Source organism: Rahnella sp. JUb53 (assembly GCF_004346065.1).
Taxonomy (GTDB): domain Bacteria; phylum Pseudomonadota; class Gammaproteobacteria; order Enterobacterales; family Enterobacteriaceae; genus Rahnella; species Rahnella variigena.
This window is the reverse complement of sequence record NZ_SLYT01000005.1, coordinates 346,029-390,198: the sequence shown is the minus strand read 5'-3', so window position 1 is coordinate 390,198 and position 44,170 is coordinate 346,029. Positions and strand designations below refer to the sequence as shown.

Below are 44,170 nucleotides of genomic sequence, written 5' to 3'. Positions count from 1 at the left end.
GCATGTGTTAGGCCTGCCGCCAGCGTTCAATCTGAGCCATGATCAAACTCTTCAATTAAAAGTTCGATTTGCTTAAACAAGTTAAGCGGTGCTCAAAAATTAACTTCGTAGTACTCTTATAAGTGAACAAGTCACCTAAATGAATTACTGCTTGGTCACTCTTTAAGACTTGATATTTTTGCCACCGAAGTGGCTGATATCGTCTTGTGAGTGCCCACACAGATTGTCTGATAAATTGTTAAAGAGCAGTGAGTTACGCGCTTTCGCTTGCTAACTCGAGGTGGCGTATATTACGCTTTCCTCATTCAGTGTCAACCGTTTATTTCATCCGGTTGCCGCTGTTTTTAATCTTTCCGACCCGGTTACTTCGTGATGTTGTTCACGTTGTTCCCTGTCGATGGAGCGGCATTATAGGGAGTTCTCAGCAGGCCGCAAGGGCTAATTTCACTTTTCTCACCAACCGCCCATAAATTCATCAAATGAATTAATAATGAACAAAAAGTGCATAAAAAACGGGCTCCGGATTGCTCCGGAGCCCGTTTTAGCTTCCTTATTACCTAATTACTGTCTTGCGATGATGTGATCATTTTCCACATCGACAGTAATTGGCTTACCTGGTATCAGCTTGCCAGACAAAATTTGCTGAGCCAGCGGGTTTTCAATCTCCTGCTGGATGGCACGTTTCAACGGACGCGCGCCATAAACCGGGTCAAATCCAGTATTGCCCAGCAACTCGAGCGCCGCCTCGGTGAGCGTTGCCGTATAGCCGTGTTCTTCTAAACGTTTATACAAACGTTCCAGCTGAATCTTAGCGATGTTTTTAATATGCGCATGACCCAGCGGATGGAACACGACAACTTCATCTATACGGTTGATGAATTCCGGACGGAAGCTGTGTGTGACCACTTCCATGACCGATTCTTTCATCTGCGCATAGCTGGCCTCGCCAAAGTGTTGCTGAATAATGTCTGAACCCAGGTTAGAGGTCATGATGACCACCGTATTACGGAAGTCGACCGTTCTGCCCTGCCCGTCCGTTAAGCGACCGTCATCCAGCACCTGTAATAAGATGTTGAAGACATCAGGGTGCGCCTTCTCTACTTCATCTAATAAGATGACAGAGTAAGGACGACGACGAACCGCTTCGGTCAGGTAACCCCCTTCCTCATAACCGACATAACCCGGAGGCGCACCGACCAGACGTGAAACGGAGTGTTTTTCCATAAACTCTGACATATCGATGCGAACCATCGCGTCATCGCTGTTAAACAGGAATGTCGCCAGCGCCTTACACAGCTCTGTTTTACCCACACCGGTCGGACCGAGGAACAGGAATGACCCGATCGGGCGGTTTGGATCCGACAACCCTGCACGACTACGACGAATCGCATTCGATACCGCTTCAACCGCTTCGTTCTGACCAATCACACGATTGTGCAACTCTTCTTCCATACGCAGCAGTTTTTCACGTTCGCTTTCCAGCATGCGTGCCACCGGAATACCGGTCCAGCGCGCCAGCACGTCGGCAATTTCCACATCTGTCACACGGTTGCGTAACAGCTTCATGGTTTTACCTTCCGCCTGAGTGGCTGCTGCCAGCTGTTTTTCCAGTTCCGGTATTTTCCCGTACTGCAATTCTGACATACGTCCCAGGTCACCCACGCGGCGAGCCTGTTCAAGCGTAATCTTCGCCTGCTCCAGTTCCGCTTTAATATTCTGCGTGCCAGTCAGGGAAGCTTTTTCGGCCTTCCACTCTTCTTCCAGCTCAGAATATTCGCGCTCTTTCTGGTTCAGTTCGGTTTCCAGCATCTCCAGACGTTTCACACTGGCGTCATCAGACTCTTTCTTCAATGCCTGTTGTTCCAGTTTCAGCTGGATAATACGGCGATCGAGACGGTCCAGAGACTCCGGTTTAGAGTCCATCTGCATACGAATGCTGGATGCCGCTTCATCTATAAGGTCGATCGCTTTATCCGGTAACTGACGATCCGAGATGTAACGGTGGGACAACGTCGCCGCCGCAACGATAGCCGGGTCAGTAATCTGGACATGGTGATGCAGCTCGTAGCGTTCTTTCAGGCCACGCAAGATAGCGATGGTGTCTTCAACAGAAGGCTCGGCAACAAACACTTTCTGGAAACGACGCTCTAACGCCGCATCCTTCTCTATAAACTGACGATATTCATTTAATGTCGTCGCACCTACGCAGTGAAGTTCACCACGCGCCAGAGCCGGTTTCAGCATATTGCCGGCATCCATCGCGCCATCGGCTTTACCCGCGCCAACCATGGTATGCAATTCGTCGATAAACAGAATGACGTTGCCTTCCTGTTTAGCCAGATCACTCAGCACGCCTTTCAGACGTTCTTCAAATTCACCGCGATATTTTGCGCCAGCCACCAGTGCGCCCATATCTAATGAAAGCACTCGTTTATTTTTCAGGCCTTCCGGCACTTCACCATTAATGATGCGTTGTGCCAGCCCCTCCGCAATCGCGGTTTTACCGACACCAGGCTCACCAATAAGAACCGGGTTATTTTTGGTACGCCGTTGCAGAACCTGAATGGTTCGGCGAATTTCTTCATCACGACCGATGACCGGATCCAGTTTGCCCTGCTCGGCACGTTCGGTCAGATCGATAGTGAATTTTTTCAATGCCTGACGTTGGTCTTCGGCATTCTGGTCATCCACTTTCTCACCTCCACGCATTTGATCGATAGCCGCAGTAATTTTCTCGGCAGTTGCGCCGCAGGCTTTTAACACATCCGTTAAAGAGCCGCGGTCTTTCATCACAGCCAGAACAAACAGTTCTGAAGAAATAAAGGTATCAGCACGCTGCTGTGCCAATTTGTCACAAAGATTTAAAACACGTACCAGTTCATTGGATGGTTGAACATCCCCACCGGTACCTTCAACTTGCGGCAAACGCCCCAAAGCCTGATCAACGTCCGTGCGCAGTTTCTGGGTATCTACCCCAGCCGCAGTTAATAAAGGACGAACGGTCCCACCTTCCTGAGTAAGCAAAGCGCTCATCAGGTGAACAGGTTCGATAAATTGATTGTCGCGCCCGAGCGCGAGTGACTGAGCATCCGCGAGGGCAAGCTGGAATTTGCTGGTAAGACGATCCAGACGCATAACACCTCCAATACTGAACAAAATTGCTACTGGAGATTAGATGAGGTCAACCCTCACGTTTTCAAGGTTATCTTGGCAGTATATTAGGAGGACTGCTGCTATGCGCGATGGATCGTCTTGATTCGATAGGTTATATCAGCCAAATTAAACTTGCCAGCCGTCCGGTAATTCCGTCGCGCCGGTAAGAGTAAAATGTGGTGCTGTCGGTCACAGTGCAATACTCGCCGCCATAAATAGCGGTGAGACCAGCGGCCTGTAAACGCAATCTGGCTAAGAGGTAAATGTCGGCCATAAATTTGGTGCCCGCTGGGGTAAAAGCAACGGATGCATTACTGTTCTCCGCCAAAAAGGCGTCACGCACTTCTCCGCCGACTTCAAAATGCGCAGGACCAATTGCCGGTCCCATCCACGCCATGATTTCTGCAGGAGCAGCCTCAAAGCAGGCAACCGTATTTTCCAACACGCCTGCACACAAACCACGCCAGCCCGCATGCGCTGCAGCCACTTCATCGCCGTTTTTACTGCAAAACAGAACCGGTAAACAATCGGCTGTCATTGCTGCACAGACAACGCCTGGCTCGCGGGTATAGGCCGCATCGGCAATCTGTGTCGGAATAAGGGGAGTTTGCGATGATAAACGAAGCACGTCGGTGCCATGAACCTGCTCAAGCCAGTGTGGCGAATCAGGCAGACCGCCAAGTTCAATCAACCGCTGGCGGTTCAGCGCAACATGCTCAGGAGAATCCCCGACATGACTGCCGAGGTTAAGCGAACCGTAAGGAGGCAGACTGACGCCTCCTTTGCGGGTTGTCGCACATGACCGCACCGATGCCGGTTGCGGCCACTGAGGCTGGATAAGCAGGCTCATTACCAGTTCATCTGGTCCTTGAACTCTTCGGTATCCGCTTTAAGCGCATTGATCAGGTCAACCATATCCTGCGGAAGTGGCGCATGCCATTCCATCTGAATACCGGTTACCGGATGATAAAGACGCAGCATGGTCGCATGAAGAGCCTGACGATCAAAGCTACGCAGCATATTGATAAATGCTTCGGAAGCGCCTTTTGGCAGACGCGGACGGCCACCATAAAGCTGATCACCCAACAGAGGATGGTTAATATGTGCCATATGTACGCGGATCTGATGCGTACGGCCGGATTCCAGACGCAGACGCAGACGCGTATGAGCACGGAAATGCTCCATAATGCGATAGTGTGTGGTCGCCGGTTTGCCGGTCGGATGAACCGCCATGTGCGTACGCTTGGTGGAATGGCGCGCAATCGGCTCATTCACTGTGCCGCCTGCCGTCATTGTACCAATAGCGACTGCTTCATATTCGCGGGTGATTTCACGCGCCTGAAGTGCAGTGACCAGATGCGTTTGCGCAGGAACTGATTTCGCGACGACCATCAGACCCGTGGTGTCTTTATCGAGACGGTGAACAATGCCGCAGCGCGGAACATCAATGATTGCCGGGTAATAATGCAGCAATGCATTAAGTACCGTGCCATCAGGATTCCCTGCACCCGGATGAACAACCAGATCGCGGGGTTTATTGATGACTAAAATATCGTTATCTTCATACACGATATCTAAAGCGATATCTTGTGGCAGCCAACGCGCTTCTTCTTCAATTTGCGCATCGATTGCGATAGCCTCGCCACCCAACACTTTTTCTTTTGGTTTGGTCACTTTTTTGCCATTGACCGTGACCCTGTCTTCAAGGATCCAATCTTTTATGCGAGATCTTGAATAATCAGGGAACAATTCGGCCAAAGCCTGATCTAACCGTTGACCGAGTTGAGATTCGGCCACCGTTGCGGTGAGTTGTACTTGTTGTGCCATATGCAGCTTCTTGGTTAACGTTGGGTTTTCACGGCGATGCCGTTTAAAATAATGTGCTATTGTAGCTGGTCTTTGTCGGGAGCTTAACGGACAGTCTCCCAGAATAACACCTGAGGATAATCAAAACGTCATGACGCGTGTGAAATATCTGGTGGCAGCAGCCACGTTGAGCCTGGCGCTGGTCGGTTGCTCCAGTTCCAAAGAAACGGTTCCCGATAACCCGCCTAACGTCCTTTATGCCACTGCCCAGCAAAAGCTGCAGGACGGTAACTTTAAAGGCGCGATTGCGCAATTAGAAGCGCTGGATAACCGCTATCCGTTTGGGCCTTACTCGCAGCAAGTTCAGTTAGATCTGATTTATGCCTATTACAAGTCTGCTGACTTGCCAATGGCTCAGGCTTCTATTGATCGCTTTATGCGCCTGAACCCAACCCATCCAAACATCGACTACGTCATGTATATGCGTGGTTTAACGGATATGGCGTTGGATGACAGTGCGCTGCAAGGATTCTTCGGTGTTGATCGTTCAGACCGTGATCCGCAGCATGCGCGTGCAGCATTCCGCGATTTCAGCCAGTTGATCCACACGTATCCAAACAGCCAGTACGCCACTGATGCGACTAAACGTTTGGTATTCCTGAAAGATCGTTTGGCGAAATACGAGCTGTCAGTGGTGCAATACTACACTAAACGCGGTGCTTACGTCGCTGTTGTTAACCGTGTTGAGCAAATGCTGAAAGATTACCCGGATACGAAAGCGACGCATGACGCGCTGCCGTTGATGGAAAGTGCCTATCGTGAACTGCAGCTGAACAACCAGGCTGATAAAGTTGCGAAAATTATTGCGGCCAATAACGCAGCATAATTTTAAAATGTCCGTACACACAAACGGTAGCTCAGGCTGCCGTTTTTTTTGGCTTTGATTCGGGAAAAGTCAGAGAAGAGTGAACGTGATGAACGAAAAAACAGGTTAAAAAACGCAGAAGATAATGCACTGATCCTATCAATCATGCCTGCTCCTCAGTGAAGTCTCAAGGCCTTTCCCGCCATTAATTACCCTGGGTCACATAAACGCCAAAGTTGACAAAAAGTGACAAAAAACCGTGGTTTTGGACAGGCATTTCATAAAAAAGGCTGGTATGTTGGATTCATCGGAGACGGAAATAAGAGAGGTAAGTCATATGACAGTCAACATTACCAGTAAACAAATGGACATCACCGCCGCGATTCGTGAACACATCGAAGGCCGTCTGAAAAAACTGGATAAATGGCAAACTCAGCTCATTAACCCGCATATAATCCTGTCGAAAGAACCTCAGGGATTTGTCGCCGATGCGACCATCAGTACACCAAACGGGAAACTGGTTGCCAGTGCTACGCACGATGATATGTACGCTGCGATTAACGACATGACCGCCAAGCTTGAGCGTCAGCTCAACAAAGCGCAGCACAAGGGTGAAGCCCGCCGTGCAGAATCTGGCGTCAAAGAACTCAATCTGGAACCGGTGCAGGAAGAAGAGGAATAACCGGCTTATCGGAAAGGCAGTTCACAGCGCGCTCTCAGGAGCGCGTTTTTTGTGTCCTGAGGAAATCTTATTGACACAGGGAAAAGCCAGCGGTTACTTTAAGACTCTGCTCAAACTTATGGAAACAACGCTCACATGAATACCCGTCTGTTTTTCTTCGCATTCTTTTTTACCTTCCCCTGATTGGGAGGCGTTTCGTCGCGAAAGAATGAATGCGAAGACGAACAACAAAGCCTCCTGAAAAGGGGGCTTTTTTTATGCCTGCGTTTTACACATTTTGCTGAAAGAAAGAACATCAAAAAGGGTAACAACATGACCGAGAACTCATTACTGGCACTGCGCGAACGCATCAGCGCATTAGACCTGAAACTGCTGGCTCTGCTGGCAGAACGACGCACGATGGCGATAGAAGTCGCGCAATCCAAAATGCACTCTCACCGCCCGATCCGCGACAAAGAACGTGAAATTGAACTGATTAACGCACTGATTCAGGAAGGGAAAAAACAGGGGCTGGACGGTCATTACATCACCCGCGTGTATCAGCTGATCATTGAAGATTCCGTTCTGACCCAGCAGGCTCTGCTCCAGCAACATCTGAATAAAACCCCTTCTGATTCCGCCCGTATCGCTTTCCTCGGCCCGAAAGGTTCTTATTCACATCTTGCCGCACGCCAGTTTGCCGCCCGCCATTTCGACCAGTTCATCGAATGTGGCTGCCAGAAATTCCAGGATATCTTCTCTCAGGTAGAAACCGGTCAGGCCGATTACGCCGTATTGCCGATTGAAAATACCAGCTCCGGTTCAATCAATGACGTTTATGACCTGCTGCAACACACCAGCCTGTCGATTGTGGGTGAGCTGACCAATCCTATCAATCATTGCGTACTGGTCGCGACCGACACGGATTTGTCGCAGATCCAGACGGTTTACAGCCATCCTCAGCCTTTCCAGCAATGCAGTCAGTTCATCAACCGCTTCCCTCACTGGAAAATTGAATACTGCGAAAGCACTGCGGCGGCGATGGAAAAAGTGGCCGCGGCCAATTCTCCACACGTGGCAGCGCTCGGCAGCGAAGCCGGTGGTGCGTTATATAAACTGCAGGTGCTTGAACATAATCTGGCGAACCAGCAGGAAAACATTACCCGCTTCATTATCCTGGCACGCAAGGCAATTGAAGTCACAGATCAGGTTCCGGCAAAAACCACGCTGATTATGGCGACCGGCCAGCAGGCAGGTGCGCTGGTGAATGCGCTGCTGGTGCTGCGCGATCAGGGCATCATCATGACCAAACTGGAATCTCGCCCGATTAACGGCAATCCATGGGAAGAGATGTTTTATATCGATGTGCAGGCCAACTTGCGTTCTGAAGAGATGAAAAAGGCGCTGAAGGATCTGGCTCCGATCACCCGTTCGCTGAAAGTGCTCGGCTGTTATCCAAGCGAGAACGTCGTCTCTGTTGATTTATAATTTCACAAACAACCTGTAATTTACCGCAAACAAAAAGGGCGCTGCACACAATGGCAGCGCCCTTTTTTCATTTCAGGACAACTTACTTACGGTTGTCGTTAGCCTGTCTCAGCAGCGCACCACTTTCTTTCAGGAAGCGTGGTGCATAATCGCCAAACCAGTGCTCAACCTTTCTGAATTTGTCGATAAACGCCTGTTTATCGCCGCTTTCAAGCAGAGCAAGCGCATCACCAAAACGCTGATAGTATCGTTTGATCAGCGCCAGATTGCTTTCTGACGACATAATAATGTCAGCATAAAGCTGCGGATCCTGCGCAAACAGTCGCCCGACCATCGCCAGTTCGAGGCGGTAAATCGGTGAAGACAGTGACAGCAATTGCTCGATCTGCACATTCTCTTCTGACAAATGCAGACCATACGCAAAGGTTGCGAAGTGGCGCAATGCCTGAATAAACGCCATATTCTGATCATGTTCGACGGCGCTGATTTTATGCAACCGTGCGCCCCAGACCTGCAACTGTTCAAGCAGCCACTGATATGCCTGAGGTTCGCGGCCATCGCAATACACCACCACCTGTTTAGCCAGGCTGCTGACATCCGGACCGAACATCGGATGCAGGCCAAGTACCGGGCCTTCATGCACTGCCAGCATTGCCTGCAGCGGACGGTTTTTCACCGACGCCAGATCCACCAGAATACAGTCTTCAGGAAGTTTCGGCAGACGTGCAATCACTTCTTCGGTCAGATGGATCGGTACACTGACGATGACCATTCCGGCATCCGCCAGCAATGTTTCTGCCTGCGGCCAGTCTTCCTGCTCCAGCACTTTCACCTGATAACCGGAAAGCTCCAGCAAACGGGTGAACAAACGCCCCATCTGCCCGTTCCCGCCGATAATCACCACCGGTCGCAGTGCCGGATGCAGCGTCTTGAAGCCTTTATCGTTTTCGCTTGAGTAGGACTCACGCATCACGCGGCGCAATACATCTTCAATCAGATCCGGCGGAACACCGAGGTTTTGCGCTTCCTGACGACGTGAAGCCAGCATCGCTGCTTCACGTTCAGGCACATAAATCGGCAAACCATAACGGCTTTTGACTTCACCGACTTCCGCCACCAGCGCAAGACGCCGTGATAAGAGATCTAACAACGCTTTATCAACGTCGTCGATCTGATCGCGCAACGCGTTAAGTTCTGCCACCATAAAAACTTACTCTCCTGCGATTCGTGCCGCCAGCGCATCGCCCAGTTCCTGATGCATGGTACGCAGCAGGTCTTCAGTCGTTTCCCAGTTGATACAGGCATCCGTTACAGACACACCGTATTTCATGGCTGAACGCGGTTGTTCAGAAGACTGGCTGCCTTCGTTCAGATGACTTTCCAGCATCAGCCCCGTGATAGAGCGGTTACCGGCTTTAATCTGGTCGATGACGGACTGAGCCACAACAGGCTGGCGACGATAGTCTTTGTTTGAGTTACCGTGACTGCAATCTATCATCAAGGAAGGACGGAGTCCCGCGTCGGTCATCTGTTTTTCACAAGCCTGAACGTCCTGCTCGCTGTAATTTGGTGTCTTACCGCCGCGTAAAATCACATGCCCGTCCGGGTTGCCCTGAGTCTGCAACAGGCAAACTTGCCCGGCCTGATTAATGCCCACAAAACGGTGCGCCATCTCAGCTGCACGCATGGCGTTGATCGCCGTGCCCAGGCTGCCGTCGGTGCCGTTCTTGAAGCCAACTGGCATTGACAGACCAGACGCCATTTCACGGTGTGTCTGAGATTCCGTGGTACGCGCACCGATTGCTGACCAGCTGAACAGATCGCCTAAGTATTGCGGACTGTTTGGATCCAGCGCTTCAGTTGCCAGCGGTAAACCCATGCCGACCAGTTGCAGCAGCAAATCACGGGCAATATGCAGCCCTGCTTCCACATCAAACGTACCGTCCATGTGTGGATCGTTAATCAACCCTTTCCAGCCGACAGTGGTACGTGGTTTTTCAAAGTAAACGCGCATCACGATGTACAAACGATCGCTCAGCTCAGCCGCCAGTGTTTTCAGATGGCGTGCGTAATCGAGCGCGGCATCAACGTCATGAATTGAACAAGGGCCACACACCACCAGAAGGCGAGGATCACGTCCATGCACGATATCGGCGATGGTTTTACGTGCTTCGGAAATACTGTTTTCGTCGCTGATGCTTAAAGGAAAACGGTTTTTCAACTCTTCAGGAGTGATAAGGATTTGTTCAGCAGTGATGTGAACATTATTCAGGGCGTCTTTTTGCATGATCGTGTTCCGCTATAAGGAAAATGGGCTGCCACAGAGGCATCTGCGGACAACATTAACACAGCACGTAAACTTATCAAGCCTTACTTGTAAACATAACATTACCAATACAACGTAACCAAGCAAGTAATGGAAAGTTATATTTACATAAAGAGAATCTTAACCCAAAGAGGTGTACCGTAATTGTTACATACGGGTTAACAGGGAAGTCATGGGAATTCAGGACAAGGTAAAGAGAGAATGAGGCAGGGAATGCCCTCAGCAACGGGGATGCTGCTGAGGAAACGAAATTTAAAGGTTACGATCCAGAGTAATAAAGACCTGCCCCAGGGCAGTCACTTCATCCACGCCACACTCGAAATGGCTTTCCTGACGCGTCACGCTGAGTCGGTTACCGGGAATACGGGCCACATCGTAAACATCCAGATCACCATCGATATCCAGCAACCAGCGGCCATTGCCCGGATGGGTACTGCCCAGATCAATAATCCACGAGTGATGGCCTTTCACAACATAAGCCGGTTGAGTCAGCGAGTCATCCAGCAGCGAAGGATCAACAGACCAGACGCCCTCTTCTTCCAGCGCTCCGCCACGCAATCTCAATTTTTTAAGTTGACGGATATCACCGGATGCTGCTGCGCCTGAAAGCGCTGAATCCTGCATGTTGCCTTTGCCTGTCGCCAGCCAGCGTAATGACACGCCGGTGTCCAGCGCACAGGCCACGACCACATCACCTGGGAAATAATCTCTTCTTACCCAGGTACTTATCGTTCCAGATGACAAACCGTACAGATCCCCCAGCTCCTTTTGCATGCTAAAGCCGTAAGCCTGAAGCATACGCGTCAGAACAGCTTTTCCACCTTCAAGTTCATCTAATTGCATCTGGCGAAAACCCCTGAATCTGTAAATATCATCTTGACAACTCGCAAATGCAAGCTTAGATTGATTATGTAATGTACCGACTGACGACCATGATACCAAATTTACGGCGTCGTGGAGAAATAAGGAGACGCGATGTTTTTAGGAACAGAGCAGCAGCGCCAGACCGGACTGCGCCATATCGCTCATCTGAAAGAAATTTATTTCGCTCAGAGTAAGGATCCGGTTGAGGTTATTTATGATCAGGCCAGTGAAAAATGGAAACTTACCTTATGTTTTCATGCCGGCCTTAAACGTCATCATACCTTACTGACATATTCACAATTAAATGATGAGGAACAAATGAAAATAACACAGGCCTTATTATCACTACGCCATTTCACGGCGATATTTAAAGGAGAACTTTACTGATGGCAGACTGGATAGATGAATCGCAGGAGTATCAGTTAAAAATCCTTCAAGCACAGATTACGCAGGCTACCCGCACGCAGCCTTCGCCGTCTGCCTTCTTCTGCGTGGATTGTGACACTCCCATTGCGGAGCCACGCAGGAAAATCATTCCCGGCGTACAGCGATGTATTGAGTGCCAGGAAATTGAGGAAATTAAAAGAAAGAATTATCGCCCCGTATAAACCCTCAGATTAATGCTATTAATTTTCGTGTCTGCGCTGGAAATAAACTTATTTCCAGAAGGTTTTTTGTATTCTATTTTTCGGAAATAAACATGTCAGATAACAGAGGCAGAGTAATGCCTTCCCCGCCGCCGGCTTTTAACCGGGCAGCGGGGCAATTGTTCGCAGGGAAATGGGAGTGGAATGCCCCGCGACCGGCGCTCAGCAGTCCGCTGGAAAAACCGCTTAACCGTGATTTCTGCCTGCGCCAGCAAACAGCCCTTTCCCGGATGGCAGCATTGCCTCGCTGTCTGCGTACGCCTTTACATCAGCGGTATGCGTTTTTGCTGAAAACAAAGGGAGTCCGCGCGGCGGTCCATTTTCTGATGACAGTATTTACGCAGCGTTTGTGGCCGCGGATTCAGCAGGTGAATGCGCGAAACACCCTGAACCGTCAGATCTCGCAAAAGCTCCTCATGGAAGAAGAAATGTTTAACCGCCTGCCTGATCTTAATGATGACAGCCTGAGAAGGCTGGCCAGCAAGCTGGCAGTGCATATGCAAGATGCTTACGAATATCACTGTGAACGCTGGCTGCAAAATCGACCTGATCAACCCGACGTGTTATTGCAAGACAGCACGCAGCACGAGATTTACGGGCATATCGCCGCGATGGCCCGCTCGTGTCGCGTACAGCCTCTTTACTGGCAGAGATGGCAAAAAGGCCGTATGACCGCACATTCAGCCGTCGCCAGTATTTCCCGTCTGGTCAGTGGTGAATGGTGGGAAAAACAGCTGCGTTCAAAACAACGTTTATGGCGCGAAGCCCTGATGATTGCCTGCGGTTATGTGAGCCGCACAACATCGCCATATGCGAGTAAAAACGCCATCCGTGATGTGGTGTCACGCCGCTTATCCGCCATTAATTACCTGAAACAATGCCAGCTCGAAAATGTCGAATCAGGGGAAACACTGAGCCTGCTGGAGACCGTATTAGCCAGCATTTCCAACCCTAAACTTCGCCGTATGGAACTGATGACGCTGATCGCCGGTATCGAAGATGTTGCTGACCAGCAGCGGGACCGCGGCCTGTTTATCACGCTGACCACACCTTCAAAATACCATCCGGTGAAAACGACTGGCGCCGGATCATCACCCATTTTTAACCAGAAATGGGATCAGCACGCGTTTACACCCAAAGATGCACAACGTTATCTGGTCGCGGTTTGGGCAAAAATCCGCACCACGTTTAAAGACCGGAACCTGAAAGTGTACGGTGTGCGCGTCGTCGAACCGCATCACGACGGCACCCCGCACTGGCACATGATGCTGTTCACACCAGCGGATCAGCAGCAAAAGGTGACTGAAGTAATGCGCCGTTACGCACTGGAAGAAGATCCGGATGAGCCAGGCGCTGCGGAGTCACGTTTTAATTGTAAGCCGCTGAACCGCGGCGGTGCGGCGGGTTACATTGCGAAATACGTCTCCAAGAATATTGATGGTTATGCGCTTGATGGCGAAAAGGATTTTGACTCCGGACGCCTGCTTACTGATGTCGCGACTGCGGTCACCTCATGGGCATCGACGTGGCGGATCCCACAATTTCACGCCATTGGCATTCCTGCCGTCGGCGCGTGGCGTGAATGCCGGCGGATCAGACATCAGAGTCTGAACAGCCGCTTTGATACACGCGTTGAGGACGTCCGCAGCGCCGCCGACCAGGGGGATTTTGCCGGTTATATTCAGGCACAGGGCGGCATACACATTCCGCGAAAAGAGCAAACGGTTCGCGTTGCGCGCCAGCTCAGCGGGGAAACCAATGCCTGGGGCGAGCCCCGTCATAAAGTCATCGGCATTTACGCGCCGCATCTTGGTACTTCGCTTATTTACCTGACACATACCGAACAATGGCGGATTGTCCGTCACCGGCCTTGTTCTGTGGAAATGCCGGAGATTCGCTCACCTTGGAGTTCTGTCAATAACTGTGGATCGCCTCCGACGAATATAACCGGCACTCACCACAAAAACCGTGCCAATAAAAATTCATGCTTAAATTCAAGCAATTATAAATTTTAAAATGCCCTGAGTGTTGACGTATTAGATCAATTAAAGAATACTGTATATAAACACAGTATCTGGCAAGGGGAGAAAATGGAAAACCTGACTAAACAACAGCTAACGTTGTCCAGGATACAACTGATCGCAGACATATCGCAGACAGCCCAATGCAATCCAAAAGAATTTCTGGTCATGATGTCGCTGATTTCAGAACTGGCAGGTCAGGCGCTGACTGACGAGAACCAGAACGCAGTCTGCTACAACGGGAGTACTGACGACCCTCACTGATTGCCAGACCCTGCGGCGGTAGTAATCAACATTGTTGGCGCTTGCCCGACCGGTTTCCCTCCGGACTAAGCGCCCCGCCCTCTCCCTGTGTTATTTATCTGCTTCTCTGTTGTGCCAGTCGTTTCACATCCCTTCCAGATTGCCGCTCCACGTCCTATTCCGCAGACTGATCTCATCAACTGACGATCCTACTCACTCGCGGAGAAAACCCATGAAAGTCTATGCACAACAGGGCGACACCCTCGATTCCCTATGTTGGCGTTATTACAACCGTACCGCTGCGGTCGTCGAAAAAGTCTTTGCCGCCAATAAAGGCATCGCCGATTTAGGCCCGTTATTGCCTCACGGTACGGCCGTTGATTTACCGGACATTGCAGAACAACCGGTTCAGGAGGCGATCAAATTATGGGACTGAGTACTGAGCGTATCAGTTCAGGCTGCGCCTATTTTATTGCCACCTCACTGACCTGGCTCGCCAGCCTGACATCGCAGGACGTCGCCTTTCTGGTCGGCTCTGGTGTCGGGGTCGGTACGTTTCTGATCAACTGGTATTACCGGCGCAAAAGCTATCAGTTGCTTGCACGCAGCGGCCTGAGCAAAGACACCTATGAAAACCTCAACTCTTAAACGCTGTAGTGCTGCCGTCGTGTTAGGGCTGATGGCGGTATTGCCGGGCTATCTGTCACTGCAGGTGTCGGCAGAAGGATTGCGGCTTATCACCGATTTTGAAGGCTGTCAGCTGCAGCCCTACCAGTGCAGTGCCGGTGTATGGACCAGCGGCATCGGCCACACGGCAGGAGTTAAACCGGCACAAACCATTACCGAACATCAGGCCGCTGAAAACCTGCTGGCAGATATTCAGCAGACCGAGCGTGCCATTAAAAAATGTATGCCGGTAACCATGCCACAGCCGGTTTTTGATGCCGTCGTGTCATTCAGCTTTAACGTTGGTACCGGTGCAGCCTGTCAATCCACGCTGGCATTTTTCATCAACCAGCAGCAGTGGCAGAAAGCTTGTGATCAGCTCCCGCGCTGGGTTTTCGTTAATGGTGAACGTAATCGCGGACTGGAACGCAGGCGTAATGCCGAGCGTGCCGTCTGCCTGAAAGGGGTCTGAATGCGCCTGTTACCGGCCCTTCTGGCCGGGATGGTATTGCTGATCGCCATCCTGCTGCTTTCCAATCGTTCGTTACAGCACGACCTCAACAACGCTGGTCTGCAACGCGATGCCCTGGCGGCTCAGGTGCAGCAACGGGATCAGCTGATCACCGACCTCAACCAGCAAATGCGCCAGCGCGAGCAGGCTGAGCTGGCGTTACGTGAAGACCTGAGCACGGCCCGGAAAATGATGCAAAGCCGCGAAAAACAAAGGCAGAGGAGCCTCCATGAAAATCTGCAAACCCGTCAGTGGGCTGATACCGGGCTGCCTGCTGATGTTAGCCGGCTGCACCAGCGTCCCGCCTTCAGCTCCGCCATCGATTATTTACGTTGGCTGTCCGGCGGTCAGCTCATGCCCGATCCCGGCCAGCAAACCGGTCACCAATGAAGATCTGAGCGCCGACATTCTCCAGCTGGAATCTGCGCTGATGGATTGCGGCTTACAAATCGAAGCCATCAAAAAGTGTCAGGAGGCACAACATGAAAAAACCGATTCAGTTGCAACAACGGCTGACTGAACAAATCCCTCAGCTTACTGCGTCACCGGAAAAACTGGCCCTGACTACCGGCGCCGGCAACGTGGTGGCCACATCGGCACCTTCGCTGTCTTTTGAATATCGCTATCCGCTGACAGTGACGATTACGGATGAAGCGATCAGCGAAATACTGGTCGATCTGGTCGTGGTCACCGTCCTCGACTGGCTGCAGGTTAATCAGCCTGAGATCCTCGGCAACGCGGCGCACCGACTGAGTGATTTCACTTTCACTCAGCAGGCGAACAGTCTGGTCCTGACGCTGCAACTGACTGAGCGCGTGCAGGTTTCAGATTCAGAAGATGTCCGCACCATCACGCATCTGCCTGAACCCCCATTGCCGGAAAACGTGACGCTGCCGCGTGAGGTTTATCTCAACGGAGAACTGATCAGCAGCTGGACGGTGTGACACGGTAAACCTTGTTGTGTCAGCCGCTGACGAACGGTCACCGGTTGTCGCTCAACCCTCTGAAACGGCATCCTTTATCCCATGAATACGACTCTTCAACTCAACGACATAATGCGGCTGATTGGCAATCTGGTGCGCATCGGCAACGTCTCAGAACTGGATTTGGCCAACGCACGTTGCCGCGTCGCGACGGGCAGCAACGTAACGGCGTGGCTGCCGTGGATGACGCACCGCGCTGGCCGCACGCGCAGCTGGTGGGCGCCTTCCGTCGGCGAGCAGGTTTTGCTGCTCTCGATGGGCGGCGAACTGAATACGGCGTTCGTCTTACCCGCCGTTTTCTCCGATGCCTCACCCGCGCCATCGGCTTCGCCAGATGCCCTTCATCTGGCCTTCCCGGACGGCGCCGTTTTTGAATACGAACCGGCACAAAGCACTTTAAAAGTGACGGGAATTAAAACCGCAGTCATCAACGCATCGCAGAAAGTGGAGGTAACAGCGCCCGAAATCCGCTGCACCGCCAGCACCCGCATCACGCTGGACACGCCGGAAGTAGTTTGCACAAGCAAGCTGACCACCGGATCCCTTGAAGTGAAACAAGGTGGCACGCTGACCGGCAACTTAATCCATAGCGGCGGCAGCCTGACATCCAACGGCATCGTTGTGCATACCCATCGCCACAGCGGTGTTCAGACCGGTGGCGGTCAGACAGGAGGCCCGCAATGAGCAATCCGAAATACCTGGGGATGGACAGAAATAGCGGTCTGGCTATCGAAGATCTCGACCATATTCGCCAGTCCGTCAGCGATATTTTGAATACGCCGGTGGGCTCAAGAGTGATGCGCCGTAATTACGGCTCGCTGCTGTCGGAGCTGATTGATCAGCCGCAAAACGGCGCCCTGCGGCTACAGATGATGGCCGTGTGTTACACCGCCCTGTTGCAGTGGGAACCCCGCGTTTCACTGACTGCTATCACTTTTGACACCGGCTACGACGGCAAGATGGTGATTGAACTGACCGGAAGCCGTAACGATACGGCGACGGATTTTTCCCTGAATATTCCTGTGAGCTGACACTTATGGCAACGATCGATTTGAGCCAGTTACCGGCCCCCGATGTGGTCGAACAACTGGATTATGAAACCCTGCTTGAAGAACGTAAAACGACGCTGATTTCGCTCTATCCCGCCGACCAGCAGGAAGCCATCAGCCGGACACTGACGCTGGAATCCGAACCGCTGGTCAAGCTGTTGCAGGAGAACGCTTACCGCGAACTGATCCTGCGCCAGCGAGTTAACGAATCCGCCCGCGCGGTAATGGTGGCGTATGCGACAGGCAGCGATCTGGATCAGCTGGCGGCGAACAATGGCGTACAACGACTGGTGCTGACGCCTGCTGATAACACCAAAGTTCCGCCAGTCGCAGCTGTCATGGAAAGTGATGCAGATTTCCGCACCCGAATTCCGCAGGCCTTTGAAGGAATGAGCGTTGCCGGTCCGTCCGGGTCATACGAGTTCCACGGTTTGTCTGCCGATGGCCGGGTGGCGGACATCTCGGTTATCAGCCCGTCTCCAGCGAATGTCACCATTTCTGTACTGTCACGTGAAGCCGATGGTATCGCTCCGGAAGACCTGTTAACGAAAGTTCGTATCGCGCTGAACGACGAAAATGTCCGGCCTGTTGCCGACCGTGTTCTGGTTCAGTCTGCCAGCGTCGTCCCCTATGAGATTGATGCCACGCTCTACCTGTTTCCGGGGCCTGAGTCTGAACCTATCACCCTGGCAGCCGAAGAAAAGTTGAAATCTTATATCAGCGATCAGCATCGTCTGGGACGCGATATCCGGCTTTCGGCCATCTATGCGGCGCTGCATGTCGAAGGTGTCCAGCGTGTGGAGCTTGCTAAACCGGCCGCTGACATTGTGCTCGACAGCACACAAGCCTCTTACTGCACAAATTACGTGATTACAGTGGGAGGCTCCGATGAGTAACAGGTTGCTGCCCAGTGGTTCTTCCGCGCTGGAACTGGCAGCCGCAGAAGCCTGCGCTGAACTGGCCCGTGTGAATGTTCCGCTAAAAACATTATGGAACCCGCAGACCTGCCCCGCCAAATTTTTACCTTATCTGGCATGGGCACTTTCTGTTGACCGCTGGGACAGCGAATGGCCAACGGCGACAAAACGCAGCGTGATTCAGTCTGCCTGGTTCATTCATCAGCATAAAGGCACCATCAGCGCCATCAAACGCGTGGTCGAGCCTCTCGGATATGTCATTAACGTCACCGAATGGTGGGAAACCAATGACCCGCCTGGCACGTTCAAACTCGACATCGGTGTTCTCGATTCCGGGATTGACGAAGCCATGTACGAAGAAATGGAGCGACTAATTGATGATGCGAAACCCGCCAGCCGTCATCTGATCGGACTGACGATTACTCAGGACATTCCCGGCACCGTCTATCTCGCCGCGGCAATGTATGACGCAGAAATACTCACTGTTTATCCGGACTGATAAGGAATCTTATGAGCAAATTTAAATCCGTCGTCACCACGCTTGGGCAGGCGCGCATAGCATCAGCCATCGAAAGCGGAAAAGACGTCAATATTACCCATCTGGCCGTCGGTGATGGTAATGGCAACGCGACTGAGCCCTCTGTGGGGCAGACGGCACTGGTCCATGAAACCTACCGTCTAAAACTGAACTCCATCAAAATCGACAACAAAAATGCCAACTGGATTATTGCCGAAGCCATTATCCCGGCAGAAGTCGGCGGTTTCTGGATGCGTGAGATGGGACTGTTTTCTGCAGAAGGAGAACTCATTGCCGTCAGTAATATGGCCGACAGCTATAAACCCACGCTGGAGGAAGGTTCCGGCCGGACACAAACCCTGCGCATGGTGTTAACCGTCACAGATACCGATGCGGTCAGCCTGACCATTGACGACACCCTGATTATTGCGACCGAAGAATACGTCAATAATCTGCTGGCAGAACATGAAGCCTCACGGCGTCACCCCGACGGTACGCTGACCGCAAAAGGTTTTGTGCAGCTGAGCAGCGCGGTGGATAGCACAAGCGAAGTTCTGGCGGCAACGCCAAAAGCGGTGAAAGCTGCGAATGATAATGCAAACGGGCGCTTACCCTCCGGCGGAACAGCTGTTGCAGCGACTAAGCTGGCGACGGCAAGGAAAATAGCAGGAGTCGCGTTTGATGGTACGGCGGATATTAACTTGTCAGCTGGTAATGTGGGTGCAGTGCCTGCAACAGGCGGCAATGTGGGATACCTGGAAAATGCATCCCGTTACAAGATTAAACCAGGAACATGGGAGGGAGTCGGTGGCTTTGCAACCCAATATTCGCAACCTTTTGCACCGTTCCTGATCCCTTACGGATACGCAGTCCCCGCTGGTGTAAGTAATTATTCTCCTTTTCTTAAAGGGATCGTCCAAACCCAAACATACGGCTACGCGGCATCCGTCAGTTTTGGTGCATACACCGCTGGTGATGCTCATTTTCCCAGTGCTGTAATACATGTTGTTGGTGATAACGGGGGATCTACAGCATGGTTTTTCGATTCTAATAACGGTGGTTTCAGTAGCCCGGGGGAAATTCACGCTAATGGAAATATTGTTGCTGTAGGGGCGCTCTATGAATCCAACGGCGGTGTTCGGGTTTATAGCTCAAATAATCCGCCGACCCCGGCTGCCATTAATGCAATTGCGCAAGATACTTGCAGTGTTGCAGGTTTTATTGTTGGCAATGTACAAGCCCCTTATATGCGGCACTCGACCACCTCTGAAGTTGTACAACTGGCAACCTATAGTTGGGTTGCAAACAATTATGTCAGTGACATCAGACTGGGGACATCCACGGAATTTCAGGAGCGTGGTAACAATGAACGTATGGCTGGCGGGGTCATGACATCTTTCAAAGATGCAGGGAGTTCAAACTATTGGATTCGTCTGCGACCATTACAAAAAGCCGTTAACGGTAACTGGTATACAGTAGGTTACGCATGAAAAATAAAATTTATGGCCCATTTGAATTAAAAGAAAATATCAATGAAGCTGAAAAATTGCTCGCTGATTCGCACAGCATCATGTTCCTTGAAGACCCAAAGGGAAACGACTGGTACGAACTGCAGAAACAACTAGCTTCGGAAACTTTAAAGATCACTTTCGATCAAATGGGATTAATAAACTCAGCAAGTTACGATGCAAGCACCCTGTGGCCTCAATCTTTTTTCCTGGCGGAAGTTAATGTGGTTCCGGAAAAGTTTGAAAGTCGTAGCAATGGTGGGAAATGGATCTTTGATGGAGAGAAAATTACCGAACGTATTTTTACAAGCGAAGAGCTCATTGAGCATGCGGTAATCAAACGTAATTTATTTATGACCACAGCTAACGAAATTATAACGCCATTGCAGGATGCCGTTGATATTGATGATGCCAGCGATGAAGAAATTATCTTGCTCAAAGCCTGGAAAACCTATCGCGTTGCACTTAACCGGCTGGATCTTTCAATCGCCCCAGACATCACCTGGCCTGAAATTCCGGCCTGACTCCAGCCCCTCCGGGGGCTTTTTTATTATCTAATTCCCCCCCTCTGTTGTGCCACCGCCCCCACGCCCCTGATGAAATGCGCTTTCTGTTGCGAACCGGCATCCTTGCTTCACCACCCACAACAGAGAGAGTCAACCTGATGGCTGATTATCATCACGGCGTACGAGTTGTTGAAATCAACGACGGCACCCGCGTTATTTCTACCGTTTCCACAGCAATTATCGGCATGGTTTGTACCGCAGAAGATGCGGATGCGACCGTTTTTCCTTTGAATACTCCGGTCCTGATCACTGATGTTCTGGCCGCCAGCGGTAAAGCAGGCACCAGCGGCACGTTGCGCGCAGCGCTTCTGGCGATTGCTGACCAGTGTAAACCGGTCACGGTCGTGGTGCGTGTTGCCACGGGCGAAGATGAGGCTGAGACCACCAGTAATATCATCGGCGGTTCTGATGCCAATGGCCGTTATACCGGCATGAAAGCGCTGCTTTCTGCTCAGGCTGAGCTTGGCGTTAAACCACGCATTCTCGGCGTTCCTGGTCTGGATAATCAGGCAGTCGCAACCGCGCTGGCAGGTGTTTGCCAGCAACTGCGTGCCTTTGGTTATGTCGGCGTCTATGGCGCAAAAACGATTTCCGATGCGATTAAATACCGCGAAAACTTCAGTCAGCGCGAACTGATGCTGATCTGGCCGGACTTTGTTAACTGGAATACCACCACCAGCCAGTCGGATATCGCTTATGCCACCGCTCGCGCTCTGGGCTTACGCGCCAAAATCGACCAGGAAATCGGCTGGCATAAAACGCTGTCAAACGTCGGCGTGAACGGGGTGACCGGCCTTTCAGCCAGCGTCTTCTGGGATTTGCAGGCGACCGGCACTGACGCCGATCTGCTGAACGAAGCCTGTGTCACCACGCTGGTTCGCAAAGACGGCTTCCGTTTCTGGGGCAACCGTACCTGCAGCGATGACACGTTGTTCCTGTTTGAAAACTACACCCGTACCGCGCAAGTGCTGGCCGATACTATGGCAGAAGCGCATATGTGGGCGGTCGATAAACCAATGACGCCCTCACTGGTTCGCGACATGATCGACGGCATCAAAGCCAAAATGCGCGAAATGAAATCAGCGGGTTACATCATTGACGGTGACTGCTGGTACGACGAAACCGCAAACACAGCGGAAACCCTGAAAGCCGGCAAACTGTATATCGATTACGACTACACCCCGGTTCCTCCACTGGAAGATCTGACCCTGCGCCAGCGTATCACCGACTCTTACCTGGTGAACTTTGCCGCGTCCATTAACAGCTAAGGAGACAATGACTCATGGCACTTCCTAAGAAATTGAAATACCTGAACCTGTTTAATGACGGGAACAGCTACCTCGGTCTGGTCTCTTCACTGACGCTGCCGAAACTCACCCGCAAATTGCAAAATTATCGTGGCGGCGGCATGAGCGGTTCGGTCGCGGTGGACTTCGGTCTGGACGACGATGCGCTGACGCTGGAATGGTCCATCGGCGGTCTGGATGAACTGGTTCTGCAGCAATGGGGCAGTACCTCTGATATTCCACTGCGTTTTGCCGGTTCACTGCAGCGTGACGATACCGGTGATGTTTCCGCAGTCGAAGTGATGATGCGCGGCCGTCACAAAGAGTTTGATTTCGGTGAGTACAAACAGGGTGAAGACACTGAAACCAAAGTCACCACCCAGTGTACGTATTTCAAACTGACCATCGATGGCAAAGAGCTGATTGAGATCGACACCGTCAATATGGTCGAAGTCGTCAACGGCGTTGACCGTCTGGCGGAACACCGTACCGCACTCGGCCTGTAATTCCCTCGCAAAGCCGGCAGTCATTGCCGGCTTCATTTCCCACTCAAGCAGGAAAACACATGAACCCGACTGACATTAATGACAACACCGTGATTCTTGACGTTCCGCTCAAACGCGGCGAAATGGAAATCACCGAAGTTCAGGTCACCAGACCCACTGCGGGCAGCTTACGCGGTATCGGTCTTGCGGCACTGGCGAACGCGGATGTGGACGCGCTGATCACCATTTTACCGCGCATCACCTCTCCGAACCTGACCAAAGAAGAATGTTCGCGCCTGGAGCTGCCGGATCTGATTGCGCTCGCAGGCAAGGTGATTGGTTTTTTATCGCCGAAACCGGTGGCGTAAGTATTTCGCCCCGCCTCACCGTGGATGACCTGATGGCAGATATCGCGGTGATGTTTCACTGGCCGCCGTCTGAGATGGACGGCATGTCACTCACCGATCTGCTGAACTGGCGACATAAGGCACTGCAACGCAGCGGAGTAAAAACAGATGAGTAATCTCGAACAGTTACCTCATACGCTGGAAAAAATAAATCAGGATCTGGCCGCCTTCAGGGCCAAAACCGACAAGGTCAGAAACAACCTGCTGACACTGCCCGGGAAGACGTTATTCAGCGTCGTCTCAGAAGATATCACTGACGCTTCCCTTCAGTTTGAAAAGTCGCTTTTCGCCCCGGACAGCGAAACCGAAACGCAGGCATTTTCCAGTCTGAAAAAAGCGGTGGCCAGCCAGTCGGCAGAAAAGCTGCGCCAGCAACGCCCGATGCAAATGGAACAACGAGGGCTGGAAATCGGGCAGCAATATAAAAATCGCGAACTGAAAATTGACCAGTTAAAAAATATCAGCTCGTCTGCCCTTTCCTTTGCACAACCGAAACTGGCGCTGGCACAAAACTTTCTTAAACCAGGTGCAGCTCTGGAAGCCGGACTGGCAGAAGTGCAGTCGGTTCTCGGTCTGAAAAATGGCGATCCGCATGTTGCCGCTTTACGGCAGCAAAGTCTGTCGATGGCGGCAGCCGGTCATTCACCGGCGGAGGTGGTCGCTAAACAGCAGACACTCGCTAAAAACGGAATGAATGCCGATCAGGTTCTGGAACAAACACCGGCAGCACTGAATGGCGCAACGCCTGCGGCACAGATGGCGATGACTGTGAAAGGCGACAACCTTGACGGTGATATCACTAAGCTTTTTGCCACCTGGGACACTATCCGTATCAACCTATTCGACGGGCAAAGTGCTGCCCTGCGAGAACTGACGCAAACGGCCACCAGTTGGCTGGGCACGATCAATACCTGGATCACTGATAATCCGGTGCTGGTGAATTCCCTGCTCGGTCTGGCATTAGGCATCACGGGCATTGTCGGCGGAATGGGTGCGCTCGGCATGACCATCGCGCCGGTACTGAGCGGTATCAATATGCTGATGGCAGGCGCCGGACTGCTTGGAACCATTTTTACCGGCACCGGCGGCGTTATTGCCACCGCCTTTGCCGCCATCGGACTTCCGCTGCTGCCCGTGATCGCATTGATCGCCGGTATCGGTATCGCCGTAGTGAAACTTTGGGAGCCGATCAGTGCGTTTGTTGGCGGAGTGATTGAAGGATTTAGCTCGGTAATGGGACCAATAACTGCTGCGTTTACACCTTTCAGAACCGCGCTGGGATGGATTACCGATTTGTTTGAACCGATAAAATTCAGTCAGGATACCCTGAGCGGCTTCACCAATATTGGCAAAGTGGTCGGGGAAGCAATCGCAGAGATTTTCGTCACGCTTAATAAAGCGGTTTCTCAAATAGGTGAAGTCTTCAGCTGGGCGAAAAAAGGTTGGGATGCGATTTTTGGCAATGACGATGCCGAAAGTCAGGGTATTCCGGCAGCGCCGGTGGATAGCATTTCTCCGACGGGCGGCACGCTGAGCCTGTATCAGCCCGCTAAAACTTCCGTAGCGAACAGCCTGACGGATAACCGGGCGACGACCGTGAACTTAAGCTTCACGGCCACACCGGAGACAGATCATAACCAGATCAGAACCTGGATTGAAGATTCAATAAACCAGCAGAAATGGAACGATACCAACAATCTTCTCAGCCAGTACAACAACGGAGGGATTTACTCATGATGATGTCGCTGGGTTTATTTGTATTTAAATTGAGCACGCTGCCTTATCAGAATACGTCCCGTCAGGTGAATTATGGCTGGGGCACGAACGCGCGTTTCGGACAGCGTCCCGTTTCGCAATTTCTCGGGTTGGGTGAGGAGACGATAAAAATTACCGGGCAATTATTGCCCGAAATGACCGGCGGCACTCGCTATTTACAGGTACTCCAGAGCATGGCCGACTCCGGCCGTGCATGGCCGTTGATTGAAGGCAGCGGCACGATTTATGGCATGTATGTCATCAAAAATATTGCCAATGACAATGCTGAGTTTAATTCCAGCGGCCAGGCGCGAAGTATTAATTTTACGCTCAACCTGACCCGCGTCGATGAGTCGCAGGCCGCCATGTTCGGTGATTTGCTGACTCAGGCCGAAGGTTTGTATAACAAAGCCAGCTCAACCATCAGCAATTTCGCAAGCGGAGTCTGAACATGCTTACTGATCTTCAGTTACCCGTGGGGGCACGCATCGCGCCGGTGTTCACCCTGGCGATAAAAAATAAGGTGCTGGAAGAAAACATCTCGGATCGGATCATCAGTCTATCCGTCACGGATAACAGCGGTTTTACCGCGGACACCTTGAATTTAACCTTCGACGACAGCGACGGACAATTACAGATGCCTGTTCGCGGTGCCGTTTTGCATCTGCATCTGGGATGGTCGAAACAGGCGCTCTATGACTGCGGCTATTTCACGGTAGATACCGTGGTTTATTCAGGTTCACCAGACAGAATCGTGGTCACTGCCCGCAGCGCAGATTTCCGCGGTTCGTTTACCACTAAACTCAGCCAGTCTTATGACGATTACACGCTGGGCGCTATTGTGCGCATCATATCGAGCCGGAATAAATTGGATCTGCCGGTTATCCCTCAGGAACTCGATAGCATTAAGATCCCACATATCGACCAGACAGCTGAGACTGACAGCTACTTCATCACCCGTCTGGCACAAAGCTATGGTGCGCAGGTGACTGTCAAAAACGGCGCAATCTTGTTTTTTAAAGCTGGCACCGGCAGGACTGCTTCCGGGCAGACTATTCCCTGGAAAACAATTGTCCGCAGTGATGGCGATAATCACAACTATCAGATGATGGACAAGAAGGCTTACACAGGCGTAAAGGCACAGTGGCACGATCTCCAAAAGGCGACCACCAGCAATGTGGCGTTGAAAAACTCAGGAGAAAAGAGTTATACCGCAGGCTCAGGCGATAATATTCTGCAACTGTCTAAAATCTTTCCTGATGAAGAGACTGCAAGGCGCGCAGCAGATGCCGCGTTTTATCAGATTCAGAATGATTCTGCATCTTTCAGCATCCGGCTGGCATTGGGACGTGCCGATCTCAGCGCACAAACGCCGGTAAATGTGCAGGGATTTAAAGACGTGATCGACAGCCAGAACTGGGTGATTGATTCTGCTGTACACGAGATGAATGAGAAAGGGTTCACGACCACATTAAACCTGAAACCGTATATTGCAGATATCACTTACCTATCTTCAATACCACAATCATAACTTGCTTTTGCAAGATTCAGGTTTCATAATGACTCCATTGCTTACCTGTCATGCCGGAGGTTTTTATGATGCATTGCCCGCTTTGTGGAAAAGTAGCCCATACACGTTCAAGCCGTTATCTGAGTGAATCAACGAAAGAACGCTATCATCAGTGTCAGAATATCGAATGCAGCTGCACCTTTGCCACGCACGAATCGGTCGCCCGGGTTATCTCAAAACCCGGTGCCCAGCCATCCGCTGCATAGTTAATTTGCAGGCACTGATGCAAAAAAAGGGGTTAGCCGATGGCTAACCCCTTGTTCTATATTAACTAGTAGATGTCGCGTTAGCGATACCTTAGCCCAGACGTTCTTTGATACGTGCAGACTTACCAGTACGCTCACGCAGGTAGTACAGTTTAGCTTTACGAACGGCACCACGACGTTTAACAGTAATGCTGTCGATTACTGGGGAGTGAGTCTGGAATACACGCTCAACACCTTCGCCGTTAGAAATTTTGCGAACAGTGAATGCAGAGTGCAGACCGCGGTTACGAATAGCGATAACCACGCCCTCGAATGCCTGCAGACGCTTTTTAGAACCTTCAACGACCCATACCTTAATTTCCAGGGAATCACCTGGACGGAAAGCAGGTACGTCTTGCTTCATCTGCTCTTGTTCGATTTGCTTAATGATATTGCTCATAATATGTCTCTTACCCTAGGTAAACTGATATATCGGGACGGCCTCGCGTTACGCTTTGGCGTTCCCTTCATAGTTTTGTTGACTGAGCCGATGTTCCTTTTGGAACTCTCTCAGCAACACCTCTTGCTCGTCAGTCAGAGCTAGGTTTTCCAGAAGTTCAGGTCTTCTAAGCCAGGTTCGACCCAGCGACTGTTTCAGGCGCCAGCGACGTATATCAGCGTGGTTTCCCGACAGTAAAACCGGCGGTACCTCCATGCCTTCCAGCACTTCAGGGCGGGTATAGTGGGGGCAATCCAACAATCCGTCAGCGAAAGAATCTTCTTCTGCTGAAGCCTGATGACCCAGAACGCCCGGTATAAAGCGGGATACTGAATCAATCAGAGTCATTGCGGGTAACTCTCCACCGCTGAGAACATAATCGCCAATTGACCATTCTTCATCAATTTCGGTTTTGATTATGCGCTCATCAATCCCTTCATAACGGCCACAAACCAGAATGATTTTCTGATGAGCCGCCAGTTCGCAAACACCGGTTTGATCCAGTTTGCGACCCTGAGGTGAAAGATAAATCACTTTCACACCTTCGCCTGCCGCTGCTTTTGCTGCATGAATCGCTTCCCGCAAGGGTTGCACCATCATCAGCATTCCGGGACCACCGCCGTAAGGGCGCTCATCCACGGTACGATGTCGATCGTATGCGAAGTCACGAGGACTCCAGCAATTTACGCTCAACAGGCCATTCTTAACTGCCCGGCCAGTTACCCCGTAATCCGTAATTGCGCGGAACATTTCAGGAAACAGGCTAATTATACCGATCCACATAGCCTACCCCTTCCAAATGTTTGACCGCTCAACCAGACCTTGTTTACGTGTATAAACACTACGGAGGTCAAAAACCAGGATCCCAATCTACTTCAACAGTGCGAGTAGCGAGATCGACTTTCTTGATAACCTGCCCATCGAGGAACGGAATCAACCGCTCCTTGAGTCCGAAGGCATCTTTCAGGTTGGCTTTAACTACCATCACATCGTTAGAACCGGTTTCCATCATATCGATGATTTTGCCCAGTTCGTAACCGGAAGTTGTCACTACCTGGCAACCAAAAAGGTCTTTCCAGTAGTAGTCACCGTCTTCCAGTGGAGGCAGTTGCTTTGAATCGACGACAATTTCGCAATTGGTCAGAAGATTCGCTGCATCCCGGTCATCAACGCCTTTGACTTTGATGATCAGGTCCTGAGTGTGGCGTTTCCAGCCTTCCAGCTCGACAACTTGCCACTTACCGGCACGCTGGATAAACCACGGCTGGTAATCGAAGATGCTTTCAGCGTCTTCGGTGGATGAAAACACTCTGAGCCAACCACGAATGCCGTATGTTGAACCCATTTTGCCGAGTACTAACGGCTCAGCGGGTACCACTGGATTGGATTGCTTGCTCATTGCCACCACCGCGACAGATTAAGCTGCTTTCTTAGCGTCTTTGATCAGCGCAGAAACGCGATCAGAAACGGTTGCACCCAGATCTACCCAATGGGCAACACGATCCAGGTCCAGACGCAGAGCTTCAGCCTGGCCAGAAGCCAATGGGTTGAAGAAACCTACGCGTTCGATGAAACGACCGTCACGAGCGTTGCGGCTGTCGGTCACTACTACTTGATAAAACGGACGCTTTTTTGCGCCGCCACGTGCTAAACGAATTGTTACCATAACATCCTCTTTAGTTAATAAAACAACCAGACCCCATCGGGGAACGGGGTCTGGTTGCAATATAAAAAGCCCGAAAATTTTACTCATTTTGGCGCAAAAAGCAATCTAAAGCGTAGATAGCCTAGCCCGCAATTTGCATGAGCCGCCTATGTGGCTGATATATAGACAGTGATGTCGATTAACGGCCTGGGAAACCTGGTGGCATCATACCCTTCATGCCACGCATCATTTTCGCCATGCCGCCATTCTTCATTTTCTTCATCATGCGCTGCATATCGTCGAACTGCTTCAGTAAGCGGTTGACGTCCTGCACCTGCATGCCGGAACCCACCGCGATGCGGCGTTTACGGGAACCTTTAATAATTTCTGGCTTAGCGCGCTCTTTGTGCGTCATCGAGTTGATGATCGCTTCCATACGCACCAGCACTTTGTCATCCATCTGGGATTTGACGTTATCCGGCAACTGACCGACACCCGGCAGTTTGCTCATCATACTCGCCATGCCGCCCATATTCCGCATTTGCTTGAGCTGCTCGAGGAAATCGGTCAGGTCAAAGCCGTCGCCTTTCTTGAGTTTGCTGGCCAGCTTTTCAGCCTGGGCACGGTCAACTTTGCTCTCAATGTCTTCGATAAGAGAGAGAACGTCGCCCATACCCAGAATACGCGAAGCGATACGATCCGGATGGAACGGCTCCAGAGCATCGGTTTTTTCACCCATACCCAGGAATTTGATCGGTTTGCCGGTGATGTGACGAATCGACAGTGCAGCACCGCCACGCGCATCACCGTCGACTTTGGTCAGGATAACACCGGTGAGCGGCAGCGCTTCATTAAACGCTTTCGCGGTATTCGCGGCATCCTGACCGGTCATGGCATCGACAACAAACAGCGTTTCAACCGGATTAATCGCGGCGTGAACCTGTTTGATTTCGTCCATCATCGCTTCGTCGACGTGTAAACGGCCGGCGGTATCGACAATCAGAACGTCGTAGAATTTCAGTTTGGCCTGTTGCAGGGCGCGGGTGACGATATCAACCGGCTTTTCCTGCGCATCAGACGCAAAGAAATCCACTTCAACTTGTTGTGCCAGGGTTTCCAGCTGTTTGATCGCCGCAGGGCGATAAACGTCGGCAGACACCACCAGTACTTTTTTCTTTTTCTTCTCTTTCAGGAATTTCGCCAGTTTACCGACGCTGGTGGTTTTACCGGCACCTTGTAAACCCGCCATCAGAACCACAGCCGGTGGCTGCGCCGCTAAGTTGAGCTCGGTGTTCGCCTCGCCCATCGCGGTTTCCAGTTCTTTCTGGACAATTTTGACGAATTCCTGACCCGGTGTGAGGCTCTTATTGACCTCAACGCCAACGGCGCTCTCTTTCACCCGGTTGATGAAGTCGCGAACCACCGGCAGCGCAACGTCCGCTTCCAGTAATGCCATACGCACTTCACGTAATGTTTCTTTAATATTTTCTTCGGTCAGCCGCCCGCGGCCGCTGATATTGCGCAGTGTGCGCGACAATCGATCGCTTAAATTCTCAAACATCGTCTCTTGCTCAACGTTATGACAGGCCGCTTTTGCGACGTAATTGCGGGATTATAACACGAAGCGCGGACGATCTCTGCTTTGGCATCTCAGATAGGTTGGAGCGTGACGCCGGTAACGTTATACTGCGGTTCTCATTCACTTTTCGATGCTACTGAAACGCTATGTCAGTTTTTGCTCTCGTCGCCATGTTGGCCTATCTGCTCAGCCTTGCACTGATCATTCCGAGCATCATCCGGAAGAACAGCGCATACCGGCGTTTAGCACTGATTTCTGTTGTGGTAGCGCTTGTCTGCCACGCGGTGGCATTGCAGCAGCGTATTTTCGATGTCAGCACCGGCCAGAATCTCAGCCTGGTGAACATCGGCTCTGTGGTCAGCTTAATCATCGGCACGGTGATGACCATCGTGGCATCACGCAACCGCGGATGGTTTGTGTTACCGATTGTTTACAGCTTCTCGCTGATCAATCTGGCATTCGTCACCTTTCTTCCGGGCGAATTCATCACGCATCTGGAAGAAAGCAAAGGCTTACTGGTACACATCGGCCTGGCGCTGTTCTCTTATGCTACGTTGATGATCGCGGCACTTTACGCGTTGCAACTGGCGTGGCTGGATTACCAGCTGAAGAACAAACGCCTGACGTTTACAGCCGACATGCCGCCGCTGATGAGCATCGAGCGTAAGCTGTTTCACATCACCCAGATTGGCGTGATCTTACTGACGCTGACGCTGTGCACCGGATTGCTGTACCTGAACAACCTGTTCAGCCCGGAAAATATCGACAAGGCCGTCTTATCGATACTGGCATGGTTCGTTTATATCGTCCTGTTATGGGGCCATTATCACGAAGGCTGGCGTGGCCGCCGCGTGGTATGGTTCAGCATGGCAGGCGCCATCCTGCTTACTCTTGCCTATTTCGGCAGCCGCCTGATCCAGCAAATCATGGTTCATTAATTAAAAGGAATACCCGTTGGAGCACGTCTCGACAACAACCCTGATCATCACATTGATCATCATGGTGGTGGTTTCGGCTTATTTTTCAGCCTCCGAAACCGGTATGATGACACTCAACCGTTACCGGTTACGTCACCTGGCCAAACAGGGTAACCGCGGGGCACGCCGCGTCGAAAAGCTGTTAAAGCGCCCGGATCAGCTGATAAGCCTCGTGCTCATCGGCAACAACCTGGTCAACATCCTTGCTTCCGCTCTGGCAACAATTGTGGGCATTCGTCTTTACGGTGATGCCGGTGTGGCGATTGCCACCGGTGTGCTGACGTTTGTCGTCCTGCTGTTTGCTGAAGTGCTGCCAAAAACATTTGCCGCGCTGAATCCTGAACGCATAGCGTTCCCGAGCAGCATTTTGTTGCGTCCGCTGCAAAAAATCATGATGCCACTGGTGTGGATCCTCAACAGCCTCTCGCGTTTGCTGATGAGAATGTGCGGCATCAAAACCACCACCAGCCTCAGCGATGCGGTGAGTAAAGAAGAGCTGCGAACCATCGTTAACGAATCACGCTCGAACATCTCCCGTCGCAATCAGGACATGCTGCTTTCCGTGCTGGATCTGGAAAAAGTGACGGTGGACGACATCATGGTGCCGCGCAATGAAATCGTCGGTATTGATATCAACGACGACTGGAAGTCGATCATCCGCCAGCTGACGCACTCGCCGCATGGCCGCATCGTGCTTTATCGTGATTCGCTCGACGATGCGATTGGTATGCTGCGCCTGCGTGAAGCCTATCGTCTGATGACCGAGAAAAAAGAGTTCACCAAAGAAAACCTGCTGCGTGCCGCCGACGAAATTTATTACATCCCGGAAGGCACGCCGCTGAACATTCAGTTAGTGAAATTCCAGCGAAACAAAAAGAAAGTGGGCATCGTGGTGGATGAATACGGTGATATTCAGGGGCTGGTCACCGTCGAAGATATCCTCGAAGAGATCGTCGGTGACTTCACCACGTCTATGTCACCAACACTTGCCGAAGAAGTCACGCCGCAAAGCGATGGTTCTGTATTGATTGAAGGCAGTGCGAACGTCCGTGAGCTGAACAAAGCCTTTAACTGGCATCTGCCGGAAGACGGTGCGCGCACCATTAACGGCATGCTGCTGGAAGTGCTGGAAGAAATTCCTAATATCGGTACCAGTTTGCGCATTGAAGACTATGAGGTTGAGGTTCTTGATGTGCAGGACAATATGATCAAGCAGGTGCAGGTTCGTCCGTTACAGCCGCTCAAAAACACCGTAAATCAGCACTAATCCGCTGAATCTAGGCATAAAAAAAGACGCGAACATCGCGTCTTTTTTGTCTTTGGAACACATCAAAACTAGATGTGCAGCTCGGACAGTTTTTCTTTCGGCAGAGCCAGTTCGTCGTTATGGTTTACCACAACGTCATGGTCGAGAATGTGCTGCGCGATTTCCTGTGCTTCTTTCAGGGAATGCATCTCGAAAGTACCGCACTGATATTCATTCAGCTCAGGGATCTGACGCTGTTCTTTTACCTTCAGAACATCCGCCATCGCCGCTTTCCAGGCATCCGCCACACGTTGCTCTTCTGGCACACCAATCAGGCTCATGTAGAAACCTGTGCGGCACCCCATCGGAGAAATATCGATGATCTCAACACCGCTACCGTTCAGGTGGTTACGCATGAACCCTGCAAACAGGTGCTCAAGAGTATGAATACCACGCTCTGGCATTACTTCAAGGTTCGGGCGGCAGAAGCGCAGATCGAACACAGTAATGGTATCGCCGTGCGGGGTATGCATGGTTTTTGCGACGCGAACAGCAGGTGCTGCCATACGGGTATGGTCTACGGTAAAGCTATCCAACAGTGGCATATCGTCACCTCTCCTAAATAAATTAATTTTTTTTACGAACTCAGGAAACCTTTTCCCAGCATGCGGGTCTTAATTAGTGAAAGACGCGCATTTGTTATCATCATCCCTGTAAACAGAGATGTTTATTTGGCCACATTGATTGTGGCCTTTTTCTTTTCTACTCAACGCTACTTTCTACTCAACGCTACTGCCTGCATTCGCAGCCAGGTATTCTTCAAAGCTTAGCTTATCCGCCGCTTCCAGTTCGCGCTGACGCTGCCATGAACCGTCCTGCTCAGCCATTAATGCGCTGGCATCTAATACTTCCAGCGGCTCACTGACCAGCATCTGACGATACTTCTCCGCCAGTTCCAGCCCGAGATTACCGACGCCCTGCTGTTTCAGCTCTTTCAGGATACGTGCCGAGTAAGTCAGCTCAGGATCATCAAACGCCGCAACCAGCTCTTTGCAGACGTCCTGATAAAGGGTATCGCCGTTCTGGTTATCCATGACCTGAGCCACACGGTTCAAATCAGCAAATAACTCATTACCTACTTTAGCTAACGGCTGGCGTTCATCGTGACACCCCATACCGATCGTCTGACCCGGTTTGCGCCCTTCAAGGATCACCCGGTTCCAGTTCTTACGCGTACAGAGCAGCTCATCGCTGTTCATTTCCGGGGCATCGGCTAACGCACACCATACCAAAAACAGATCCAGGAAACGCGCCTGAGTGGCATCAATACCCACCGGAGAGAACGGATTGACATCCAGCGAACGCACCTCAATGTATTCGATCCCGCTACGCATCAGGGCATCAGAAGGTGTTTCACCGGATTTGGTGACACGCTTAGGACGAATTGGCGCATAAAGTTCGTTCTCAATCTGTAACACATTGGTGTTCAGTTGCAGATATTTCCCGTCCTTCTGCACACCCATTTCCGCATATTCAGCAGACGGGGTACGAATCGCTTTCTTCACACCCTGAACGTAGGTGGTCAGGTCATTGAAGGTAATGCCCAGATTGCTTTGTGATTTATTGGTGTAACCCAAATCACTGAGACGCAACGATGTCGCATACGGCAGATAGCACAATCCCGCTTCGGTATATTCAAACGGCAAATCTGTTTCACGCCCTTTCAGGAATGAAGAACAGATCGCAGGCGAGGCACCGAACAGATAAGGGATCACCCAGCCAAAACGGTAATAGTTGCGGATGAGTTTGAAATAACCCGCAGAAATTGCTTCTTTACCGCTTTCAGCATCAGACACGCCCAGCTTTTCCTGCCAGAAACTCAGCGGCAGCGAGAAGTTGTAATGGATGCCGGAAATTACCTGCATCAGCGCGCCATAACGGTTTTTCAGGCCTTCACGATAAAGCGTTTTAAAGCGCCCGGCGTTAGACGAACCGTACTGCGCCAGCTCGATATCCTGTCCGGACTCGATAAAGCACGGCATGCTGAATGGCCACATGCGCTCGTCGCCGAGCTCACGGGCTACGTGACGATGAATGTCACGCAGGAACGCCATCAGATGTTCGATGTTGTCATCGACGGGCGTAATAAATTCTAATAAGGCTTCAGCAAAGTCGGTGGTAATCCAGCGATGCGTCAGTGCCGCACCTAACGATTCCGGGTGGCCGGTTGTCGCTAATGAACCATCGGGATTGACCCGCAACGTTTCACGCTCAATACCGCGACGAATACCTTTTAATGCCTGAGGGTGGGCTTCCAGCCAGGAAAGCGCCTGAGATACATCCGGGATCAAATTGACCTCCCGCTCGGTGAAACCATTAATTTGCAAGCATACTGAGTCTGCATAGATGTGACCATAATTGATAGCTGATGCCAATCTAACCGAACCATGAGAGCCCCTGCAGCGTCACAACCGTCAAAAGGATGTAACGCACCGCTTTTCCAATAAGCATGAAAAAAACCACAGACCCCCATGGCATTCGCAGCCAACCTGCTAACACGCATAACACATCACCTATCACCGGTAACCAGCTCAGCAATAAAGCTGCCGGTCCAAAGCGCTTTAACCAACCCTGTGCAACGTGGAGCCCACGCTGAGGTTTAAGCTGTGGCAGAAAGCGTCCGATGATGACGTTGGTTATGCCACCTAAGGTATTGCCAACAGTTGCAGACAAAACCAGTGCCGCTGGCATTGCGCTGCCAGCTGACAATAAAGCCACTAATAAAACTTCTGAATTTCCAGGCAAAAGTGTGGCACTTAAAAAGCTGCTGCCGAATAAGGAAGCCAGCGCCACGGCGCTGCTCACAGCGTGCGCACGTCCACAAAAGCCATATTGGCGCGTTTCGCCGCCTCAATACCGAAATCTGCATCTTCAAACACAACGCATTTTTCGGGAGGTACGCCGATTAACTCAGCGCAACGCAAAAAAGTGTCAGGCGCAGGTTTGTGGTTCTGCACGTCATTGGCGCCCACAATCGCATCGAAGCAATCACGCAGGCCTAAATGTCGCAACAGAGCATCCGCCATCCAGTGCTCACTGCCCGTCCCTACCGCCATTGGCCGGCGACCATGATAGGCCTTCACGATATCAATCAGTGGCAAAGGACGGACGGTATCAAGCAACATTTCCTGAACCGCAGCCGTTTTCTCAGCCGCCAGAAGATGGGGATCCATCTCAACGTTATTACTGTCGATCACAAACTTCGCGATGCGCCAGGTCGGAGAACCGTTCAGAGCAACCATGGATTCGACATCATACTGCATGCTGTATTTGGTCAATACCTGATGCCATGCCTTACGGTGCGTCGGTTCGGTATCCAATATGGTGCCATCCATATCAAATATTAGCCCTTCGTATCGATCGTACATCGAAAGCTCCATGATCACGAAAAAACAGGAAAACTACTTTATCGCAAAGTCTTTCGAAAGTCGCATTTTGTGCACACCTACAGCACATCCGAACACGTAGGAAAGGTCAGGGAAATGAAAAGGAAGAGATGAAAACAGAGGTGAAATCCGGAAAGCAAAAAACCCGCCGAAGCGGGTTTCTCTAATATGGTGCACCCAGGAAGATTACTCGGCGGAGCCTCGCCCTGCGGGCCGTTGCTAAAGCAACGTTATCTTCCTTCGTGCTGCCTTCATGCCGGAGGACTCTATATGAAAGCCATCGCTGCAACATGTCTGGAATATGGTGCACCCAGGAAGATTCGAACTTCCGACCGCTCGGTTCGTAGCCGAGTACTCTATCCAGCTGAGCTATGGGTGCATTGGGGGTCGTGCTGAGTTTTTTCGGAAAATACTAAGAGAAAGAATGGTGCACCCAGGAAGATTCGAACTTCCGACCGCTCGGTTCGTAGCCGAGTACTCTATCCAGCTGAGCTATGGGTGCATTTTGATTCTTACTGCAGATTTACCTGACCATTTTTCCGTACTACATCGGCTTTCGCCTTTGCCCGTCACGCTCATTTGATTGCAAATCAACATACGTTCAGGAAAGTATGGTGCACCCAGGAAGATTCGAACTTCCGACCGCTCGGTTCGTAGCCGAGTACTCTATCCAGCTGAGCTATGGGTGCATTTTAAATGGCGGTGAGGCGGGGATTCGAACCCCGGATGCAGCTTTTGACCGCATACTCCCTTAGCAGGGGAGCGCCTTCAGCCTCTCGGCCACCTCACCATACGCCTCTTGCGAGTGTGCTGACTAACTTTGTTTAAGCTCATCGGCACTGCGTGGCGCACATATTACTTTCTGGCCCTTATAAGTCAAACCCTTTTTTCCTAACAATCACCCGTTTGGACATTTCACGCGCAACCTGCGCAGTTTGAAGACAAAAACAGGGTGTAAACGCAGAAAAAACGTCTTCATTTTCTGGAATAGTCGTTCGTGGATACATCACGGAGAGAAATGAAAAAACGAAAAACGCAGGAAATTAAGGGGAAAGGAAATCGAAAAAGCGGACAAAAGAGGTTCAGCGCCTCGCCATTAGCGAGACGCCTCGTAAATCAGTAACTCGTCTGCTGCGACTTTTCAGCCTGAATGCGCTGATAAATCTCTTCACGGTGAACAGAGACCTCTTTTGGTGCATTCACACCAATGCGCACCTGATTACCTTTAACACCTAAAACGGTAACAGTAACCTCATCGCCAATCATGAGGGTTTCACCAACTCGGCGAGTTAGAATAAGCATTCTTTGCTCCTTGAATAATTAAAAGAGTCGGGTCTCTCAGTTTCCCGGCCATTATCGATCATAAGCGGGTAAAACGTAAGCCATGACCCCTACATTAAATGTAAGCAGCCTGCAACTTCAGCCATGAGTACTTTAAGTTTAGCCGATATCGTCATTGTCGCGACTTTAATCGCGAAGCTCACACCGCCATTAAGACTGAAAACGCCATACAGCACAATAGATTATGGCGTTTTCAGGGTTAGCTATTTATTTCTTCTTACAGCTTAGCTTCAACCCAGGCTTCAACAGTCGCCAGAGCAGCAGGCAGTGCCTGCACGTCGCTGCCACCTGCCTGCGCCATATCAGGACGACCACCGCCCTTGCCACCGACCTGCTGTGCTACAGAAGCAATCAGCTCACCGGCTTTAACACGATCAGTCAGATCTTTCGTGACACCGGCAATCAGACTGACTTTATCGTCAGCGATGGTTGCCAGAACAATAATCACAGAACCCAGCTGATTTTTCAGGTCATCAACCATCGTACGCAGAATTTTAGGCTCCACGTTATCCAGCTGACGAACCAGCAGCTTAACGCCTTTCACTTCTTTGGTCTGGCTGGAAAGTGAAGCACTTTCCTGCGCAGCTTGCTGACCTTTCACCTGCTGAAGCTCTTTTTCCAGCACACGTGAACGCTCAATCAGGGTACGGATTTTATCGGTAATGCTGTTCACATCACCTTTTACCAGATGCGCGACATCCTGCAGCAAATCGCTTTGCTGATGCAGGGCATTAATCGCGTTTTCGCCGGTGATCCCTTCGATACGACGGATACCTGCCGCTGTGCCCGATTCACTCTGAATGCGGAACAGACCGATATCGCCGGTACGGCTGGCGTGAGTACCACCACACAGTTCGGTGGAGAAATCGCCCATGGTCAGAACACGAACGCTGTCTTCGTATTTCTCACCAAACAGCGCCATTGCACCTTTTTCTTTCGCCTCTTCCAGATCCATGATGGTGGTCTGGATTGGCAGGTTACGACGGATCTGAGCATTCACCAGATCTTCGACCTGACGGATCTCTTCTGGTTTCATCGCTTCAAAATGCGAGAAGTCAAAACGCAGATAGTTATCGTTGACCAGAGAACCTTTCTGAGCAACGTGCTTGCCCAGCACCTGACGCAGCGCAGCGTGCAGCAAGTGCGTTGCCGAGTGGTTCAGACGGATACGGTCACGGCGTGCAATATCAACTTCAGCTTCAACGCTGTCGCCAACGCTCAGCTTACCGCTATTCAGGGAACCCTGATGACCAATCGCTTTGCCGTATTTCTGGGTATCAGACACAGAGAACACGCCTGCTGCCGTTTTCAGGATGCCTTTATCGCCAACCTGACCACCGGATTCACCGTAGAACGGTGTGTCATCCAGAACGACAATTGCATTAACGCCCGCCTGGATCTCATTCACTGGCTGACCTTCAACAAACAGCGCCACCACTTTTGAATGGCGTTGCAGATGTTCGTAGCCGGAGAACTGCGTCACGCCATCAACACGAACCATGCTGTTGTAGTCGGCGCTGAAACCGCTGGACTCACGCGCACGACGACGCTGAACTTCCATTGCTTTCTCAAAACCAGCTTCGTCCACTTTCAGATTGCGTTCACGGCAAACGTCAGCGGTCAGATCCAGCGGGAAACCAAAGGTGTCATACAGACGGAAAGCAATTTCGCCGTCCAGAGTGTCGCCTTTCAGAGCGGACAATTCTTCGTCCAGCAATGCCAGGCCGCGTTCCAGAGTACGGGCAAACTGCTCTTCTTCGGTTTTCAGCAGTTGCTCAACCATCGCCTGCTGTTCTTTCAGTTCTGTCGCAGCCGGGCCCATCACTTCAATCAGCGGAGCAACCAGTTTGTAGAAGAAGGTGTCTTTCGCGCCCAGCATGTTGCCGTGGCGGATCGCGCGACGAATGATGCGGCGCAGCACATAGCCACGGTTTTCATTCGATGGGATCACGCCGTCTGCAATCAGGAATGCGCAGGAACGGATGTGGTCGGCGATAACACGCAGGGATTTGTTGGTCAGATCGGTTGCACCCGTGACTTCAGCCACCGCAGCGATCAGTTTCTGGAACAGGTCGATGTCGTAGTTGGAGTTCACATGCTGCATCACCGCAGTGATACGCTCCAGTCCCATCCCGGTATCTACGGACGGTTTTGGCAATGGCAGCATGGTACCGTCAGCCTGACGGTTGAACTGCATGAACACCAGGTTCCAGATTTCGATGTAACGATCGCCATCTTCTTCAGCAGAACCCGGAGGGCCGCCCCAGATGTGATCGCCATGATCGTAGAAAATCTCAGTACAAGGGCCGCAAGGACCGGTATCGCCCATCTGCCAGAAGTTGTCAGAAGCGAATGCACCGCCTTTATTATCGCCAATGCGGATAATACGTTCTTTCGGAACGCCGACTTCTTTTTCCCAGATATCAAACGCTTCGTCATCCGTCTCATAGACAGTGACCCACAGTTTTTCTTTCGGCAGATTGAACCAGTTTTCGCCGGTCAGTAATTCCCAGGCGTAGCTGATGGCTTCATGCTTGAAGTAATCACCGAAGCTGAAGTTGCCCAGCATTTCGAAGAAGGTGTGATGGCGTGCGGTGTAACCGACGTTTTCGAGGTCATTGTGTTTACCGCCTGCGCGGACACAACGCTGGGACGTGGTGGCGCGGTTGTAATCGCGCTTATCCAGACCGAGGAAAACGTCTTTAAATTGGTTCATCCCGGCATTGGTAAACAACAGTGTCGGATCGTTTGTCGGGACAAGCGAACTGCTTGAAACAATGTTGTGTCCCTTACTATGGAAGAAATCGAGAAACGCTTGACGGATCTCAGCGGTGCTCTTGCTCATAAATATCCCGGAATCATGCTGGAAGAACGGCTCTTGAGCCGGATAACGCTGCATATGGCAGCAATCTGTACAGCTCACGAACGAAAAAGTGCGGATAAGATAAAATTTCTGCGCGGGGAAGTAAAATACCGTATGCGGTCAATCGTCAAAATCGCGATAAATAGACTGTATTTCTTCCTGAAAGAAGCCCCGATAGAGCAAATAACGCAGAACTTTTGATTTTTCTTTCCAGTCAGTCGGTAAATTTTCGCCAAATTTTCTGACCGCCAAATCTCGCGCCAGCGCGCACCAGTCCACGTCTGTGTTTTCCAGTGCGACTGTGATGATTTCTTTATCGACACCTTTTTGCAGTAATTCCGAACGGATGCGCTGCGCACCGTAACCTTTATGACTGCGACCCGAAATATAGCGGCTGGCAAATTTGGCATCATCGAGCCACTGATGTTGATAACAGTAGTCGATCACCGCCTGTACATGTTCTTCCGGAATCGCTTCCGGCACCGGCCGCGGCTCAGGTTTGGCTCTCACCACCTCTTCTTCGGCGAACTCATTTTGCGCTGGCTTTTTACGTGAAGCCCAGCTGCTTTTCTTATTTTGAGGCTTAACAAAAGGCATCGGAGGAATGAGTAACTTGCGGCGTAATTCTGTTTCGCCATGGTCGCGCTGAGCAAGCAGACGCATTGCACGGTTTATCAGTGTATTGATTTTCGCTGCATTGCCATCTTTTTTGGGCGGCTCAAACAGTGTTGACTCGCTATTTTGTGCCACCTCTTCCAGCAGTTTTTTCAGGTCGATGACGTTCTCATTCATGATTTTTTTATCAGGTATGTTTTCATCGGACATAAGGTTTTCCCCTTATATGCAAAATGCCAGTCTGGAAACCAGACTGGCATTTTAGCGACGTTTGAAAGTTACGGACAAAGTCCCCTGCCCTTCAAATGTCTTTGTCAGACAACCGCGAAATTAAAACTCTTCGCTGGTTTCCATGTTGTCGTCAGCGACTTCAGCTGTCGTTGCTGCGCTCAGTTCACCCGTGCCGCTCAGCAGCATGTCACGCAGTTTTTTATCCAGCTCAGCAGCCACTTTCGGATTTTCTTTCAGGTAGTTGCAGGAGTTCGCTTTACCCTGACCAATCTTCTCGCCGTTGTAGCTGTACCATGCACCGGCTTTCTCGATCAGTTTGTGCTTAACGCCCAGGTCGATCAGTTCGCCGTTGATGTTGATACCTTCGCCATACATGATCTGGAATTCGGCTTGTTTAAATGGCGCAGCGATTTTGTTCTTCACCACTTTCACACGTGTTTCGCTACCGACAACCACATCACCTTCTTTAATCGCGCCGATACGACGGATATCCAGACGCACAGAGGCGTAGAATTTCAGCGCGTTACCGCCGGTGGTGGTTTCCGGATTACCGAACATCACACCAATTTTCATACGGATCTGGTTGATGAAGATAAGCAAGGTGTTGGCGTTTTTCAGGTTACCGGCCAGCTTACGCATCGCCTGGCTCATCATACGTGCCGCGAGGCCCATGTGAGAGTCACCAATTTCGCCTTCGATTTCTGCTTTCGGTGTCAGTGCAGCCACGGAGTCGACGATGATCACGTCAACAGCGCCTGAACGGGTCAGCGCGTCACAGATTTCCAGAGCCTGTTCACCAGTATCTGGCTGAGAACACAGCAGGTTATCGATATCTACGCCCAGTTTTTTAGCGTAGATCGGGTCCAGTGCGTGCTCTGCATCAATGAACGCACAGGTTTTGCCTTCGCGCTGTGCTGCTGCGATAACTTGCAAAGTCAGCGTGGTTTTACCGGAAGATTCTGGTCCGTAAATTTCAACGATACGGCCCATTGGTAAACCGCCGGCACCTAACGCGATATCCAGAGACAAAGAGCCGGTAGAGATCGTTTCTACGTCCATGGAGCGATCTTCACCCAGACGCATGATGGAGCCTTTACCGAATTGCTTTTCAATCTGGCCCAGTGCTGCAGCTAACGCTTTTTGCTTGTTCTCATCAATAGCCATTTTTACTCCTCGTCTGATGCAGGGGAACATCCCGCCCGCATCACTGAATATAATTTATGTACAGGTAATTGGCAGTAATTATACTGTATGCTCATACAGTATCAAGCCTAATTTTTAATAAACTCACGCAATGCAGTTTGTAGCGAAAAAACAGCAGCTTGCAAACGCACCGCTTCGCGATCGCCGGAAAACTGCTGTTTAGCCGTCAGAACGCGCCCGTCTTTTCCGGCAAATCCGAACCAGACCGTGCCGACAGGTTTTTCTGCAGAACCGCCATCAGGTCCGGCAATACCGCTGACCGAAACGGCCACATCCGCGCCCGCGGCGTGCAATACGCCCTGCGCCATTTCATGCACCACCTGCTCACTCACTGCGCCATATTGCTCCAGCGTGCTTTCAGACACGCCCAGCAATTCATGTTTGGCCGCATTACTGTAAGTGACAAATCCGCGATCAAACCAGGCGGAGCTTCCGGCGATGTCAGTAATCGCCTTGGCAATCAGGCCGCCGGTGCAGGACTCCGCACAAGTGACCCACCATCCCCTGGCTTTCAGCGCCGCCCCGACTTCAACACTCAGTTCATGTAAACGTTTTTCGTCCATATCCCCTCCCGGCGGGACATCTGAAACTACCCCGATGTTAGCATTTCTCTTCCGGTCTGCGAGTCCCGTCGAAGTGATTTGCGCGATGTATTCAGAACTGGAGTAAAAAGAAAAAGAAGGGCCACGATCTGCGGCCCTCATGAGAGTTGAACGATCCGGGGTTAGCGCGCGGCTTTCACCGCCTCACCCAACTGCCATACCGCCATCGCATAATGCACGCTGTGGTTGTAACGGGTGATGGTGTAGAAGTTCGGCAGCCCGTACCAGTACTGGTAATTGGTGCCCATATCAAGGCGCAGCAGGCTCGCTTCCTGATAGTTGCCAAGCGATCCTAACGGGCTCAGTCCGGCGGCTTTCAATGTATACAGCGGATATTTGGTTTTAAAGCCGTTCTCCAGCAGAGGTGCCTGCCCGGCTGCCGGCACCGCAATTGGCGCGCCTTTGGTCCAGCCGTGGGCTTTGAAGTAATTGGCGACACTGCCGATAGCATCAATCGGATCCCACAGGTTGGCATGACCGTCGCCGTTAAAGTCGACGGCGTAGTCTTTATAAGATGACGGCATAAACTGGCCATAGCCCATTGCACCGGCGAAGGAACCGCGCAGACTCAGCGGGTCATCCCCTTCACGCCGTGACATCAGCAGGAACGTTTCCAGTTCACCGGAGAAATACGCTGCACGGCGCGGATAGGCAAAGGATAAGGTCGCCAGCGCATCGATAATGCGGGTTTTACCCATTACGCGTCCCCAGCGGGTTTCCACGCCGATAATGCCGACAATGATTTCCGGCGGCACGCCATAGATCTGCTCCGCACGCTGCAACGCATCCTGATATTGATTCCAGAACACCACACCATTTTGCACGTTATCCGGCGTGATGAATTTGCTGCGATAGCGGTTCCACGCGCCGTTTGGCACGGTCGATGGCGGACCGGAAGGTGCCTGCTGATCCATCAGTCGTAATACAAATCCCAGACGCTTGGTTTGCGACAACACATCATGCAGCTGCTGACGGTCAAAACCGTGCTCGCGCACCATTTTGTCAACAAACTGATTCATGGCCGGATCATAGGCAAAATCGCCGGTCTGCACCGCGCCGGTATGCTCAGGCTGGAGCAGAAAACCGCCGTCGGGCACCGTACTGGCGCTGGCATTTCTTCCATCGGAGAAAGGATTACGCGGCCCTTCAGGCTGAGGCGCGGGTTTATTACTGCTACAGGCAGAAAGTGTAAGAACCAGGGGAAGAATGATTGCCAGGTGGCGCATCGGATATCCGTAACCATGCAATAAAAGAGGTACAGATATGGTAGAGCATTATCAGAGCCGAAAAAACTGAAAATCACCGTCTTTACAAGCTTGTTAACCAGATTACTGCGCCATGATTAATGGAGAGGTGTGAGGTGATGTGGCGGCGGAATTTTTAATCAGTCCGGCAATTTTATTCTGTATGCTTTCTTCCAGACCAGGGTAAAGCGGCAAACAGA

50 protein-coding genes, 4 tRNA genes, 1 pseudogene and 1 other annotated feature (1 of these 56 running past the window's edge) are annotated in these 44,170 nt (G+C 51.3%); of the genes and pseudogenes, 29 read left to right on the top strand and 26 right to left on the bottom strand.

Annotated elements, in window-relative coordinates; all coding sequences use genetic code 11:
* Positions 1–561: 561 nt before the first annotated feature.
* The 3 genes from clpB to rluD form a co-directional block, all read right to left on the bottom strand.
* On the bottom strand, positions 562–3,135 hold the full coding sequence (gene clpB, locus EC840_RS14925; protein WP_132965907.1) for an ATP-dependent chaperone ClpB: 2,574 nt from the start codon (positions 3,133–3,135) through the stop codon (positions 562–564).
* A gap of 130 nt (positions 3,136–3,265) precedes the next feature.
* A complete protein-coding gene (yfiH, locus tag EC840_RS14920; RefSeq protein ID WP_132965905.1) occupies positions 3,266–4,003 on the bottom strand; it encodes a purine nucleoside phosphorylase YfiH in 738 nt (245 codons plus the stop codon).
* Positions 4,003–4,980 (bottom strand): 23S rRNA pseudouridine(1911/1915/1917) synthase RluD, encoded by a 978-nt coding sequence (rluD, locus tag EC840_RS14915; RefSeq protein WP_112290595.1) that lies wholly within the window; start codon positions 4,978–4,980, stop codon positions 4,003–4,005. Before rluD ends, yfiH begins: the two co-directional genes overlap by 1 nt.
* Positions 4,981–5,110: 130 nt before the next feature.
* Between rluD and bamD the strand changes: the two genes are divergently transcribed.
* From bamD to pheA, 3 genes are all read left to right on the top strand, one after another.
* Complete coding sequence (gene bamD, locus EC840_RS14905) at positions 5,111–5,845, top strand: outer membrane protein assembly factor BamD (protein WP_112290596.1); 735 nt, start codon at positions 5,111–5,113, stop codon at positions 5,843–5,845.
* A gap of 316 nt (positions 5,846–6,161) precedes the next feature.
* Complete coding sequence (raiA, locus tag EC840_RS14900; RefSeq protein ID WP_112290598.1) at positions 6,162–6,506, top strand: ribosome-associated translation inhibitor RaiA; 345 nt, start codon at positions 6,162–6,164, stop codon at positions 6,504–6,506.
* A gap of 134 nt (positions 6,507–6,640) precedes the next feature.
* Positions 6,641–6,765 (top strand) — a sequence feature (Phe leader region).
* A 53-nt stretch (positions 6,766–6,818) separates the two neighbouring features.
* Positions 6,819–7,973, top strand: a complete 1,155-nt coding sequence (pheA, locus tag EC840_RS14895; protein ID WP_112290600.1) for a bifunctional chorismate mutase/prephenate dehydratase — start codon at positions 6,819–6,821, stop codon at positions 7,971–7,973.
* An 82-nt stretch (positions 7,974–8,055) separates the two neighbouring features.
* On the opposite strand, the gene tyrA is transcribed toward pheA, so the two are convergent.
* From tyrA to EC840_RS14880, 3 genes are all read right to left on the bottom strand, one after another.
* On the bottom strand, positions 8,056–9,177 hold the full coding sequence (gene tyrA / locus EC840_RS14890) for a bifunctional chorismate mutase/prephenate dehydrogenase (RefSeq protein WP_132965903.1): 1,122 nt from the start codon (positions 9,175–9,177) through the stop codon (positions 8,056–8,058).
* A gap of 6 nt (positions 9,178–9,183) precedes the next feature.
* Positions 9,184–10,260: a 3-deoxy-7-phosphoheptulonate synthase gene (locus EC840_RS14885; protein ID WP_112290603.1), complete on the bottom strand. Its 1,077-nt coding sequence runs from the start codon at positions 10,258–10,260 to the stop codon at positions 9,184–9,186.
* A gap of 291 nt (positions 10,261–10,551) precedes the next feature.
* Positions 10,552–11,142: a phage repressor protein CI gene (locus EC840_RS14880; protein ID WP_112290605.1), complete on the bottom strand. Its 591-nt coding sequence runs from the start codon at positions 11,140–11,142 to the stop codon at positions 10,552–10,554.
* Positions 11,143–11,274: 132 nt separating this feature from the next.
* Between EC840_RS14880 and EC840_RS14875 the strand changes: the two genes are divergently transcribed.
* The 24 genes and pseudogenes from EC840_RS14875 (at position 11,275) to EC840_RS14765 (ending at position 26,500) form a co-directional block, all read left to right on the top strand.
* Complete coding sequence (locus EC840_RS14875) at positions 11,275–11,550, top strand: hypothetical protein (RefSeq protein ID WP_132965901.1); 276 nt, start codon at positions 11,275–11,277, stop codon at positions 11,548–11,550.
* Positions 11,550–11,771 carry a TraR/DksA C4-type zinc finger protein gene (locus EC840_RS14870; RefSeq protein ID WP_112290608.1) on the top strand — a complete coding sequence of 74 codons (222 nt, stop codon included), beginning with the start codon at positions 11,550–11,552 and terminating at the stop codon, positions 11,769–11,771. The genes EC840_RS14875 and EC840_RS14870 overlap by 1 nt, the downstream gene beginning before the upstream one ends.
* 116 nt (positions 11,772–11,887) lie before the next feature.
* On the top strand, positions 11,888–13,825 hold the full coding sequence (locus EC840_RS14865; protein ID WP_243701074.1) for a replication endonuclease: 1,938 nt from the start codon (positions 11,888–11,890) through the stop codon (positions 13,823–13,825).
* Positions 13,826–13,900: 75 nt separating this feature from the next.
* Positions 13,901–14,095 carry a hypothetical protein gene (locus EC840_RS14860; RefSeq protein ID WP_112290611.1) on the top strand — a complete coding sequence of 65 codons (195 nt, stop codon included), beginning with the start codon at positions 13,901–13,903 and terminating at the stop codon, positions 14,093–14,095.
* Between the two features lie 211 nt (positions 14,096–14,306).
* Complete coding sequence (locus EC840_RS14855; RefSeq protein WP_112290612.1) at positions 14,307–14,510, top strand: tail protein X; 204 nt, start codon at positions 14,307–14,309, stop codon at positions 14,508–14,510.
* Positions 14,501–14,722: an HP1 family phage holin gene (locus EC840_RS14850; RefSeq protein ID WP_113878072.1), complete on the top strand. Its 222-nt coding sequence runs from the start codon at positions 14,501–14,503 to the stop codon at positions 14,720–14,722. The genes EC840_RS14855 and EC840_RS14850 overlap by 10 nt, the downstream gene beginning before the upstream one ends.
* Positions 14,703–15,212: a lysozyme gene (locus EC840_RS14845; RefSeq protein WP_132965897.1), complete on the top strand. Its 510-nt coding sequence runs from the start codon at positions 14,703–14,705 to the stop codon at positions 15,210–15,212. The genes EC840_RS14850 and EC840_RS14845 overlap by 20 nt, the downstream gene beginning before the upstream one ends.
* Positions 15,213–15,641 (top strand): Rz-like lysis system protein LysB, encoded by a 429-nt coding sequence (gene lysB / locus EC840_RS14840; RefSeq protein WP_132965895.1) that lies wholly within the window; start codon positions 15,213–15,215, stop codon positions 15,639–15,641.
* A complete protein-coding gene (gene lysC / locus EC840_RS25530) occupies positions 15,529–15,771 on the top strand; it encodes an Rz1-like lysis system protein LysC (protein ID WP_243701073.1) in 243 nt (80 codons plus the stop codon). Before lysB ends, lysC begins: the two co-directional genes overlap by 113 nt.
* Positions 15,734–16,195, top strand: a complete 462-nt coding sequence (locus tag EC840_RS14835; protein ID WP_132965893.1) for a phage tail protein — start codon at positions 15,734–15,736, stop codon at positions 16,193–16,195. Before lysC ends, EC840_RS14835 begins: the two co-directional genes overlap by 38 nt.
* An 81-nt stretch (positions 16,196–16,276) precedes the next feature.
* Positions 16,277–16,918, top strand: coding sequence for a phage baseplate assembly protein V (locus tag EC840_RS14830; RefSeq protein ID WP_129639208.1), 642 nt, complete (start codon positions 16,277–16,279; stop codon positions 16,916–16,918).
* Complete coding sequence (locus tag EC840_RS14825) at positions 16,915–17,265, top strand: GPW/gp25 family protein (protein WP_112290622.1); 351 nt, start codon at positions 16,915–16,917, stop codon at positions 17,263–17,265. Before EC840_RS14830 ends, EC840_RS14825 begins: the two co-directional genes overlap by 4 nt.
* Positions 17,266–17,270: 5 nt before the next feature.
* Positions 17,271–18,179, top strand: coding sequence for a baseplate assembly protein (locus tag EC840_RS14820; RefSeq protein ID WP_120163554.1), 909 nt, complete (start codon positions 17,271–17,273; stop codon positions 18,177–18,179).
* Entirely contained in the window at positions 18,172–18,699 is a 528-nt protein-coding gene (locus EC840_RS14815; RefSeq protein WP_120163553.1) for a phage tail protein I, read from the top strand. Before EC840_RS14820 ends, EC840_RS14815 begins: the two co-directional genes overlap by 8 nt.
* Before the next feature lie 11 nt (positions 18,700–18,710).
* A pseudogene (locus tag EC840_RS25525) lies at positions 18,711–19,325 on the top strand (phage tail protein); the annotation flags it as partial.
* A gap of 878 nt (positions 19,326–20,203) precedes the next feature.
* Complete coding sequence (locus EC840_RS14805) at positions 20,204–20,749, top strand: tail fiber assembly protein (RefSeq protein WP_132965889.1); 546 nt, start codon at positions 20,204–20,206, stop codon at positions 20,747–20,749.
* Positions 20,750–20,889: 140 nt separating this feature from the next.
* Positions 20,890–22,059: a phage tail sheath protein gene (locus EC840_RS14800; protein WP_132965887.1), complete on the top strand. Its 1,170-nt coding sequence runs from the start codon at positions 20,890–20,892 to the stop codon at positions 22,057–22,059.
* Positions 22,060–22,073: 14 nt separating this feature from the next.
* Positions 22,074–22,583, top strand: coding sequence for a phage major tail tube protein (locus tag EC840_RS14795; RefSeq protein WP_013574045.1), 510 nt, complete (start codon positions 22,074–22,076; stop codon positions 22,581–22,583).
* A gap of 59 nt (positions 22,584–22,642) precedes the next feature.
* Positions 22,643–22,930 carry a phage tail assembly protein gene (locus EC840_RS14790; RefSeq protein ID WP_112286843.1) on the top strand — a complete coding sequence of 96 codons (288 nt, stop codon included), beginning with the start codon at positions 22,643–22,645 and terminating at the stop codon, positions 22,928–22,930.
* A 20-nt stretch (positions 22,931–22,950) separates the two neighbouring features.
* A complete protein-coding gene (locus EC840_RS14785; RefSeq protein WP_132965885.1) occupies positions 22,951–23,085 on the top strand; it encodes a GpE family phage tail protein in 135 nt (44 codons plus the stop codon).
* The gene (locus EC840_RS14780) at positions 23,078–24,706 is read left to right on the top strand and encodes a phage tail tape measure protein (protein ID WP_132965883.1); all 1,629 of its coding nucleotides are present in this window, start codon (positions 23,078–23,080) and stop codon (positions 24,704–24,706) included. The genes EC840_RS14785 and EC840_RS14780 overlap by 8 nt, the downstream gene beginning before the upstream one ends.
* Positions 24,703–25,173 carry a phage tail protein gene (locus tag EC840_RS14775; RefSeq protein WP_132965881.1) on the top strand — a complete coding sequence of 157 codons (471 nt, stop codon included), beginning with the start codon at positions 24,703–24,705 and terminating at the stop codon, positions 25,171–25,173. Before EC840_RS14780 ends, EC840_RS14775 begins: the two co-directional genes overlap by 4 nt.
* Before the next feature lie 2 nt (positions 25,174–25,175).
* Complete coding sequence (locus EC840_RS14770; protein WP_132965879.1) at positions 25,176–26,255, top strand: contractile injection system protein, VgrG/Pvc8 family; 1,080 nt, start codon at positions 25,176–25,178, stop codon at positions 26,253–26,255.
* 65 nt (positions 26,256–26,320) lie between these two features.
* The gene (locus EC840_RS14765) at positions 26,321–26,500 is read left to right on the top strand and encodes an ogr/Delta-like zinc finger family protein (protein ID WP_112286848.1); all 180 of its coding nucleotides are present in this window, start codon (positions 26,321–26,323) and stop codon (positions 26,498–26,500) included.
* Positions 26,501–26,591: 91 nt separating this feature from the next.
* Here the strand turns inward: EC840_RS14765 and rplS are convergent, their stop codons facing one another.
* From rplS to ffh, 5 genes are all read right to left on the bottom strand, one after another.
* Positions 26,592–26,939 (bottom strand): 50S ribosomal protein L19, encoded by a 348-nt coding sequence (rplS, locus tag EC840_RS14760; RefSeq protein ID WP_095923499.1) that lies wholly within the window; start codon positions 26,937–26,939, stop codon positions 26,592–26,594.
* Positions 26,940–26,987: 48 nt separating this feature from the next.
* Positions 26,988–27,761: a tRNA (guanosine(37)-N1)-methyltransferase TrmD gene (gene trmD / locus EC840_RS14755; protein WP_132965877.1), complete on the bottom strand. Its 774-nt coding sequence runs from the start codon at positions 27,759–27,761 to the stop codon at positions 26,988–26,990.
* A gap of 67 nt (positions 27,762–27,828) precedes the next feature.
* The gene (gene rimM, locus EC840_RS14750; RefSeq protein WP_013574036.1) at positions 27,829–28,377 is read right to left on the bottom strand and encodes a ribosome maturation factor RimM; all 549 of its coding nucleotides are present in this window, start codon (positions 28,375–28,377) and stop codon (positions 27,829–27,831) included.
* An 18-nt stretch (positions 28,378–28,395) separates the two neighbouring features.
* Entirely contained in the window at positions 28,396–28,644 is a 249-nt protein-coding gene (gene rpsP, locus EC840_RS14745) for a 30S ribosomal protein S16 (protein WP_056772785.1), read from the bottom strand.
* Positions 28,645–28,822: 178 nt separating this feature from the next.
* Entirely contained in the window at positions 28,823–30,184 is a 1,362-nt protein-coding gene (gene ffh, locus EC840_RS14740) for a signal recognition particle protein (RefSeq protein ID WP_112286849.1), read from the bottom strand.
* Positions 30,185–30,348: 164 nt separating this feature from the next.
* On the opposite strand from ffh, the gene EC840_RS14735 reads away from it, so the two are divergent.
* Both EC840_RS14735 and EC840_RS14730 read left to right on the top strand, forming a co-directional pair.
* Positions 30,349–31,140 carry an inner membrane protein YpjD gene (locus tag EC840_RS14735; RefSeq protein WP_013574033.1) on the top strand — a complete coding sequence of 264 codons (792 nt, stop codon included), beginning with the start codon at positions 30,349–30,351 and terminating at the stop codon, positions 31,138–31,140.
* Between the two features lie 16 nt (positions 31,141–31,156).
* Positions 31,157–32,446, top strand: a complete 1,290-nt coding sequence (locus EC840_RS14730; RefSeq protein ID WP_112286850.1) for an HlyC/CorC family transporter — start codon at positions 31,157–31,159, stop codon at positions 32,444–32,446.
* A 68-nt stretch (positions 32,447–32,514) separates the two neighbouring features.
* Here the strand turns inward: EC840_RS14730 and luxS are convergent, their stop codons facing one another.
* The 15 genes from luxS to EC840_RS14650 all read right to left on the bottom strand — a co-directional run.
* Positions 32,515–33,030: an S-ribosylhomocysteine lyase gene (luxS, locus tag EC840_RS14725; protein ID WP_112286851.1), complete on the bottom strand. Its 516-nt coding sequence runs from the start codon at positions 33,028–33,030 to the stop codon at positions 32,515–32,517.
* 174 nt (positions 33,031–33,204) lie between these two features.
* A complete protein-coding gene (gshA, locus tag EC840_RS14720; protein WP_129639216.1) occupies positions 33,205–34,776 on the bottom strand; it encodes a glutamate--cysteine ligase in 1,572 nt (523 codons plus the stop codon).
* Positions 34,777–34,861: 85 nt separating this feature from the next.
* On the bottom strand, positions 34,862–35,290 hold the full coding sequence (locus EC840_RS14715) for a YqaA family protein (protein ID WP_112286852.1): 429 nt from the start codon (positions 35,288–35,290) through the stop codon (positions 34,862–34,864).
* A complete protein-coding gene (gene yqaB, locus EC840_RS14710; RefSeq protein WP_132965875.1) occupies positions 35,287–35,853 on the bottom strand; it encodes a fructose-1-phosphate/6-phosphogluconate phosphatase in 567 nt (188 codons plus the stop codon). Before yqaB ends, EC840_RS14715 begins: the two co-directional genes overlap by 4 nt.
* A gap of 320 nt (positions 35,854–36,173) precedes the next feature.
* Positions 36,174–36,250 (bottom strand) — tRNA-Arg (locus EC840_RS14705).
* A gap of 46 nt (positions 36,251–36,296) precedes the next feature.
* A tRNA-Arg gene (locus tag EC840_RS14700) sits at positions 36,297–36,373 on the bottom strand.
* A gap of 110 nt (positions 36,374–36,483) precedes the next feature.
* Positions 36,484–36,560, bottom strand: a tRNA-Arg gene (locus tag EC840_RS14695).
* Positions 36,561–36,568: 8 nt separating this feature from the next.
* Positions 36,569–36,661: transfer RNA gene (locus tag EC840_RS14690), tRNA-Ser, on the bottom strand.
* A 326-nt stretch (positions 36,662–36,987) separates the two neighbouring features.
* Positions 36,988–37,173, bottom strand: coding sequence for a carbon storage regulator CsrA (csrA, locus tag EC840_RS14685; protein ID WP_013574027.1), 186 nt, complete (start codon positions 37,171–37,173; stop codon positions 36,988–36,990).
* Between the two features lie 256 nt (positions 37,174–37,429).
* Positions 37,430–40,057 (bottom strand): alanine--tRNA ligase, encoded by a 2,628-nt coding sequence (gene alaS / locus EC840_RS14680; protein WP_132965873.1) that lies wholly within the window; start codon positions 40,055–40,057, stop codon positions 37,430–37,432.
* A 138-nt stretch (positions 40,058–40,195) separates the two neighbouring features.
* On the bottom strand, positions 40,196–40,762 hold the full coding sequence (recX, locus tag EC840_RS14670) for a recombination regulator RecX (RefSeq protein WP_181955564.1): 567 nt from the start codon (positions 40,760–40,762) through the stop codon (positions 40,196–40,198).
* A gap of 258 nt (positions 40,763–41,020) precedes the next feature.
* Entirely contained in the window at positions 41,021–42,085 is a 1,065-nt protein-coding gene (recA, locus tag EC840_RS14665; protein ID WP_112291457.1) for a recombinase RecA, read from the bottom strand.
* 107 nt (positions 42,086–42,192) lie between these two features.
* Positions 42,193–42,687, bottom strand: coding sequence for a nicotinamide-nucleotide amidase (gene pncC, locus EC840_RS14660; RefSeq protein WP_113878058.1), 495 nt, complete (start codon positions 42,685–42,687; stop codon positions 42,193–42,195).
* A gap of 161 nt (positions 42,688–42,848) precedes the next feature.
* On the bottom strand, positions 42,849–43,952 hold the full coding sequence (gene mltB, locus EC840_RS14655; RefSeq protein ID WP_113878057.1) for a lytic murein transglycosylase B: 1,104 nt from the start codon (positions 43,950–43,952) through the stop codon (positions 42,849–42,851).
* 102 nt (positions 43,953–44,054) lie between these two features.
* Positions 44,055–44,170: the 3' end of a DegT/DnrJ/EryC1/StrS family aminotransferase gene (locus EC840_RS14650; protein WP_132965871.1), read on the bottom strand. Its footprint extends 1,033 nt past the window's final position; 116 of the gene's 1,149 nt are visible here — the last part of the coding sequence; its start codon lies off the right edge, out of view; it ends in the stop codon at positions 44,055–44,057.

Excerpts from the sequence above, each read along its gene's own strand:
- clpB (WP_132965907.1), bottom strand. The coding sequence starts at position 3,135 with ATGCGTCTGGATCGTCTTACCAGCAAATTCCAGCTTGCCCTCGCGGAT.
- yfiH (WP_132965905.1), bottom strand. The coding sequence starts at position 4,003 with ATGAGCCTGCTTATCCAGCCTCAGTGGCCGCAACCGGCATCGGTGCGG.
- rluD (WP_112290595.1), bottom strand. The coding sequence starts at position 4,980 with ATGGCACAACAAGTACAACTCACCGCAACGGTGGCCGAATCTCAACTC.
- bamD (WP_112290596.1), top strand. The coding sequence starts at position 5,111 with ATGACGCGTGTGAAATATCTGGTGGCAGCAGCCACGTTGAGCCTGGCG.
- raiA (WP_112290598.1), top strand. The coding sequence starts at position 6,162 with ATGACAGTCAACATTACCAGTAAACAAATGGACATCACCGCCGCGATT.
- pheA (WP_112290600.1), top strand. The coding sequence starts at position 6,819 with ATGACCGAGAACTCATTACTGGCACTGCGCGAACGCATCAGCGCATTA.
- tyrA (WP_132965903.1), bottom strand. The coding sequence starts at position 9,177 with ATGGTGGCAGAACTTAACGCGTTGCGCGATCAGATCGACGACGTTGAT.
- EC840_RS14885 (WP_112290603.1), bottom strand. The coding sequence starts at position 10,260 with ATGCAAAAAGACGCCCTGAATAATGTTCACATCACTGCTGAACAAATC.
- EC840_RS14880 (WP_112290605.1), bottom strand. The coding sequence starts at position 11,142 with ATGCAATTAGATGAACTTGAAGGTGGAAAAGCTGTTCTGACGCGTATG.
- EC840_RS14875 (WP_132965901.1), top strand. The coding sequence starts at position 11,275 with ATGTTTTTAGGAACAGAGCAGCAGCGCCAGACCGGACTGCGCCATATC.
- EC840_RS14870 (WP_112290608.1), top strand. The coding sequence starts at position 11,550 with ATGGCAGACTGGATAGATGAATCGCAGGAGTATCAGTTAAAAATCCTT.
- EC840_RS14865 (WP_243701074.1), top strand. The coding sequence starts at position 11,888 with ATGCCTTCCCCGCCGCCGGCTTTTAACCGGGCAGCGGGGCAATTGTTC.
- EC840_RS14860 (WP_112290611.1), top strand. The coding sequence starts at position 13,901 with ATGGAAAACCTGACTAAACAACAGCTAACGTTGTCCAGGATACAACTG.
- EC840_RS14855 (WP_112290612.1), top strand. The coding sequence starts at position 14,307 with ATGAAAGTCTATGCACAACAGGGCGACACCCTCGATTCCCTATGTTGG.
- EC840_RS14850 (WP_113878072.1), top strand. The coding sequence starts at position 14,501 with ATGGGACTGAGTACTGAGCGTATCAGTTCAGGCTGCGCCTATTTTATT.
- EC840_RS14845 (WP_132965897.1), top strand. The coding sequence starts at position 14,703 with ATGAAAACCTCAACTCTTAAACGCTGTAGTGCTGCCGTCGTGTTAGGG.
- lysB (WP_132965895.1), top strand. The coding sequence starts at position 15,213 with ATGCGCCTGTTACCGGCCCTTCTGGCCGGGATGGTATTGCTGATCGCC.
- lysC (WP_243701073.1), top strand. The coding sequence starts at position 15,529 with ATGTTAGCCGGCTGCACCAGCGTCCCGCCTTCAGCTCCGCCATCGATT.
- EC840_RS14835 (WP_132965893.1), top strand. The coding sequence starts at position 15,734 with ATGAAAAAACCGATTCAGTTGCAACAACGGCTGACTGAACAAATCCCT.
- EC840_RS14830 (WP_129639208.1), top strand. The coding sequence starts at position 16,277 with ATGAATACGACTCTTCAACTCAACGACATAATGCGGCTGATTGGCAAT.
- EC840_RS14825 (WP_112290622.1), top strand. The coding sequence starts at position 16,915 with ATGAGCAATCCGAAATACCTGGGGATGGACAGAAATAGCGGTCTGGCT.
- EC840_RS14820 (WP_120163554.1), top strand. The coding sequence starts at position 17,271 with ATGGCAACGATCGATTTGAGCCAGTTACCGGCCCCCGATGTGGTCGAA.
- EC840_RS14815 (WP_120163553.1), top strand. The coding sequence starts at position 18,172 with ATGAGTAACAGGTTGCTGCCCAGTGGTTCTTCCGCGCTGGAACTGGCA.
- EC840_RS14805 (WP_132965889.1), top strand. The coding sequence starts at position 20,204 with ATGAAAAATAAAATTTATGGCCCATTTGAATTAAAAGAAAATATCAAT.
- EC840_RS14800 (WP_132965887.1), top strand. The coding sequence starts at position 20,890 with ATGGCTGATTATCATCACGGCGTACGAGTTGTTGAAATCAACGACGGC.
- EC840_RS14795 (WP_013574045.1), top strand. The coding sequence starts at position 22,074 with ATGGCACTTCCTAAGAAATTGAAATACCTGAACCTGTTTAATGACGGG.
- EC840_RS14790 (WP_112286843.1), top strand. The coding sequence starts at position 22,643 with ATGAACCCGACTGACATTAATGACAACACCGTGATTCTTGACGTTCCG.
- EC840_RS14780 (WP_132965883.1), top strand. The coding sequence starts at position 23,078 with ATGAGTAATCTCGAACAGTTACCTCATACGCTGGAAAAAATAAATCAG.
- EC840_RS14775 (WP_132965881.1), top strand. The coding sequence starts at position 24,703 with ATGATGATGTCGCTGGGTTTATTTGTATTTAAATTGAGCACGCTGCCT.
- EC840_RS14770 (WP_132965879.1), top strand. The coding sequence starts at position 25,176 with ATGCTTACTGATCTTCAGTTACCCGTGGGGGCACGCATCGCGCCGGTG.
- EC840_RS14765 (WP_112286848.1), top strand. The coding sequence starts at position 26,321 with ATGATGCATTGCCCGCTTTGTGGAAAAGTAGCCCATACACGTTCAAGC.
- rplS (WP_095923499.1), bottom strand. The coding sequence starts at position 26,939 with ATGAGCAATATCATTAAGCAAATCGAACAAGAGCAGATGAAGCAAGAC.
- trmD (WP_132965877.1), bottom strand. The coding sequence starts at position 27,761 with ATGTGGATCGGTATAATTAGCCTGTTTCCTGAAATGTTCCGCGCAATT.
- rimM (WP_013574036.1), bottom strand. The coding sequence starts at position 28,377 with ATGAGCAAGCAATCCAATCCAGTGGTACCCGCTGAGCCGTTAGTACTC.
- rpsP (WP_056772785.1), bottom strand. The coding sequence starts at position 28,644 with ATGGTAACAATTCGTTTAGCACGTGGCGGCGCAAAAAAGCGTCCGTTT.
- ffh (WP_112286849.1), bottom strand. The coding sequence starts at position 30,184 with ATGTTTGAGAATTTAAGCGATCGATTGTCGCGCACACTGCGCAATATC.
- EC840_RS14735 (WP_013574033.1), top strand. The coding sequence starts at position 30,349 with ATGTCAGTTTTTGCTCTCGTCGCCATGTTGGCCTATCTGCTCAGCCTT.
- luxS (WP_112286851.1), bottom strand. The coding sequence starts at position 33,030 with ATGCCACTGTTGGATAGCTTTACCGTAGACCATACCCGTATGGCAGCA.
- yqaB (WP_132965875.1), bottom strand. The coding sequence starts at position 35,853 with ATGTACGATCGATACGAAGGGCTAATATTTGATATGGATGGCACCATA.
- csrA (WP_013574027.1), bottom strand. The coding sequence starts at position 37,173 with ATGCTTATTCTAACTCGCCGAGTTGGTGAAACCCTCATGATTGGCGAT.
- alaS (WP_132965873.1), bottom strand. The coding sequence starts at position 40,057 with ATGAGCAAGAGCACCGCTGAGATCCGTCAAGCGTTTCTCGATTTCTTC.
- recA (WP_112291457.1), bottom strand. The coding sequence starts at position 42,085 with ATGGCTATTGATGAGAACAAGCAAAAAGCGTTAGCTGCAGCACTGGGC.
- pncC (WP_113878058.1), bottom strand. The coding sequence starts at position 42,687 with ATGGACGAAAAACGTTTACATGAACTGAGTGTTGAAGTCGGGGCGGCG.
- mltB (WP_113878057.1), bottom strand. The coding sequence starts at position 43,952 with ATGCGCCACCTGGCAATCATTCTTCCCCTGGTTCTTACACTTTCTGCC.